50 protein-coding genes and 1 riboswitch (2 of these 51 cut by a window edge) are annotated in these 57,671 nt (G+C 61.8%); of the genes, 20 read left to right on the forward strand and 30 right to left on the reverse strand.

Annotation, left to right across the window (positions count from 1 at the left end; genetic code table 11):
* Window positions 1-163, reverse strand: a riboswitch (cobalamin riboswitch) (it extends 61 nt beyond the left edge of the window).
* 179 nt (window positions 164-342) lie between these two features.
* From FME97_RS12040 to FME97_RS12095, 12 genes are all read right to left on the reverse strand, one after another.
* Window positions 343-2,067 carry a sensor histidine kinase gene (locus tag FME97_RS12040; RefSeq protein WP_141429849.1) on the reverse strand — a complete coding sequence of 575 codons (1,725 nt, stop codon included), beginning with the start codon at window positions 2,065-2,067 and terminating at the stop codon, window positions 343-345.
* Between the two features lies 1 nt (window position 2,068).
* Window positions 2,069-3,196, reverse strand: coding sequence for a sensor protein KdpD (locus tag FME97_RS12045; protein ID WP_141429850.1), 1,128 nt, complete (start codon window positions 3,194-3,196; stop codon window positions 2,069-2,071).
* Between the two features lie 3 nt (window positions 3,197-3,199).
* Window positions 3,200-3,943 (reverse strand): hypothetical protein, encoded by a 744-nt coding sequence (locus FME97_RS12050; protein WP_232522896.1) that lies wholly within the window; start codon window positions 3,941-3,943, stop codon window positions 3,200-3,202.
* A gap of 333 nt (window positions 3,944-4,276) precedes the next feature.
* Window positions 4,277-4,846 (reverse strand): K(+)-transporting ATPase subunit C, encoded by a 570-nt coding sequence (locus FME97_RS12055; protein WP_141429851.1) that lies wholly within the window; start codon window positions 4,844-4,846, stop codon window positions 4,277-4,279.
* 12 nt (window positions 4,847-4,858) lie between these two features.
* On the reverse strand, window positions 4,859-6,898 hold the full coding sequence (gene kdpB, locus FME97_RS12060; RefSeq protein ID WP_141429852.1) for a potassium-transporting ATPase subunit KdpB: 2,040 nt from the start codon (window positions 6,896-6,898) through the stop codon (window positions 4,859-4,861).
* Window positions 6,899-6,919: 21 nt separating this feature from the next.
* Complete coding sequence (kdpA, locus tag FME97_RS12065) at window positions 6,920-8,620, reverse strand: potassium-transporting ATPase subunit KdpA (protein ID WP_141429853.1); 1,701 nt, start codon at window positions 8,618-8,620, stop codon at window positions 6,920-6,922.
* Window positions 8,621-8,644: 24 nt separating this feature from the next.
* Window positions 8,645-8,725, reverse strand: coding sequence for a K(+)-transporting ATPase subunit F (kdpF, locus tag FME97_RS12070; RefSeq protein ID WP_141430044.1), 81 nt, complete (start codon window positions 8,723-8,725; stop codon window positions 8,645-8,647).
* A 394-nt stretch (window positions 8,726-9,119) separates the two neighbouring features.
* Entirely contained in the window at window positions 9,120-10,457 is a 1,338-nt protein-coding gene (locus FME97_RS12075; RefSeq protein WP_141429854.1) for a sigma-54-dependent transcriptional regulator, read from the reverse strand.
* Between the two features lie 76 nt (window positions 10,458-10,533).
* On the reverse strand, window positions 10,534-11,886 hold the full coding sequence (locus tag FME97_RS12080; RefSeq protein WP_141429855.1) for an MATE family efflux transporter: 1,353 nt from the start codon (window positions 11,884-11,886) through the stop codon (window positions 10,534-10,536).
* Between the two features lie 226 nt (window positions 11,887-12,112).
* Window positions 12,113-12,856, reverse strand: a complete 744-nt coding sequence (gpmA, locus tag FME97_RS12085) for a 2,3-diphosphoglycerate-dependent phosphoglycerate mutase (RefSeq protein WP_141429856.1) — start codon at window positions 12,854-12,856, stop codon at window positions 12,113-12,115.
* Window positions 12,857-12,897: 41 nt separating this feature from the next.
* Window positions 12,898-13,899 carry a 2-hydroxyacid dehydrogenase gene (locus tag FME97_RS12090; RefSeq protein WP_141429857.1) on the reverse strand — a complete coding sequence of 334 codons (1,002 nt, stop codon included), beginning with the start codon at window positions 13,897-13,899 and terminating at the stop codon, window positions 12,898-12,900.
* Between the two features lie 191 nt (window positions 13,900-14,090).
* Window positions 14,091-14,939 carry an AraC family transcriptional regulator gene (locus FME97_RS12095; protein ID WP_141429858.1) on the reverse strand — a complete coding sequence of 283 codons (849 nt, stop codon included), beginning with the start codon at window positions 14,937-14,939 and terminating at the stop codon, window positions 14,091-14,093.
* 163 nt (window positions 14,940-15,102) lie between these two features.
* On the opposite strand from FME97_RS12095, the gene FME97_RS12100 reads away from it, so the two are divergent.
* The 7 genes from FME97_RS12100 (at window position 15,103) to FME97_RS12130 (ending at window position 25,349) form a co-directional block, all read left to right on the forward strand.
* Window positions 15,103-16,284: an efflux RND transporter periplasmic adaptor subunit gene (locus FME97_RS12100; RefSeq protein WP_141429859.1), complete on the forward strand. Its 1,182-nt coding sequence runs from the start codon at window positions 15,103-15,105 to the stop codon at window positions 16,282-16,284.
* A 3-nt stretch (window positions 16,285-16,287) separates the two neighbouring features.
* Window positions 16,288-19,476: an efflux RND transporter permease subunit gene (locus FME97_RS12105; protein WP_141429860.1), complete on the forward strand. Its 3,189-nt coding sequence runs from the start codon at window positions 16,288-16,290 to the stop codon at window positions 19,474-19,476.
* Between the two features lie 3 nt (window positions 19,477-19,479).
* Window positions 19,480-20,856 carry an efflux transporter outer membrane subunit gene (locus FME97_RS12110; protein WP_141429861.1) on the forward strand — a complete coding sequence of 459 codons (1,377 nt, stop codon included), beginning with the start codon at window positions 19,480-19,482 and terminating at the stop codon, window positions 20,854-20,856.
* Entirely contained in the window at window positions 20,856-21,437 is a 582-nt protein-coding gene (locus FME97_RS12115) for a TetR/AcrR family transcriptional regulator (RefSeq protein ID WP_141429862.1), read from the forward strand. Before FME97_RS12110 ends, FME97_RS12115 begins: the two co-directional genes overlap by 1 nt.
* Before the next feature lie 321 nt (window positions 21,438-21,758).
* The gene (locus tag FME97_RS12120) at window positions 21,759-23,051 is read left to right on the forward strand and encodes an O-acetylhomoserine aminocarboxypropyltransferase/cysteine synthase family protein (RefSeq protein ID WP_141429863.1); all 1,293 of its coding nucleotides are present in this window, start codon (window positions 21,759-21,761) and stop codon (window positions 23,049-23,051) included.
* Window positions 23,052-23,054: 3 nt separating this feature from the next.
* Window positions 23,055-24,065, forward strand: coding sequence for a homoserine O-acetyltransferase family protein (locus tag FME97_RS12125; protein WP_141429864.1), 1,011 nt, complete (start codon window positions 23,055-23,057; stop codon window positions 24,063-24,065).
* 72 nt (window positions 24,066-24,137) lie between these two features.
* A complete protein-coding gene (locus FME97_RS12130; protein WP_141429865.1) occupies window positions 24,138-25,349 on the forward strand; it encodes a homoserine dehydrogenase in 1,212 nt (403 codons plus the stop codon).
* 136 nt (window positions 25,350-25,485) lie between these two features.
* On the opposite strand, the gene FME97_RS12135 is transcribed toward FME97_RS12130, so the two are convergent.
* Window positions 25,486-26,820 carry a fimbrillin family protein gene (locus tag FME97_RS12135; RefSeq protein WP_232522897.1) on the reverse strand — a complete coding sequence of 445 codons (1,335 nt, stop codon included), beginning with the start codon at window positions 26,818-26,820 and terminating at the stop codon, window positions 25,486-25,488.
* A 155-nt stretch (window positions 26,821-26,975) separates the two neighbouring features.
* Window positions 26,976-28,448 (reverse strand): hypothetical protein, encoded by a 1,473-nt coding sequence (locus tag FME97_RS12140; RefSeq protein ID WP_141429867.1) that lies wholly within the window; start codon window positions 28,446-28,448, stop codon window positions 26,976-26,978.
* A gap of 130 nt (window positions 28,449-28,578) precedes the next feature.
* Here FME97_RS12140 and FME97_RS12145 point away from each other — a divergent pair, with 130 nt between their 5' ends.
* Window positions 28,579-29,331, forward strand: a complete 753-nt coding sequence (locus tag FME97_RS12145; protein WP_141429868.1) for a CDGSH iron-sulfur domain-containing protein — start codon at window positions 28,579-28,581, stop codon at window positions 29,329-29,331.
* Window positions 29,332-29,482: 151 nt separating this feature from the next.
* Here the strand turns inward: FME97_RS12145 and FME97_RS12150 are convergent, their stop codons facing one another.
* The 7 genes from FME97_RS12150 to mtaB form a co-directional block, all read right to left on the reverse strand.
* Window positions 29,483-30,292, reverse strand: coding sequence for an alpha/beta hydrolase (locus FME97_RS12150; protein WP_141429869.1), 810 nt, complete (start codon window positions 30,290-30,292; stop codon window positions 29,483-29,485).
* 171 nt (window positions 30,293-30,463) lie between these two features.
* Window positions 30,464-31,435: a flotillin-like protein FloA gene (gene floA / locus FME97_RS12155; RefSeq protein ID WP_162852166.1), complete on the reverse strand. Its 972-nt coding sequence runs from the start codon at window positions 31,433-31,435 to the stop codon at window positions 30,464-30,466.
* Window positions 31,436-31,448: 13 nt separating this feature from the next.
* Entirely contained in the window at window positions 31,449-31,922 is a 474-nt protein-coding gene (locus FME97_RS12160) for an NfeD family protein (RefSeq protein WP_141429870.1), read from the reverse strand.
* 40 nt (window positions 31,923-31,962) lie between these two features.
* A complete protein-coding gene (locus FME97_RS12165; RefSeq protein WP_141429871.1) occupies window positions 31,963-33,483 on the reverse strand; it encodes an SPOR domain-containing protein in 1,521 nt (506 codons plus the stop codon).
* 20 nt (window positions 33,484-33,503) lie between these two features.
* The gene (locus FME97_RS12170) at window positions 33,504-34,949 is read right to left on the reverse strand and encodes a TrkH family potassium uptake protein (RefSeq protein ID WP_179954817.1); all 1,446 of its coding nucleotides are present in this window, start codon (window positions 34,947-34,949) and stop codon (window positions 33,504-33,506) included.
* A gap of 10 nt (window positions 34,950-34,959) precedes the next feature.
* Entirely contained in the window at window positions 34,960-35,745 is a 786-nt protein-coding gene (locus tag FME97_RS12175) for a hypothetical protein (protein ID WP_141429872.1), read from the reverse strand.
* Window positions 35,746-35,787: 42 nt separating this feature from the next.
* Window positions 35,788-37,086, reverse strand: coding sequence for a tRNA (N(6)-L-threonylcarbamoyladenosine(37)-C(2))-methylthiotransferase MtaB (gene mtaB / locus FME97_RS12180; RefSeq protein WP_141429873.1), 1,299 nt, complete (start codon window positions 37,084-37,086; stop codon window positions 35,788-35,790).
* Window positions 37,087-37,189: 103 nt separating this feature from the next.
* Between mtaB and FME97_RS12185 the strand changes: the two genes are divergently transcribed.
* The 4 genes from FME97_RS12185 to fmt all read left to right on the forward strand — a co-directional run bounded on the left by FME97_RS12185 (window position 37,190) and on the right by fmt (window position 41,826).
* Window positions 37,190-38,023 (forward strand): metal ABC transporter permease, encoded by an 834-nt coding sequence (locus FME97_RS12185; RefSeq protein WP_141429874.1) that lies wholly within the window; start codon window positions 37,190-37,192, stop codon window positions 38,021-38,023.
* Complete coding sequence (locus FME97_RS12190) at window positions 38,020-39,534, forward strand: LptF/LptG family permease (RefSeq protein WP_141429875.1); 1,515 nt, start codon at window positions 38,020-38,022, stop codon at window positions 39,532-39,534. Before FME97_RS12185 ends, FME97_RS12190 begins: the two co-directional genes overlap by 4 nt.
* Entirely contained in the window at window positions 39,509-40,732 is a 1,224-nt protein-coding gene (locus tag FME97_RS12195) for a bifunctional 3,4-dihydroxy-2-butanone-4-phosphate synthase/GTP cyclohydrolase II (protein WP_141429876.1), read from the forward strand. Before FME97_RS12190 ends, FME97_RS12195 begins: the two co-directional genes overlap by 26 nt.
* 74 nt (window positions 40,733-40,806) lie before the next feature.
* The gene (fmt, locus tag FME97_RS12200; protein WP_141429877.1) at window positions 40,807-41,826 is read left to right on the forward strand and encodes a methionyl-tRNA formyltransferase; all 1,020 of its coding nucleotides are present in this window, start codon (window positions 40,807-40,809) and stop codon (window positions 41,824-41,826) included.
* Window positions 41,827-41,912: 86 nt separating this feature from the next.
* Here the strand turns inward: fmt and FME97_RS12205 are convergent, their stop codons facing one another.
* Entirely contained in the window at window positions 41,913-42,617 is a 705-nt protein-coding gene (locus FME97_RS12205; protein ID WP_141429878.1) for a peroxiredoxin, read from the reverse strand.
* A gap of 107 nt (window positions 42,618-42,724) precedes the next feature.
* Here FME97_RS12205 and FME97_RS12210 point away from each other — a divergent pair, with 107 nt between their 5' ends.
* A complete protein-coding gene (locus FME97_RS12210) occupies window positions 42,725-44,479 on the forward strand; it encodes an LTA synthase family protein (RefSeq protein WP_141429879.1) in 1,755 nt (584 codons plus the stop codon).
* A gap of 334 nt (window positions 44,480-44,813) precedes the next feature.
* Window positions 44,814-45,590, forward strand: a complete 777-nt coding sequence (locus FME97_RS12215; protein WP_141429880.1) for a hypothetical protein — start codon at window positions 44,814-44,816, stop codon at window positions 45,588-45,590.
* Window positions 45,591-45,653: 63 nt separating this feature from the next.
* Here the strand turns inward: FME97_RS12215 and FME97_RS12220 are convergent, their stop codons facing one another.
* The 7 genes from FME97_RS12220 to serC all read right to left on the reverse strand — a co-directional run bounded on the left by FME97_RS12220 (window position 45,654) and on the right by serC (window position 52,191).
* Window positions 45,654-46,196 carry a 2-oxoacid:acceptor oxidoreductase family protein gene (locus tag FME97_RS12220; RefSeq protein ID WP_015546220.1) on the reverse strand — a complete coding sequence of 181 codons (543 nt, stop codon included), beginning with the start codon at window positions 46,194-46,196 and terminating at the stop codon, window positions 45,654-45,656.
* Window positions 46,193-46,969, reverse strand: a complete 777-nt coding sequence (locus FME97_RS12225) for a thiamine pyrophosphate-dependent enzyme (protein ID WP_141429881.1) — start codon at window positions 46,967-46,969, stop codon at window positions 46,193-46,195. The genes FME97_RS12220 and FME97_RS12225 overlap by 4 nt, the downstream gene beginning before the upstream one ends.
* 4 nt (window positions 46,970-46,973) lie before the next feature.
* Complete coding sequence (locus FME97_RS12230; protein WP_141429882.1) at window positions 46,974-48,068, reverse strand: 3-methyl-2-oxobutanoate dehydrogenase subunit VorB; 1,095 nt, start codon at window positions 48,066-48,068, stop codon at window positions 46,974-46,976.
* Between the two features lie 2 nt (window positions 48,069-48,070).
* Window positions 48,071-48,298, reverse strand: coding sequence for a 4Fe-4S binding protein (locus FME97_RS12235; protein WP_141429883.1), 228 nt, complete (start codon window positions 48,296-48,298; stop codon window positions 48,071-48,073).
* A 458-nt stretch (window positions 48,299-48,756) separates the two neighbouring features.
* Entirely contained in the window at window positions 48,757-50,001 is a 1,245-nt protein-coding gene (locus FME97_RS12240; protein ID WP_141429884.1) for a DUF1015 domain-containing protein, read from the reverse strand.
* A gap of 81 nt (window positions 50,002-50,082) precedes the next feature.
* Entirely contained in the window at window positions 50,083-51,006 is a 924-nt protein-coding gene (locus FME97_RS12245) for a 3-phosphoglycerate dehydrogenase (protein ID WP_141430047.1), read from the reverse strand.
* Window positions 51,007-51,117: 111 nt separating this feature from the next.
* Window positions 51,118-52,191, reverse strand: a complete 1,074-nt coding sequence (gene serC / locus FME97_RS12250; protein ID WP_141429885.1) for a 3-phosphoserine/phosphohydroxythreonine transaminase — start codon at window positions 52,189-52,191, stop codon at window positions 51,118-51,120.
* 185 nt (window positions 52,192-52,376) lie between these two features.
* Between serC and FME97_RS12255 the strand changes: the two genes are divergently transcribed.
* The 6 genes from FME97_RS12255 to FME97_RS12280 are packed head-to-tail and all read left to right on the forward strand — an operon-like array spanning window position 52,377 to window position 57,493.
* Window positions 52,377-53,249 (forward strand): YicC/YloC family endoribonuclease, encoded by an 873-nt coding sequence (locus tag FME97_RS12255; RefSeq protein WP_141430048.1) that lies wholly within the window; start codon window positions 52,377-52,379, stop codon window positions 53,247-53,249.
* Between the two features lie 39 nt (window positions 53,250-53,288).
* Complete coding sequence (gene gmk / locus FME97_RS12260) at window positions 53,289-53,858, forward strand: guanylate kinase (RefSeq protein ID WP_141429886.1); 570 nt, start codon at window positions 53,289-53,291, stop codon at window positions 53,856-53,858.
* Window positions 53,855-54,664: a nicotinate (nicotinamide) nucleotide adenylyltransferase gene (nadD, locus tag FME97_RS12265; RefSeq protein ID WP_141429887.1), complete on the forward strand. Its 810-nt coding sequence runs from the start codon at window positions 53,855-53,857 to the stop codon at window positions 54,662-54,664. Before gmk ends, nadD begins: the two co-directional genes overlap by 4 nt.
* A 54-nt stretch (window positions 54,665-54,718) precedes the next feature.
* On the forward strand, window positions 54,719-55,705 hold the full coding sequence (locus FME97_RS12270; RefSeq protein WP_141429888.1) for a D-alanine--D-alanine ligase: 987 nt from the start codon (window positions 54,719-54,721) through the stop codon (window positions 55,703-55,705).
* Window positions 55,702-56,274, forward strand: coding sequence for a DUF3109 family protein (locus FME97_RS12275; RefSeq protein ID WP_141429889.1), 573 nt, complete (start codon window positions 55,702-55,704; stop codon window positions 56,272-56,274). The genes FME97_RS12270 and FME97_RS12275 overlap by 4 nt, the downstream gene beginning before the upstream one ends.
* A gap of 19 nt (window positions 56,275-56,293) precedes the next feature.
* The gene (locus tag FME97_RS12280; protein ID WP_141429890.1) at window positions 56,294-57,493 is read left to right on the forward strand and encodes a peptidoglycan DD-metalloendopeptidase family protein; all 1,200 of its coding nucleotides are present in this window, start codon (window positions 56,294-56,296) and stop codon (window positions 57,491-57,493) included.
* A gap of 142 nt (window positions 57,494-57,635) precedes the next feature.
* Here FME97_RS12280 and proC read toward each other — a convergent pair whose 3' ends face one another.
* On the reverse strand, window positions 57,636-57,671 hold the 3' end of the coding sequence (gene proC / locus FME97_RS12285) for a pyrroline-5-carboxylate reductase (RefSeq protein ID WP_141429891.1). 747 nt of this gene lie beyond the right edge of the window; only the last 36 of its 783 coding nucleotides appear in the window; its start codon lies off the right edge, out of view — the gene reads right to left on this strand; it ends in the stop codon at window positions 57,636-57,638.

The following is a 57,671-nucleotide window of genomic DNA, read 5'->3' on the forward strand; positions in this document are numbered from 1 at the left end:
GCCTGCGGCCAGTGGCAAAGATTGCGAAACCTCTCGTGCTCCTTCACGGAGCGGAAACTCACAGCAACGGGTATTGTCGCAGACTTTCACTGCGTTCCCTTTTCATTCCCCGCCGCGGCCCGTCGCCGGGTGCGGAAAGGAAACCTTTGCGAAGACAAACATAGGCTAAAAAAACGAATCCGACAAGATTTTTCCGATTTTTTTCATCGCTCCGGCCGCAGAGGCCCGGCACGGCGTTCCGCGCCGCCGTGCGGCAGGGGAGGGATGCACCGCGCGCCGCCCGCAAAAAACGCCGCCGGCTTTGTGCCGGCGGCGCCACCAAAAATAACACCAAAATCCGGATCAGGCCGGAAGGGAGATCGTAAAGCGACTGCCCTTGCCGATCTGGCTGTCCACGGTGATCGTGCCGCCGTGCGCTTCGACGAACTCCTTCGAAATAGCCAGTCCCAGACCGCTGCCCTGCACCTTCGTGCCGGGAACGCGGAAATAGCGTTCGAAGATGCTCTTGTGGTAGCGCGGGTCGATTCCCCGGCCGAAATCCTGCACGTAGATATTCACGACCTTGTCCTGCTGGCAGGCTCCCACGATGATGCGCGAATTTTCGGGCGAGTGGTGAATGGCGTTCGACAGGAGGTTCGTCACCACCCACGCGATCTTCTCGTTATCGACGAAGAGTTTCGAAATCTTCTCGGGGTATTCCACCTCCACGAAGCAGTGGAACCGCTCGGCGAGCACCTGCGTCGCATGCACGGCGTAGTCGATCAGCTCGATCGGCTTGACGATCTTGGGCATCAGTTTCAGCTTGCCCGACTCGACCTGCGTCATGTTGAGCAGCTCTCCCGTGATGTTGAGCAGCCGGTCGCTGCTGTCCTTAATGCTCGTTATCAGCGCCTTCTGCTCGTCGTTGAGCGAACCCAGCCGGTTGTCGCCGAGCAATTGGAGGCTCATCAGGATCGACGAAATGGGCGTCTTCATCTCGTGCGAGACGGTGGAGATGAAATTCGTTTTCGCCGAATCCAGCTCCTTGTAGCGCGTCACGTTGTTCAGGATGATCACGTTGCCGATGAACTGCTTCCGCTGCCCGCCGACCGGAACGATATGGAGCGGGATGTTCTCCATCTGGAAATAGCTCTCCTTGTTGTCGGCGTAGATCTTCAGCGGCTCCTTCTGTCCTTCGTCCTCCTTCGGTTCGGAGTAGAGCTCGCGGATCAGCCTCCGCAGCAGATCGTTGTTCAGAGCCACCTCCGCGGCCTTGCGGCCGATCACTTCGCCGCGCTTCAGATTCAGGATCGTGCACGCCTCGTCGTTCATGAAGAGGATGTTGCGCTCCGAATCCAGTCCGACGATCGGTTCGTGGAGGCTGTTCACGATCCCCTCGATGCGCTTCTTTTCGATCATGAGCGAATCGAGCGAACTGCGGCGGTATTCCGAGAGTTTGCAGGCCATGTCGTTGAACGACTCGGCCACCTCGCGGAACTCGCGGTTGCCCCCGAAGTCGAGCCGCTCCTCGTAGTTGTGGTTGGCGATCTCCGTGATGCCCCGCTTGAGCTTGTCGATCGGGCGCAGGATCACCGCCGGGAACTGCACGAGGAAGGCCGCGGCGAGCACTACGCAGAGGACCGCCATGACCGTCAGCCACCACACGGCGTCGGCCGCACGCGCCTCCATCTCGGAACTTTTCATGCGGATCGAAGCCATGTTGAGGTCCATGATCCGGTAGAGGTCGCTGCGGACGAGCCTTATCCGGTCCGGAGTCACCGTGTCCGTGAGGGCCGCGATGCGGCGGCCGAGCGACGCCGTGGCCTCGCTCTCGTCCACCTCCGTGATGTTCTGCCGCTGCAGGCTGAGGCTGCGGATGAGCGTCGCCCGCGACGAGGAATCCTGCGAGAGGCGGTCCAGCGACCGGAGCATCTCCTCGGCGTAATGCACCGAGTTGTAGTTGTCCGCGAGAATGTTCCCGGACGCGGCGGAGAGTTGCCGCACGTAACCGACGGAGAGTCCTCCGAGCAGCAGAATCAGGACGAACAACACGCCGATTCCCAATGTCAATCTGTATCGTAGGTTCATATCACGACAAAATGATTAAGTCGATGTTCATGCCCGCCAGCCGGTTGAGCAACCGGCGCATCCGCGCGGCCGTCACGAGCAGCGAGAGGAGTTTGAAACGGGGTTTGCTGATGCATACCAGGCTGATCTTGCGGGAAATGGCCACGTCCGCGACCGCCTCGACAAAATGATTCGAATGCACGCGCATCACCTCGCCGCCCAACTCCGCGGCCAGATCGAAGTTGTTGATCAGGTAACGCTGGTTGGCCAGCGGAATCCGGTCGGTGCTCTCCCTGTCGCTCTGCACGTAGAGCACGAGAAAGCCCGCATTGAGGTGCGTGGCCATGCGCGCCGTCTTGCGGATCAGTCGCCGGGCGCGCTTCTCGCTGCTGTCGATCACGGCCAGCAGACGGTCGCTAAGCTGGGCCGGCTTCTCGATCACTTCGTTCTCGACCTTCTTCTCCACACGCAGCGCGACCTCCTTCAGCGCCAGTTCGCGCAACTGGAGGATGTTCTCCTGCCGGAAAAAGTTGTTGAGCGCCGTGGGGACCTTTTCGGGCTTGTAGATCTTGCCCGCCTTGAGCCGGGCGATCAGTTCGTCGGCCGTCAGGTCGATATTGACCACCTCGTCCGCCATGGCCAGCACGCTGTCCGGCACGCGCTCGTGCACCTCGATGCCGGTGATCTCCTGCACCTGCTCGTTCACGCCCTCGATATGCTGGATGTTGATGGCCGAAATGACGCTGACGCCTGCATCGAGAATCTGCATCACGTCCTGCCACCGCTTGGAGTTGATGCTGCCCTCGATATTGGTGTGGGCCAGTTCGTCCACGACGACGATCTCGGGATGCAGGTTGATGACGCCCTGCATGTCCAGCTCTTCGAGCTCCTTGCCCTTGTAGAAAAGCCGGCGGCGCGGAATGACAGGAAGCCCTGCTACGAGGGCTTCCGTCTCGGGACGACCGTGCGTCTCGATGTATCCGATCCGAACGTCCACCCCCGCTTCGAGCAACTGGTGGGCCTCCTGCAACATGCGGTAGGTCTTGCCCACACCGGCACTCATACCGATATAGATCTTGAACTTACCCCGGTGCGACTGCTTGATCAGGTCCAGGAAGTGGCGGGCGCTCTGTTTGGTATCGGTATCCATAAATTACATTCTGAAGGAAAATCCTCCCACAAAATTAACATCTTCCATGGCAGGATTCCAAACCAGATTGGTAAAAATTCCGATCGACATGGATTCCGTGCCTTTGATGTTCCAGCTCTTGCCGGCATTCAGGAAGACGTTCTGCACGTAGAAGTCGCGGTCGATGCCGTAAGTTCCGACGGCATTCCAGGGAACCATGCCCACGCCGGCCTTCATGTCCACGCCCTTCACCGAGAAGGGATAGGCCACTTCGAAATAGGAAGCGTAGGCGCGCTCGCCCTCGGCGTTCACGTCGGCAGCGCCGAAGAGCACCGTGTACCACGACAGCGTGAAGGGAACCTTCTCCGATACGACCCAGCTGGCGCCCACCTCGACGCGGTGGGGCGAGTCGGAACCGAAGCGGAAATAGTTGCGGTCCACCGACTCGCGGTCGGTATAGGCGCCGGTCCAATAGAGGTCGGCCAGCGAAAGCGTCACGGGGCCGAGCGTATAGGCCAGCGTCAGGTCCATCTCCTTATAGGTGGTCGAGGCGAAATCGACCGACCCCCACGCCGTAGCGGAGAAGTTGCCGGCGGTCATAACCAGCGTGGGCTGGAAGCTCACGCCCGCCTCATAGACACCGCGCCAGAGATAGGTGCTGACGATGTCCGCACCGCCGCTGAACGACACTCCTTTTTCCTGAGCGGAAACACGGCCGGCGGAGAAAAGGGCCGCTGCGGCCAATACACCAAATACAAAACGTTTCATAGTAAAAATTTCCTGCTTTATTTAAAATGGGTTAATGGGTTGTTTTTCGTTTCAGGGCGCCGCGCCGGGTCTATGCAGACCCGGCCGACACGGCCTGACCGTCGTCCCATGCCTTCGGCGGACGATCCGGAAGGTTCCGCGGCCTGCGGTTTCCCGCAAGGCGGAGGCTTCGGCTCGGCAGCGGTCCGGGCGAACCGCCCCGCCGGGCGAAGCCGCCCGCCGTTACAGGCAAACCAGGTCCGAAATCAGCAGTACGATGAGGAACACGACCGAAACGACGATCCATCGTTTCGCCGGCTTATCCAGCTTCACCATAGGACGGACTCTTTTCGTTTACTTGTTCTGGGCGGTATCGAGCGCCACGTTGAGCTTCAGCACGTTCACCTTCGAGGTGCCGAACAGGCCGAGCCAGGGGCCTTCGGTCACGGAATCCACGATCCGCTTCACCTCCTCGACGGACATGCCGCGGGCTTCGGCGACACGACGGATCTGAACCTCCGCCCCGCGCGGCGAGATGTCGGGATCGAGACCCGAACCGCTCGCGGTCACCATCTCGGCGGGAACCTCCTCGCGCGAGAGGTAGGGGTGGGCTGCCAGGAAGGCATCGACGCGCTCCTCGACCTGGGCCAGATACTCGGGATTGGTCGTGGCCTTGTTGCTGCCGCCCGAGCCGCCGCCGTTGTAGTCCACGTTCGAGGGACGGCCCCAGAAATAGACGCTGTCCGTGAAAGCCTGACCGACGTTGGCCGCGCCGACCACCTTGCCGTTGTATTCCACCAGCGCGGCTTCGCCGTCGTTGGGAGATGCCACCCACGCCACGAGACGCAGAACCAGCACATAACCGACGAACAGCACGACGCACATCGCCAGCGTGAATTTTATCGAAATCCAAAGATTTTTCATTGTTCTACTACTTTAAAACAGGTTTATCAACATGTCGATCAGTTTGATGCCGATGAACGGAGCGATGATGCCGCCCAGACCGTAGATGAAGAGGTTCCGGCGCAGCAGAGCCGAAGCTCCGATGGGCTTGTACGCCACGCCGCGCAGCGCCAGCGGAATGAGCAGCGGAATGATGATCGCGTTGAAGATCACCGCCGACAGGATGGCGCTTTCGGGCGAAGCGAGGTGCATGATGTTGAGCGCCCCCAGCGCGGGAATCGACGTCATGAACAGGGCGGGGACGATGGCGAAATACTTGGCCACGTCGTTGGCGATCGAGAAGGTCGTCAGCGTGCCGCGCGTCATGAGGAGCTGCTTGCCGATCTCGACGATCTCGATCAGCTTCGTGGGGTCGTTGTCCAGATCGACCATGTTGCCGGCCTCCTTGGCAGCCTGCGTACCGCTGTTCATCGCAACGCCCACATCGGCCTGTGCGAGCGCCGGCGCATCGTTCGTACCGTCGCCCATCATGGCCACCAGCTTGCCGGCCTGCTGCTCGCGGCGGATATACTCCATCTTGTCCTCGGGCTTGGCCTCGGCGATGAAGTCGTCCACACCGGCCTGCTCGGCGATATATTTGGCCGTCAGCGGGTTGTCACCCGTCACCATCACGGTCTTCACGCCCATCTTGCGCAGACGCTCGAAACGTTCGCGGATACCCGTCTTGATAATGTCCTGCAACTCGATGACACCCTTGATCCGCTCGTTCTCCGAGACCACGAGCGGCGTACCGCCGTTCTCCGAAATCTTGCGGACGATCTTGTCCACCTCCGGAGAGAAGACGTTGCCCGCCTTCTCGGCGATGGCGCGGATCGCTTCGGAAGCACCCTTGCGGATGCGGCGTCCGTCGGGCATGTCCACGCCCGAGCACTTGGTCTCGGCGGTGAACTTCACCATATGCACACCCACCAGATCGGTCTGGCTGAACCGGAAGCCCTGCTCGCGGCCCAGTTCGACGATGGATTTGCCCTCGGGCGTCTCATCGGCTGCCGACGAAAGCACGCAGAGCTGGAGGAACTCCTTGGCATCCACGCCGTTCACGGGATAGAACTTCGTAGCCTTGCGGTTACCGATGGTGATCGTGCCGGTCTTGTCGAGCAGCAGGGTGTCGATGTCGCCCGCGGTCTCGACGGCCTTGCCCGACTTGGTGATGACGTTGGCGCGCAGCGCACGGTCCATTCCGGCGATACCGATGGCCGACAGCAGGCCGCCGATCGTGGTCGGGATCAGGCAGACGAAGAGCGAAATGAACGCCGCTACGGTGATGTTCACGCCCACGTAGTCGGCGAAGGGCTTCAGCGTGGCGCAGACGATCACGAACACGAGCGTGAAGCCGGCCAGCAGAATCGTCAGCGCGATCTCGTTCGGGGTCTTCTGGCGCGACGAACCCTCCACGAGGGCGATCATCTTGTCGAGGAAGCTCTCGCCGGGCTGAGCCGTCACCTTCACCAGAATCCGGTCCGAAAGCACTTTCGTACCGCCCGTAACGGAGCTCTTGTCGCCGCCCGCCTCGCGGATCACCGGAGCGGACTCGCCCGTGATGGCGCTCTCGTCGATCGAAGCCAGACCCTCGATGATCTCGCCGTCGGCAGCGATCGTATCGCCTGCCACGCACTCGAACACGTCGCCGCGCTTGAGTTCCGAGCTGCTTACGATATGCGACTGACCGTCCTTCTCGATACGCTTCGCAGGCGTCTCCTCGCGGGTCTTGCGCAGCGAATCGGCCTGAGCCTTGCCGCGCGCCTCGGCAATGGCCTCGGCGAAGTTGGCGAAGATGATCGTGGCGAAGAGCACGATGAAGATTACGATGTTGTAGAGCAGCGAGCCCTGCGACTCGTCGCCCGTGACGGCGATGTAGCCGATCATGACGAGCATGACGAGCGTCACCACCTCGACAGTGAACATGATCGGATTCTTGATCATCTGCCGCGGATCGAGCTTGCGGAAGGAGTCTGCGAGGCTCGATTTCATGAGCTGTTTGTCGAACAGCGAATTATTTACACGGTTTTTCATTTTTTCAATCCGGAATTAGAATTAGAACTCAACGGCGGTCAGGTAATCGGCGATCGGGCCCAGAGCCTGAGCGGGGAAGAACGCGAGTGCGGCCACGATCACGATGACGGCGAAGGTCATCAGCGAGAAGGTCGCCGTATCGGTTTTCAGCGTACCGGCGCTTTCGGGAATGTACTTCTTCGAAGCCAGCAGACCCGCGATGGCCACCTGTCCGACGATCGGGAGGTAGCGGCCGAAGATCAGCGCGATACCGGTCGAAATATTCCAGAACGGCGTGTTGTCGCCCAGCCCCTCGAAGCCCGAACCGTTGTTGGCCGCCGACGAGGTGTATTCGTAGAGCATTTCGCTGAAACCGTGGAACGAGGGATTGTTAAGCCATCCGAGCGACGGATCGGCCGCGATCAGCCCCGACGAGAAAGCCGTGCCGACCAGGATGAGGAAGGGGTGGAGCAGGACGACGATCGTGGCGATCTTCATCTCGCGCGCCTCGACCTTGTGTCCCAGGAACTCGGGGGTGCGGCCCACCATCAGACCGCTGATGAAGACGGCGATGATGAGGAACGCGAAGTAGTTCATCCAACCCACGCCGACACCGCCGAACCAGCAGTTGATCTGCATGTTGAGCATCTGCATCATACCGCTCAGCGGCGTCTGCGAATCGTGCATCGAGTCCACCGAACCGTTCGAGGTGACGGTCGTCACCATGCCCCACATGGCCGAAGCGGCCGAGCCGATGCGGATCTCCTTGCCCTCCATCGAGCCGCGGTCCTGCGCGATGCCCATTTCGTCGATATTGGGGTTGCCGCCCATCTCCTGCGGCACGGAAATCAGAATACCTGCCGTGAAGGCGAAGAGCATCACGCCGAAGATGCAGCCGGCCAGCTTGCGGCGGCGGATATAGAATCCGAACGCCCAGGCCATGGCCATCGGGATGATGAGGATCGACCAGCACTCCAGCATGTTGGTGAAGGCGTTGGGGTTCTCGAGCGGATGGGCGGAGTTCGTACCGAAATAACCGCCGCCGTTCGTACCCAGTTGCTTGATGGGCACGATGGCCGCCGTGGGGCCCTGCGAAATGACCTGCTCCTGACCTTCGAGCGTCGTCAGGGTCTGCTTGCCGTCGAACGACATCGGCGTGCCGTTGATGACCAGCAGGATACCAACGAGCAGCGAGAGCGGCATCAGGATACGGGTCGTGCTCTTGACGAGGTAAACCCAGAAGTTGCCGATCGTCTTCGTGGTCTTCGCCGCCAGCGCCTTCATGATGCCGGCCATAGCCGCCATGCCGCAGGCCGCGGTGATGAACTGGAAGAGCATGATGACGAAGATCTGCGTGAAATACGACAGACCCGACTCGCCGCTGTAATGCTGCAAGTTACAGTTCACCATGAACGAAATGCAGGTATTGAAGGCCAAATCGGGCGTCTGGCCCGGGTTGCCGTCGGGATTCATCGGCAGATAGCCCTGGAACACCAGCAGCAGCATGCCCCAGAAGAACCAGAAGAGGTTCACCATGAGCAGTGCCTTGAGGAACTGCTTCCAATCCATTTCCTCGTCCTCGCGGATGCCGCACACCTTGTAGATTCCGCGCTCGAGGGGAGCCATGAAGTCGAGCCACGTGCGCTCCCCGCGATATACTTTGGCAATGTAGCGTCCCAGCGGATAGCAGAGCACCACCAGGGCGACCCATTGCAGAATGACACCTAAAATCTCCGTATTCATCTATTCAACTATTTTTTTTAATCGTTAGAACTTCTCGGGTTTCACCAGCACGTACATCAAGTAAATGAAGATCGCGAGGCTCAAAACAAGTAAACCGACAAACATACTTTTCCTCCTTAAATTTTTTCAAACCATTTCACACATGCGAAGTAGAGCCAATAGCAGAGGCTTCCCAGCGCTGCCAGCAGCACGAACATCAAGACTTCATTCATCTTCTTTCCTTTTTTGAATTATACATTAGGGTTACGAATCCGCACATCATACGGTGGAACAGGCAGACGGCCCCCAGGCCGCCCATCGCTATAAGTATCCATCCGATCGTCATAACAGCATCTTTCGTTTCGTGCCCCACGTAGTATAAAGAATGTGCCACAGCGCGCCGAAAATCACAACACGCTGTGTATCACCAGAAAGATTCGAATCAGACGAAAAAAAGCGAGAGGGCGGTCCTATCAAAACGATAGGATCGCCCTCTCAAAATGGAAAAGTCCGGGACGCGCTACCTGCCGATGCCGTACTCGTCGATCTTGCGGTAAAGCGTGGCGATGCCGATGCCCAGCAACCGCGCCGCCTCGGTCTTGTTGCCGCCGGTGTACTTCAGAATCTTCGCGATATGCCGCCGCTCCATGTCGCCCAGCGACACGGGGTCGTCCGCATCGCCGCTCTCCGCACCCTGGAAATCGGCGGGAAGGTCCCCGGCCGTAAGGCGGCCGTCCTCGGCCATGATCATACTCCGCTCCACGACGTTGCGCAGTTCACGCACGTTGCCGCGCCATGCGTGACGGCGCATCAGCCGCACGTATTCGGGGTCGATCGACACGATCCGACACGCCATGCGCTGCGAGAACTGCCCGACGAAATGCCGGACATACTCCTCGATGTCCTCCGGACGGTCGGCCAGCGACGGCAGGCGGATCGTAAAGACCGAAAGACGGTAAAAGAGGTCCTCGCGGAAACGCCCTTCGGCGATCTCCCGGGTCAGGTCGCGGTTCGTGGCGGCGATCACGCGGATGTCGGTCTTCGTGGCCCGGGTCTCGCCGATGCGGATGTATTCGCCGTTCTCGAGCACGCGCAGCAGCTTGGCCTGCAACTCGGGCGCCATCTCGCCGATCTCGTCGAGGAACAACGTACCGCCGTCGGCCTCGTCGAGCAGTCCCTTCTTGTCCTTCACGGCGCCGGTGAAGGCCCCTGCCTTGTGGCCGAAAAGCTCGCTTTCGAGCAACTCCTTGGTGAAGGCCGCGCAGTTCACCGCCACGAAATTCTCCCGGCTGCGGGAGCTGCCGCCGTGAATCGCCCGGGCGAAAACGTCCTTGCCCGTGCCCGTTTCGCCCGTCAGCAGCACCGAAGCGTCCGTACCCGCCACCTTGCGGGCCAGCGCCACGGCTTCGCGCATGGGAGCCGACGAACCCACGATGCCGTCGAACGACACGGCGTCGCCGTTCTGCTTCTCGAGGCGCTGCAACCGCCGCTGCATCCGGACCTTCTCCATCGCCCGGGCGAGCAGAGGCAGGATCTTGTTGTTGTCGTCGCCTTTGGTGATGTAATCGAACGCCCCGTTCTTGATGGCCTGCACGCCGTCGGGAATGTTGCCGTAGGCCGTCAGCAGAATCACCTCGACCTCCGGGGCGGCCGCCTTGATCTTCGCCGCCATGTCCACGCCGTTGCCGTCGGGCAGCTTAACATCGCACAGCACCACGTCGGGCGCATAGCGTTCGAGCAGCTTCAGCCCCGCAGCGCAATCCTCCGCCTGGGCCACGTCATAGCCCTCGAGCGAGATGATCCGCGCGAGCAGTCCCCGCAGTTGCGTTTCGTCGTCGATAATCAACACTTTCTCCATAAAAAGACGGTCGTTTGGGGGCAAAGATACAAATAATCCGGCAAAGCCCGGTACGGTGCGGGAAAAACGGCATCCGTCAATACCGGGCGCGGCGCGCTCCACGGCGGAAGATCGCCACGACGGCCACGGCCGTCAGCACTTCGGAGCACGGCACGGCCAGCCAGATGCCCCGGACACCGAGCAGCGGCGGCAAGGCGACGAAGCAGGCCACCAGCAGCACGAAGCCGCGCAGCAGGGTAACCGTCATGGCGGGCCGGGCGCGTTCGACGCTCTGGAAATAACCGATCGAGACGATATTGAAGGCGAAGAAGACGAACCCCGAAGCGAAGAGCGGCAGACCTCCGACAGCGATGCCGTAAGCGGGATAGACCTCGTCGAGGAACATCCCCACGATCTGACGGCTGAACAGCGCGGTCAGGATGAAGAAGGCGAGCCCCAGCAGCACGGCCGTCATCATCGCCAGCCGGAAGGCCGATTGCACGCGCTCAGCGTTGCCGGCGCCGAAATTGTAACTCAGAATCGGCTGCGCGGACTGCCCGATGGCGTTATAGACCATGAAGATGATCGGAAAGAAGTAGCAGGCGATGCTGAACGCCGCCACGCCGTCCTCGCCCAGGTAACGGATGAAAACGTAGTTGCCCGTGAACATCATCGCGGCGATGGCTCCCTCGCAGAGGAAGGTCGAGAGCCCCAGCCGGCACATGTATCCCACGTTGCGGCGGGTCAGCCGGAGACTCCTGCGGCTCGTCTTCACCCGGCAGAAACGGATGACGTTGCGCCGCCGGCTCAGGTAAACGAGGATCATCCCCGCGCCGACCACATAGCCGAGACTCGTGGCCAGCGCCGCGCCGAACATGCCCCAGCCGAAGAGGAAGATGAAAACGTAGTCGAGCGCGATATTGATGACCGCCGGAACGGCATTGCAGAGCATCGCATAGTTGGGCGCCCCGTCGAGCCGCACGAAGAACATGCCCGAGCTGAGCAGCGCACTGAAGGGCAGAAAAGGCACGAACCAATACATGTACTCCAGCACGAGCGGCATGAGGCGTTCCGAGCTGCCCAGCAGCCGCGCCGCGCCGGGTGCGAACAGACAGATCGCGAGGCTGTATGCCACGAGAAGCAGCGACGAAACGACAACGGCCTGCGTCACGTTGATCCGCGCCGTCTTGACCTTTCCGTGTGCGAGGTGGATCGACGCCACGACCGAAGCGCCGACACCGAACATCAGTCCCACGCCCGTATTGATGAGGAACAGCGGCGCCGTGATATTGACTGCCGCCAGCGCGTCGCTGCCGACGCCGCGGCCGACGAAAATGCCGTCCGTGATGACGAACGCCGCCGAGAAAACCATTCCCAGAACGGTAGGGATCAGCAGTTTGCGGAACAACCGCGGAATCTCCATGCTGCCGAAGTCGATACTGTCTTTCATGTTTTCGTTTTTTGGGAGTGCAAAGATAACGCTTCCCGCACGGAGTGCAACCCATATAGTTAAATATGATGAATCCCCCAAAATCATAGCCTGCGCGGTCTCACGCGCCGCATCCCGTCCGGCAGGACCGCACCGATCGTCTGTCGGACCGCACGTTCCGGAACACACGGAAAAGCCCCGCGCCGGAAAATCCGGCACGGGGCGGAACGGCTCCGGACCGACGGCGTCAGGCCCGGCCCTGATCGGCGACGGCCTGCATCAGACGGGCGATCTCGTCCGGATCGCCCAGGAAATAGTCCTTCACGCAATTCAGCCCCTCGCCGAACTCGAAAACATAGGGAGTGGCCGTCGGCAGGTTGAACTCCGAGATGGCCTCGTCGGAGATGCCCTTCAGGTGCTTGACGATGCCGCGCAGGCTGTTGCCGTGGGCCACGACCAGCACCTGATCGTACCGGGCGAGCGACGGCAGAATCTCGCACTGCCAGTAGGGCATCGTACGGGCGACGGTGTCCCGCAGCGACTCGGTGGCAGGCAGCTCGGCCGCAGGAACCCCCGCATAGCGGGGATCGAAACGCGGATTGCGCGGATCGTCCGCCGCGAGCGGTTCGGGGGCCACGTCGTAACTGCGACGCCAGACATGCACTTGCTCGTCGCCGTACTTCTCGGCCGTCTCGCGCTTGTTCAGCCCCTGCAACATGCCGTAATGCTTCTCGTTGAGCCTCCAGCTCTTCGTCACGGGAATCCAGTCTTCGTTCATCCTGTCCAGCACGATGTCGAGCGTCCGGACGGCCCTTTTCAGAAAGGAGGTATAGGCGCATCCGAAACGGAAGCCTTCCCGAAGGAGCGTCTCTCCGGCCCGGGCGGCCTCCGCGACGCCCTTTTCGCTCAGATCCACATCGGTCCAGCCCGTAAAACGGTTCTCCCGGTTCCATTCGCTCTCGCCGTGGCGGAGCAGCACGATTTTCTTCATAAGACGGTATTTTTTGATTGATTGAACGGATCGCGGGCGGTTCACGCCCCGGCGCTCACACGGTTCGTGAGCGGCTCTCCGGCAGCGAACTCCCTGATATTTTCCATCGTGGTACGCGCTATGTTATCCAACGCTTCACGTGTAAAGAACCCCTGATGCGAAGTGACGATCACGTTGTTGAACGACAGCAGGCGCGCCAGCACGTCGTCGCTCATGATCCGGTCCGAGGTGTCTTCGTAGAAATAGGCGGCCTCCTCCTCGTAAACGTCCAGCCCCGCCGCACCGATCTTCTTCTGTTTCAGCCCGTCGATCAGCGCCCCGGTATGGATCAGCTGCCCGCGGCCCGTGTTGATGAGCATGACGCCCGGCTTCATCCGCCCGATGGCCTCCGGCCCGATCATGTAGCGCGTCCGATCGGTCAGCGGACAATGCAGCGAAACGATGTCCGCCCGCGCGTACAGCTCGTCGAGCGGCACATAGGCGATCCCGGCCACCGCGGCATACGCTTCGTCGGGACAGAGATCGTAAGCGATGACCTCCATGCCGAAGCCCCGGAGAATGCGGATCAGCTCACGGGCGATCCGGCCCGTGCCGACGATGCCGGCCGTCTTGCCGTAGAGATCGAAGCCCAGCAAACCGTGGAGAGAGAAATTCCCGTCCCGCGTGCGCCAATAGGCGCGATGGATTTTGCGGTTGAGCGACAGCATGAGCGCCACGGCGTGCTCCGCCACGGCATGAGGCGAGTAGGCGGGGACCCGCACCACGGGAATCCCGTGCTGCGCCGCAGAGAGCAGGTCCACGTTGTTGAAACCCGCGCAGCGCAGGGCGATCAGCCGCACGCCCAACTGCGAGAGGCGTGCGACGGTCGCGGCGTCGGCCGTATCGTTCACGAAGATGCAGACGACGTCGGCCCCTTCGGCCAACGCTACGTTCCCGGCGTTGAGATGGCTGCGGTGATAGGTCACGTCGAATCCGTACGCATCGCGGATGCGGTCGAACGACTCACGGTCGTAAGGTTGTGTCCCGAAAAGAGTGATTTTCATGTACGGCTGAGATTAACGGATCGTTATCGAACGTTTTTCCAATCGCATTTATTATGCCGCAAATCCGGAGAATCCCGCGGGAGCGGAGACGCCGGCCCCTTTTCACGGACGGAGACGCCCGCCGCACCGTCCGCAAAAGGGCCTTCCGCAAAGGAACCGCCCGGACGGCCGCGGGAGAGGTTCCTGCGCCGTCACTTCTTCGTATTCCGGTACTCGGTGGGGGATTCTCCCGTGTGCTTCTTGAAGAAACGCCCCAGATACGACTGGTCCGGAAAATGGAGCCGGTAGGCGATCTCCTGCACCGACAGGTCGGTGGACTGCAAAAGCATCTTGATCTCCAGAATCACCGAACGGTCGATGAACTCCTTGGCCGTCGTATGGGCGATGCTACGCACGATCGTCGAGAGGTAGCGGGTCGAAATGCAGAGCCGGTCGGCATAGAAGGTCACTTCGCGTTCGTGCGCGCAGTTCTCGTGCACGAGCGAGACGAAGCGGTGGAACAGCTCGGTCTGCCGCGTGGTCGTCTCCGACACGGCCTGCCGCCGGGAACCGAACCGCTGCATCTTGTCGAATGCCTCCAGCAGCACATTCTGCAACCGGTTCCTGATGATCGTGTTACGGAACATGTTGTCCCGGTCGCGGTAGGTGTAGCCGGCCATCTGGAACCAGATCGAAGCGCCCTCCACGAGCCGCGGGTGAAGCCGTACGATCGGCTGCTCGCGCAGCGCGGCGAAGAAGGCCGGATCGAGCCGGAAGGCCGCCTCGGAGAACAGATCGAGCGAGAAGGCGCAGTAGGTAACCCGGAAATCCGCCGACCGATCCGCGAGCAGGAACACCGAACCGGGAAGCAGCAGGAGCATCGTATCGGCCCGCACCTCCCCCCGGTATTGGTCGATCGTCGCCACGGCGCTGCCGCCGCGGCAGAAGAGCAGCGCACCGCCCTCGATGCGGTAGGGGCAACTGCCGAAAAAGGCGAAATCGGACTCGCCGACCGTGAACTGCTCCTCGGGAGTGGTCATTATCGGATTACGCGAAACCATCTGAAATTCTTTTTTCGAACAAAAATAGCGCAATTTTGCGGAAAAGAGAATATTTTATTCCGAAAATTACCAACACTATTCGCAATATTAAGATATCGAATGCGTTATAATAGGGTACTTTTGCACCTGAAAAAGTTTTTTAGTACATTTATAAAGAGGAATTATGAGACAAACATTTGTGAAAGCTGCCCTCGTGGCAAGCTGCATGGCAACCGTCGCGTGCAAACAGGCCCCGACGGAAATGGGGCCCGGTCAGTACCCCGTAATGACCATCGCCACCACCGACCGCACGATCCCGAGCAACTACTCGGCCAAGATCAACGGACGTCAGGACATTGCGATCTATCCGCAGGTTTCCGGCACGATCACGGAGGTCTGCTTCAACGAAGGACAAACCGTATCGAAGGGCCAGACCCTCTTTATCATCGACCAGGTTCCCTATAAGGCGGCTCTCCAGACGGCCGAAGCCAACGTGGCCGCAGCCGAGGCCGGCGTGGCCACCGCACAGCTCACCTACGACAGCAAGAAGGAGCTGTTCGCCAAGCAGGTAGTCTCGCGGTACGACCTCTCGACGGCCGAGAACAACCTGCTCACCGCCAAGGCGCAGCTGGCACAGGCCGAGGCACAGCGCGTGAACGCGGCCAACAACCTCTCCTATACGGTAGTGAAGGCTCCGTCGAACGGCGTGGCCGGCACGATTCCCTACCGTGCGGGCGCGCTGGTAAGCGCTTCGCTTCCGCAGCCGCTGACCACCATCTCGGACAACTCGGTGATGTACGTCTATTTCTCTATCACGGAAAACCATCTCCAGAACCTCATCCGGAAGTACGGCTCGATGAGCGAAGTGCTCAAGGCCATGCCCGAGGTGCAACTGCGGCTCAACGACGGTTCGGTTTACGATCAGGCAGGCCGTATCGAGGCGATCAGCAGCGTGCTCGACTCCTCGACGGGTGTGGCGCAGTGCCGCGCGGCATTCCCCAACCCGAGCGGTCTGCTCATCAGCGGCAGCAACGGATCCGTCATCCTGCCCAACGAGTTCAAGGGCGTCGTGGTGATCCCGCAGAGCGCGACGTTCGAGATTCAGGACAAAGTCTATGTATATAATATTGTGGACGGCAAGGCCTCGTCGAAGATGATCTCCGTGGAGAAGATATCGAACGGCAAGGAGTATATCGTCAATGAAGGGCTCACCCCGGGCGAGCAGATCGTGTCCGAAGGCGTAGGCCTGCTCCGCGAGGGCACGGAAATCGTGGCCAAGACGCAGCCGACGGCCGCACCGGCCGCGGAAACCGAGAAGCCCGCAGCAGCCGGAGCCGCTCAAACCGAAACCGAAAAGGAGGAATAACGTATGACACTCAAGCATTTTATCGAACGGCCCGTTCTGGCGTCGGTCATTTCAATCGTAATCGTCATAGCCGGTATCATCGGTCTGGCTTCGCTGCCCGTGGAGCAGTACCCCGATATCGCGCCTCCGACGGTGATGGTGAGCGCCACCTATCCGGGCGCCAACGCCGAAACGATCCAGAAGTCGGTGATCGTACCCCTCGAGGAGGCGATCAACGGCGTGGAGAACATGATGTACATTCAGTCCGAAGCCTCGAACTCGGGCAGCGCCTCGATCACGGTCTATTTCCGCCAGGGAACCGACCCGGACATGGCGGCCGTGAACGTCCAGAACAAGGTGGCCACGGCCACGGGACAGTTGCCGGGCGAGGTGACGCAGATCGGCGTGACGACCATGAAGCGTCAGACTTCGATGCTGAAGGTGATCTCCATCAGCAGCCCCGACGACACGTATGACGAGGGCTTCCTCGCCAACTACTTCTCCATCAACATCGAACCGCGCATCAAACGTATCCAGGGCGTAGGCGAGTGCTTCGTGCTCGGCGCCGACTACGCAATGCGAATCTGGCTCAAGCCCGACGTGATGGCGCAGTACAACCTCGTCCCGTCGGACATCACGGGCGTACTCTCCGAACAGAACATCGAGGCGGCCACCGGTTCGCTGGGCGAGAATTCGGACAACACGTTCCAGTACACGATGAAGTACCGCGGCCGTCTGATGACCCCGGAGGAGTTCGGCGAAATCGTGATCCGCTCGCTGAACGACGGCAGCGTTCTGAAACTCAAGGATGTGGCCGAAGTGGAGATGGGCGACGAATCGTACGCCTACTCGGGCAAGGTGAACGGTCACCCGGGCGTGTCGGCCATGATCTTCCAGACCGCCGGTACGAACGCCACGCAGATCGTCGGCGACATCAACGCCCTGCTCGACGAATGCCGCGCCGAGCTGCCGAAAGGCATCGAGATCACCGACCTGATGAGCGTGACGGACTTCCTCTACGCCTCGATGAACGAGGTGCTGAAGACCCTGATCGAAGCCATCATCCTCGTCGTACTGGTGGTGTATGTCTTCTTGCAGGACATCCGCTCGACGCTGGTCCCCACGATCTCCATCTTCGTCGCCCTGATCGGAACGTTCGGCTTCCTCGCATTGGCCGGCTTCTCGATCAACCTCCTGACGCTGTTCGCCCTCGTGCTGGCGATCGGTACGGTCGTCGATGACGCCATCATCGTCGTCGAAGCCGTCCAGGCGCGCTTCGACGTGGGCTACAAGTCTTCGTACATGGCCACCATCGACGCCATGTCGGGCATCACGTCGGCCATCATCACCTCGACGCTCGTCTTCATGGCCGTGTTCATCCCCGTAACCATGATGGGCGGCACGTCGGGTACGTTCTACACGCAGTTCGGTATCACGATGGCCGTGGCCGTAGGTCTTTCGGCCGTGAACGCCCTCACGCTGTCGCCGGCGCTCTGCGCCCTGATCCTGAAGCCGTATCTCGACGAGAACGGCGAGATGCGCGACAACTTCGCCGCACGCTTCCGCAAGGCCTTCAACGCCGCGTTCGGCGTCATGGTCAAGAAATACAAGCACGGCGTGCTGCTCTTCATCAAGCACAAGTGGCTCATGTGGTCCACGCTCGCGCTGGCATTCGGCCTGCTGATCGTGCTGATGAACAACACGAAGACGGGTCTGGTTCCCGACGAGGACCAGGGTACGGTGATGGTGAACGTCACGCTGGCCCCCGGTTCGTCACTGGCCGAGACCACGAGCGTGATGGAGGAAATCAGCCGCCGTCTGGAGAAAATCCCGCAGATCCGCGACTTCAACGCCATCTCCGGATACGGTATAATCGCCGGACAGGGCCCCTCGTACGGTATGTGTATCATCAAGCTCAAGGACTGGGACGAGCGTCCTGAAAAATCGGACGGCGTGCAGGCCGTCATCGGACAGATCTACGCCCTCACGGCCGATATCAAGAAGGCCCAGGTCTATGCCATGGCTCCCCCGATGATTACGGGTTACGGTACGGGCAACGGCATTTCGATGCACCTGCAGGACCGCGCTGGCGGCAGCACGGAGGACTTCTTCAACGTCTCGCAGCAGTTCATCGGCGCGCTGAACCAGCGTCCGGAATTCGAACGTGCCGTCACGACCTTCAATATCGCCTTCCCCCAGTATATGGTGGACATCGACGCTGCGAAGGCCAAGCGTGCCGGCATCTCGCCCACGTCGATCCTCTCGACGATCTCGGGATACTACGGCGGACAGTACGTGTCGTACTTCAACCGCTTCTCGAAGGTTTACCGCGTCATCATCCAGGCCGATCCGAAGTATCGTCTCGACGCCGAGTCGCTCAACAACGTCTTCGTGCGCACGGACAGCGGCGAGATGGCTCCCGTAAGCCAGTTCGCCACGCTGACGAAGACCTACGGCGCTGAGGTGCTCAACCGCTTCAACCTCTACAACTCGATCGCCATCAACGGTACGAACGCCAGCGGCTATTCGACCGGCGAAGCGATCGCCGCGGTCCGTGAAACCGCCGAACAGCTCCTGCCGAAAGGCTACGGATACGAATTCGACGGCATCACGCGCGAGGAGAGCCAGACGACGAACAACACGGCGATTATCTTCGGTATCTGTATCCTGCTCATTTACCTGATCCTGAGCGCCCTTTACGAGAGCTTCTTCGTTCCGTTCGCCGTCATTCTGTCGGTTCCGTGCGGTCTGATGGGTTCGTTCCTGCTGGCCAAGGCCATGGGACTCGAGAACAACATCTATCTCCAGACGGGTATCATCATGCTGATCGGTCTGCTGTCGAAGACGGCCATCCTCATCACGGAGTACGCCGCCGACCGCCGCGCCGCAGGCATGTCGCTCACGCAGGCCGCCGTATCGGCAGCCAAGGCCCGTCTGCGTCCTATTCTGATGACGGTGCTCACCTGCGTATTCGGTATGCTGCCGCTGATGACCGCATCGGGCGTGGGCGCTCACGGCAACTCGACCCTCGGCGCCGGCGTCGTAGGCGGTATGATCGTGGGTACGCTGGCGCTGCTGTTCCTCGTGCCGACGCTGTTCATCGTCTTCCAGACCCTTCAGGAGAAGGTCAAGCCGGTGGAACTGGACCCCGATCCGCAGTGGGCCGTGCGCGCCGAACTCGAAGATGCTAAAAACGAGAAAGAGGAGAAATAACACATGAAAAAGATACTGATTATCTGCCTTGCAGCCGCCATGACGGGCTGCGGCATCTACAAGCCCTACTCCCGTCCCGAGTCGATCGAGACCGACGGACTGTACGGCACGGCCGAAACGGCGGATTCGACGACCATCGGCGACATTACGTGGCAGGAGATGTTCTCCGACCCGCAGTTGCAGGCGCTCATCGCCCAGGCGCTGGAGAACAACACCGACCTGCAGTCGGCCCAGTGGCGCGTGAAGGAGGCCGAAGCTACGCTCAAATCGGCCCGTCTGGCCTATCTGCCGTCGTTCAACTTCGCCCCGCAGGGGTCGATCAGCAGCTTCGACAACGCCAACACGACGAAAACCTATTCGATCCCCGTCACGGCCAGTTGGCAGATCGACATCTTCGGCGGTATCACCAACGCCAAGCGGAAGGCCAAGGCGCTCTACCTGCAGAGCAGGGAGTACGAACAGGCCGTCAAGACGCAGCTCATCGCCAGCGTAGCGAACCTCTACTACACGCTGCTGATGCTCGACAGCCAGTACGAAGTGACCGGCGAAACGGCCCGGAAGTGGGAGGAGACCGTCCGCACGATGCGCGCCATGAAGGATGCCGGCATGACCAACGAGGCGGGCGTAGCCCAGTACGAGGGCTCCTACTACGCGATCGAAGCCTCGCTGCACGACCTCGAATACTCGATCCGCGAAGCCGAAAACAGCCTTTGCTCCGTGCTCGGGCTGGCTCCGCAGGAGATCACGCGCGGCAGCTTGGACAACCAGCAGCTTCCGCAGGAGCTCGCCGTGGGCGTACCGGTCCAGATGCTCTCGAACCGTCCCGACGTGCGCAGCGCCGAGTATTCGCTCATGCAGTCCTTCTATGCGACCAACGCCGCCCGTTCGGCGCTCTATCCTTCGATCACGCTGAGCGGCTCGGCAGGGTGGACCAACAACGGAGGAATGGGTGTTTCCGATCCCGGCAAACTGCTTCTTTCGGCCGCAGGATCGCTGTTGCAGCCGATCTTCAACGCCGGAGCCAACCGGGCGAACCTGAAGATCGCCAAGGCCCAGCAGGAGGAGGCCAAGCTCTCGTTCCGGCAGACGCTGCTCAATGCCGGCGCCGAGGTGAACAACGCCTTGACGCAATGTCAGTCGGCCCGCGCCAAAACCGACCTGCGAGCCAAACAGATCGAAGCCCTGACGCGCGCCGTGGAGAGCACCGAACTGCTCATGGAGCACAGTTCGACTACCTACCTCGAAGTGCTGACCGCCCAGCAGTCGCTGCTCTCGGCCCAACTGTCGCAGATCACCGACCGTTTCGACGAAATCCAGGGCATCGTAAACCTCTACCAGGCCCTCGGCGGAGGTCGTGACCTTACGACGGAGGAGAAGTGATGAAACGGGGAGCGACCAAGGAGGAGATCATCCGCACGACGCAGGACCTCATCACCCGGAACGGCATCCGTGCCGTCCGGGTCGATGAGATCGCGCAAAGGCTGGGTATCTCGAAGCGCACCCTCTACGAAATGTTCGCAGACAAGAACGACCTGATAAGCGCCTGCCTCGACGATCTGGCCCGCCGGCAGCGGCAGCGCATCGCGGCCAGCCGCAGACGACGCAGCGGCAATCCGCTGCAAAGGACGCTCCGGCTCGCCAACGACTATATCGACAGCCTCTATACGGTCGATCACAGTTTTCTGGCGGACATACGTCGCAAGGTCCTCTTCGCCGAACAATACGACGAACACCGCGAGTTCTGGCGCAAGGAGTTGTCGCTCAATCTCGAGGAGTGTCGCGGGGGGGGGTTGCTCCTGTCGGAGATCGACACCGCCGCTCTGGCCGAGCAACTGATGAGCACGCTGTTCGAGCTGCGGCTGAACCGCACGACGCGCGAAGAGCTCTACCTCCTCTGCCGGACGATTCTCCGGGGCGCTGCGACGCAGCAGGGAATAGACCTCATCGACCGGAAACCGTGATCCGGATTCCGGCAGACCGGAAAAGCCGCAGGCGAATCCTGCGGCTTTTTTTATGCCCGGAAGCGAAAAAAAGCGGCCGACGGAACGATCTGTTCCGAAATTTTTTTATATTTGCACCGCAAAGCGAAGAGAAAAGCGAAACGATGACGATGCATACGGCATACGGCGAAGGGCACGGCGGATTCCGCCGTCACATGATGTACGGTATGATGCACATGCGCAGCGATTTTCGCCGGGTATAGTTCTTCGTGCATAACGTGATACGATCCGGCTTCCCAGGAGGTCGGATTTTTTTGTGAACGATTTCAAACGACAAACGCGATGAATCCGAAAAACTACCGATTCGAAACCTTGCAGGTCCATGCGGGCCTGCGACCCGACACCGAGACCGGAGCCCGGGGCGTGACGATCTGTCCCACGGCCGCCTACCGTTTCCGCAACTGCGACCACGCGGCCCGGCTGTTCGAACTGAGCGAGGCGGGCAACATCTACACCCGCCTGCAGAACCCCACGACGACGGCCTACGAAGAGCGTATCGCGGCACTCTACGGAGCCGTCGGCGCACTGGCCGTGTCGTCGGGCATGTCGGCGATTCTCCTCACGGTGCTGTCGCTGGCCCGCAGCGGCGACAATATCGTGGCCTCGCCGTACCTCTACGGCGGCACGTACAACCAGTTCCGCATCTCGCTGCGCAACCTGGGCATCGACTGCCGCATCGCGGCCAGCGAACGCGCGGAGGACTTCGAAGCGCTCGCGGACGAGCGGACCAAAGCCCTCTATGTCGAAAGCATGGGCAACCCGACCTGCGCCGTTCCCGATCTGGAGGCACTGGCCGCGCTGGCGCGGCGGATCGACGTCCCGTTCGTGGTGGACAACACGTTCGGCGCGGCGGGATACCTCTGCAACCCGTTCGAATGGGGCGCCGACATCGTCGTGGATTCGGCGACGAAGTGGATCAACGGCCACGGAACGTCCATGGGAGGCGTCATCGTGGACGGCGGAACGTACGATTGGGGCAACGGCAAGTTCCCGCAGATCGACGGCCCGTCGGAGGGCTACCACGGACTGAACCTCCGCGAAGCGTTCGGCGCGGCGGCCTTCATCGCCAAATGCCGCGTGGACGGTTTGCGCGACCTGGGATGCTGTCCCTCGCCGTTCGACTCCTACCTGATGATGATCGGGCTGGAAACCCTCTCGCTGCGCGTGCGTCACGAGGTGGAATCGACACGCAAGGTGGCCGAATACTGCCTCCACCACCCGAAGGTCAAAAGCGTCAGCTTCGTGGGATTCGAGTCGCACCCGAGTTACGGGAACGCCCGCAAATACTACCGGTTCGGTTCCTCGGCCGTCTTCACGATCGAGCTCCGGGGTACGCTCGAAAGCACCGTGCGGTTCGTCGAATCGCTGCAACTGGCGGCCAACATGACGATGATCGGAGACTCGATCACCGTCGTCACGCACCCCGCCTCGACGACCCACAAGCAGCTCGGTGCGGCCGACCTGGCGGCAGCCGGCGTGACGCCGACGCTGCTGCGCATTTCGCTCGGACTGGAGAACGCCGACGACATCATCGCCGACTTCGAGCAGGCCTTCGCTCACGTATCCGACAAATAGGGGATGGTACGCTATTTCGACTCCGGAGAACCTTTTCCGCTGGAGCGGGGCGGCGAACTGCCCGCATTGCGGATCGCTTACCACACCTACGGCGAGCCGAACGCCGCACGCGACAACGTCGTATGGGTCTGCCACGCGCTGACGGCCAATTCGGACGTGGCCGACTGGTGGCCCCACACGGTCGAGGAGGGGAGGTTTCTCGATCCTTCGCGGTGGTTCGTCGTCTGTGCCAACATCCTCGGCTCGCACTACGGCACGACAGGACCGCTGCACGAGAACCCCGCGACGGGGCGGCCGTGGTACGGGGATTTTCCCCGCCTGACCATCCGCGACATGGTCGCGGCGCACCGCCTGCTGGCCTCGGCGCTCGGCATCGGCCGCATCGCCGCCCTCGTGGGCAGTTCCGTGGGAGGCTTTCAGGCCGTGGAATGGGCCGTCGAGGAACCTGCGCGGTTCGACCGCCTCGTGCTGATCGCCACGGCGGCCAAAGCCTCGCCGTGGACGATCGCCGTGGACGAAACGCAGCGCATGGCCATCGAGGCCGACGCCACGTTCGGCCAGCTGCGCGACGACGCCGGAATGAAGGGACTGGCCGCGGCCCGCGCCATCGGATTGCTGACCTACCGCGGCAGCAGCGGCTACAACCTCACGCAACAGGACCGCGTGGAATGGCCCGCCGAACACCGCGCCTCGACCTACCAGCAGTATCAGGGCGAGAAACTCTGCCGCCGCTACAACGCCTACTCCTACTATACGATCCTCGATGCGTTCGATACCCACGACGTCGGCCGCGGCCGGGGCGGGGTGGCCGCGGCGCTCGCGCGGATCGAAGCCCGCACGCTCGTCGTGGGCATTACGACCGACATCATCTTCACCCCCGGCGAAATGCGCGAGCTGCACGGCATGATCCCCGGCAGCCGCTACCGCGAGATCGACTCTCCGTTCGGCCACGACGGCTTTCTGGTGGAGCACGAACAGCTCGACGGACTGCTCTCGCCCTTCATGGAGAACTGACGGCGGCCGGAAAGCGCATCCCGAAACACATCGGACAAAAGAGAGAGACAACAACAGAAAAAATCACAGTATATGAGCAAAATCAAAATCGGACTGTTCGGATTCGGCGTCGTCGGACAGGGCATCTACGAAGTGGTGCGCAAAGCGAAGAACGCCAACGCCGAGATCGTGAAGATCTGTGTCCGCGATCCGGAGAAACCCCGCAAGATACAGGCGGACAAGCGGCTCTTCACCACCTCGGTCGAGGAGATTCTCGACAGCCCGAACATCAACCTCGTCGTCGAAGTCATCAACGATCCCGACGCCGCCTACGACATCGTAAAACGTTCCATGCTCCGCGGCATTCCCGTCGTTTCGGGCAGCAAGACGATGCTGGCCCGCCACCTGCCCGAACTGATCGAACTGCAGAAGACGCGCCACGTCGCGCTGCTGTACGACGCCTCGTCGTGCGGCTCGATCCCCGTGATCCGCAACCTCGAGGAGTACTACGACAACGACCTGCTGCTCGAGGTCAAGGGCATTCTGAACGGTTCGTCGAACTACATCCTCTCGCGCGTGTTCGACCACGCCGAACCGTATGCCGACGCGCTGGCGCAGGCTCAGGCTCTGGGATTCGCCGAGAGCGACCCCTCGTTCGACATCGAAGGATACGACTCGCTCTTCAAGCTGGTCATCATCACGGTCCACGCCCTCGGAACCTACGTGGCTCCGGAACGAATCTTCACCTACGGCATCTCCACGATCCACGACTCGGACATCCGCTACGCCCGCGAGAAGGGGGTGAAGATCAAACTCGTGGCGCAGGTCGTCAAGGTCAGCGACGAGCACTTCACGATGTTCGTCATGCCCGAGTTCGTGACGCCCGACAAGTACATCTACAGCGTTGACGACGAATACAACGGCGTGGTGATCCGCGGCGAATGCTACGACCGGCAGTTCATGTTCGGCAAAGGTGCGGGCAGCCTCCCCACGGCCTCCTCGATCCTGAGCGACATCATGGCCCGCCTGCACGACTACCGTTACGAGTACAAGAAGATGAACTACGTGCAGAAACCCGGGTACACGACCGACATCACGCTGAAGGTTTACGTCCGCTACAAGGAGACCGACATACACAACATACTGCATTTCGACAAAATACGCGAACAGTACATCGGCGAGGAGAGCAACTACGTGATCGGCGACATCCTGCTGAGCGAACTGATGGACAAGCGCTCGCAGCTCTCGGGCAGGGACGTCTTCCTGGCGAATATCCCGATCTTCTTCCTGAACCGCGACCGCTGATTCCACGACGGGCGGGGCGGGAATCCACCGGCACACCTCCGCTGCCGGACGGCTCGTTGCAAGGGCCCGGACCGACACAAAGAAACCGGGACGCTGCCCGAAAAGCGGCGTCCCGGTTTTTCCGTAACCGAGGCACTCAGTCCTTCACGCAACGGAGCGAAAGGCCGAATTTCCGGGAAATCGTCGCCGGCAACGGTTCGGTGGTTTCCGAATAATCCAGACTATTGCACTTTTCGCTGTCGTCCGCCAGACCGACGCCCATCAGTTTTCCCATAGTCTTCGCACCGGGTCTATTGCTCTTATCATTTACAATCTGATATCCCGCACAACAGAAGAAATCCTCGGGACGGTTCTGGCTTTCGGCCAGCGCCCGCAGCTCGTCGGCATCGGGGATATGCCAACCTTCGGGACAGATTCCCCGAATACGCCCCGCACCGTCCGATGCGCCTGCGGTGGCCGTGGCATAATCGTACAGCATGCCCTGCGTGGAGATCATCGAAGCACCGCCCGCAGGTTCCCAAATTCCTGTTCCGAGCTGTGCCCCCGCCGGCTTGTGCCGCATGTTCTCCGCCATCCAGACCTTTCCGTCGATCGCCACCGTCCGGTAGTGTTCCCCCTCGTGATCCACTCCGTCCGTACCGTCGTTTCCGCCATCGGACCCGACGAGCTCTCCGCCGTCCACCCAATCGACCACATCGCCGCTGATACTCACCTCGATCTGCGGAGTGCCGCCCCCGGAGATGACGACCGACAGGTCGTAACACCTGCCTCCTTCGAGCAGGGCGTCGGAAACGGATTTGCGGCACACCGAACCGTCCTGCAACTCCACCTCGACATCCAGCGTCGTCTGCTGCGGCACGAGCACGGCCCGGTAACGGGAATCGGGCTCCGCCTCGAAAGCCTCGATCTGCACCGCCGCCGCACCCGCTTTCGCCTTCGCCGAAGGCACGGCGAGGTCCACGACGGCCTCGACGACCGAACCGCCGATCTTCACTGCGGCGACCGGCGAGGAACCGTTGTTCTCCACGACCACGGAGAGCTGCGACATGAGGTGATAGAAAACCATCGCGACGGGTGCGCTGCCCGGCCTGACCTCCCGTGCGACAGCTCCCAGCAGATCCGACGGCGTGCAGCCCTGCCGCTGGTCGGCCTCCACACTGAATGCGGAGGGAACCCCCGCCTCGGAATAGGGATAGTAGGCCGTCAGCGTCGAGGTCTCCTGCGTGCTTTCGTACCATTTCAGCCCGGAGGCCGTGAACACGCTCCCGTCGTAGGTCATCAGACGGTTCGTGACATAATCGCCCGAAGTACGCGAGATGGTCAGCCCGATCCGGTCGTCCTTGTCGAAATACAGTCCCGTCACGCGGGAAACCGTCGGCGAAATCCGGACGGAGGACGGTGCCTCCCGGTCGTCGGAGCAGCCTGCTCCCAACGCCATTCCGGCCAGCAGCACGAGTAAAGAGGTTCTCATCATAGGGTAGTTTTAAGTTATCGTACAAACAAATATAAAACTTTTTACACTATTTTACAACCTTTTTATCGTATTGCGTCGCCGTGCCCCAATGAAAAGCGGGGCGGCTCACGCCGTCCCGCTTTTCATTGCCATTGTCCGGAGCGAACCTCCGCTTATTTCTCCCTCACGCAGCGCACCTGCATTCCGTTGGCACGGGCATAGGGTACTTCGTACTCGACACTGCCGCCGGAGGTCTTCTTCTCGAACCAGAAATAGAAAGCGGGCGACTGCGCTCCCGAACCGGCGTCGGAAGTCCAATAGAGGCCCTCCCACGGCTGGGCCTCGGTCGCCGTGTTCCGCGACTGTGCCTCCGCGGGCACGGGATTGTAGATATTCAGGATCGTACCGTTGTCGTAACGGCGGCGTCCAGCGCCGACGAAGAACGAGTGCGACACGTCGTCGGTCAGCGTCCAGCCGAACTTGTCGTAATCGGCCGCCGCAGGCGTGCCCGAGATCGTCAGTCCCTCAAAGGCCTTCGACGGAGCGACCCGCCAGCCGTAGGGGCAGGGATCGTTCACCGTTTTGCTTTCGCCCCACAAGGCGCCGTCATGGCTCCAGGCCCAATCGTAATCCGAATCCGCCGTTCCCGTAATGTACTCCAGCGGATGCTGCACGGCGTAATCCGCCGTTCCGGTTTCGGCGTCCGACTCCACGGACTCCAGTTTGACCGTACCGCTCTTGGCATTGTACATCGAAGCGGACGATCCGTTGTCGGCCCGGTAGGTACTCGGTCCGATGAAGGGATCCTTACGCCCCCACTGATAGTAAAGCCCGTAAGAGGCGAGTATCTCATCGGTCGTCTCATTGCCGTTGGCCAGCGCGCCGAGGTTGCGGTTCATCATCGTATAGCCGTTGAAAACGACCGATCCGCCCTCGGCATCGGGGTCGTAGTCCGCAGCCCACACATGCCAGCTCCAGATCAGCGTCCCGTCCGCATCGTATGCGCCGATGAGTGCATTGCCCTCGTCGATCCTGTCGTCCTCGTCCTCGTCGGCCCCCACGTAGAAGGAGACCTTTCCGTCGTCCAGCGACAGGTACTGGATCAGATTCGTCTTCGACTGCCAGACGATATCGACCGAAGCCGTAGCGAGCGCGCTCTGTCCGTCACCCTTGTGCATGGCGTCGAACGTGTAGTTGCACTCCCTGCCATTGACCAGATAGCTGTTCGCCGGACGGTCGCTCATGTCCACCGTCTTCGAAACGCTGACGAAGAGCGTCGCCGTGACGCGCTTCCCCCCGAAAGAGATTCCCGCGAGGGTCAGCGTTCCCGACCGTTCCGCCTTCTCCTCTTCCTCGGTTCCTTCGTCCGCCCTGGCATCGTCTTCGAAGACGGTGGGAGCGGTGATCCGGACGCTCATCGCGCCCTCGTCCAACACGATGGCATCGTCCCAGCCCACGGGTTTGGACGAGATGGAGTAGCTCTTGATATCGGTCGAGGAGAATCCGACCGTCGCCGTCCCGCCCGGCTGCAGGAACACCGCGGGGCGGTCGAACGCCAGTTTGCCCGCATCCTTGTCCTTGCTGCACGACACCGCGGTTGCCGCCGCCAGCAGCACGAGCGCGACAAAGGCTGTAAATCTTTTCATACCGTTCAGTTTCAAAAATCTTTGCAAAGATACCAAAAAGCGCAACAATTCCTACTCCGGGTTCCAAATATTTCCGGCTTGGGAACAATTATTGCCGCTCTTTTTCCAACGAATTTTAAAGCGATATAGTATGTCGAAAACGAAAATCGAGACGGGGAGCTCGCCCGCCGAAGAACGATTCGGTATCACCGTGACCGAACGGGGGCCCCTTCTGATCTACGGCCGCCCGCCGCTGGCCGAACAGTTCATCATGCCCGACGATGCCGGCGAAAGCTGGTATTTCCAAGAAGGGCGCCGCTTCCCGACCGAGGCGGAACCCACGGCGCTGTGCCGCTGCGGAGCCTCGAAGCGCAAACCCTATTGCGACGGCACGCACGAACGCACGGAGTGGGATCCGGAACCGACCTCCCGCGACGAGGCGGAGCTGATCGAGGGAGGGTCGCTCACGATGACCGACAACGCCCGCTACTGCGTCTTCGCACGCTTCTGCCATCCCTGCGGCGATGCTTGGACGCTCACCGAACGCTCCGACGCCCCCGAAGCCCGACAGATGGCCATCCGCGAGGCCTCGATGTGCCCGAGCGGCCGTCTCATGGCCTGGGACCGGACAACGGGCAAGCCCTTCGAGTTCCGCTTCGCCCCCAGCCTCGGACTGATCGAGGACCCTGCCATCGGCTCCAGCGGCGGCCTCTGGGTGCGCGGCGGCATTCCGGTACGGCGCGAAGACGGGCGCACCTACGAAATCCGCAACCGCACGGTGCTCTGCCGCTGCGGGAAGTCGGCCAACAAACCCTATTGCGACGGCACGCACGCAGCGGTCAAATGGCGCGACGGCCTCGCGGGCGAACCGGTCGGGGAGCGGTTGCCCGAAGAGGTCTGCTGACGCTGCGGAACCGGGTGTCCGCAGCCGCCGTACGCAGCCCGGACACGACCGCTCCGGAAAAAGGGATTCGCCCCTGCTGCACTGTTTGCGGCAGGGGCGAATCCGTCCGAACCGTCCGGCGGCGGGAACATCCCGCCCGCGCGGCGCGCCGTCACTTCCCGGCCCGATCGAAATAGCTTCGGAAGAAGAGCAGTTGATGGGGCAGCGAGGAGCCCCAATATTCGCCCGTGTGGGCCCCGGGACGCGTGAGGAAGTCGTGACCGACACCCTGCCGGAGCAGCTTTTCGTGCAACGCCACGTTCACGCCGTAGAAAAAGTCGTCATACCCGCAATCCACGAAAATCGCCAGTTCGCCGTCCCGGAGCGAATCGACCGCATTGATGACCGTATGGGCGTCCCAGCGGGCCTGATTCTCCCGCTCCTCGCCCAGTTGCGCCTTCATTTCCCACGAATCGGGGAAGGGCCGGATATCCACGCCGCCCGACACCGAGCCGACCGCTCCGAAGCGGTCCTTGTGGCGCACGGCCGTCCACAATGCGCCGTGGCCGCCCATGCTCAGTCCCGCAACGGCACGCCCCTCGCGCGAAGGCAGGGTCGGGTAGTGCGCATCGACCCAGTCGGGCAGCTCCTGCGAAACGAAGGTCTCGAACTGCGACGAAGGGTTGATCGGACTGTCCCAGTACCAACTGTTCTCGCCGTCGGGGCAGACGAAGATCACGCCGAACTGCTCGGCCAGCGGCCGCAGGTCGGTGATCCGCTGCCAGGCCAGCTCGTCGCCGCTGTAACCGTGCAGCAGATAGACAACAGGCAGGCGCCGTACAGCCGCCTCGTCGGGCGTCACGACGACGGTGGGGATTTCACGCTGCATCTTCGGGCTGAAGACTTTGAGCGTGTCGATACCGGCCGCGGAGACCGCAGCCGAAGCGCAAAGGCACAAAAGGGTAAAAAGGTATCTCTTCATAACAACCATGATATTTTTCGGTCCATGCTTCGGCGAACGGCCTTCCGGATCGTCCGCCCCGGGAGGAATCCGACACGGTCCCGCCGCACCGGAAACGGCTGCCGGAAACCCGGCGGCACGCAGCGCATCCGCCACAAAAAGCGGGGCGCACCGCAGTACGCCCCGACCCCGTTATTTCTTCTCCGGCCGGGCGATGGTCTCGCGCATCGACGTGTCGGCCATGATATTTTTCATCTTGTAGTAATCCATGATGCCCAGGTTTCCGCTGCGGAACGCCTCGGCCATGGCCAGCGGGACCTCCGCCTCGGCCAGAATCACCTTGGCCCGGGCATCCTGCGCCTTGGCCTTGTTCTCCTGTTCGAGCGCCACGGCCATCGCACGCCGCTCCTCGGCCTTGGCCTGGGCGATGTTCTTGTCGGCCTGCGCCTGGTCCATCTGCAACTGCGCGCCGATGTTCTTGCCCACGTCTATATCGGCGATGTCGATCGAAAGGATCTCGAAAGCCGTCCCCGCATCGAGTCCCTTTTCGAGCACCACGCGCGAAATCGAATCGGGGTTCTCCAGCACGATCTTGTGCGACATGGCCGAACCGATCGACGAGACGATGCCTTCGCCCACGCGCGCCAGCACGGTCTCCTCGCCGGCACCGCCCACAAGCTGCTTGATATTGGCGCGCACCGTGACGCGGGCCTTGGCGATGAGCTGGATGCCGTCCTTGGCCACGGCGGCCACGGGAGGCGTGTTGATGACCTTCGGATTCACCGACATCTGCACGGCCTCGAACACGTCGCGGCCCGCCAGGTCGATGGCCGTCGCCATCTTGAAGTCGAGCATGATATTGGCCTTCTGGGCCGACACGAGGGCGTGCACCACGTTCGTCACGTTGCCGCCGGCCAGATAGTGCGCCTCCAGCTCGTTGGGGTTGAGCTCCAGCCCGGCCTTCGTGCTCTCGATCATCGACGAAACGATCGTCGAGGGCGGCACTTTGCGCCACCGCATCAGGATCAACTGCAACAGACTGATCCGCACGCCCGACACCAGCGCCGAAAACCACAGTCCCACCGGAATGAAATAGAAGACGAGCCATAGCGCGAGCAGGCTCACGAAGACGATCACGACGATCATTCCCATCTGAAAATCCATAAATGATAGAAGGTTATTGTTTGACGATTTTTACGACGACGCTGAAATTCTCGAATCCCACGACCTCGACCTCGCGCTGCGGATCGACATAGCCGACGGCCGACTTGGCCTCGTAGGCGCGGCCGCCGATCTCGACGCGGCCCATCGGCGAGAGGCGCGAAAGGGTCGTGCCCCGGTCGCCGATATGCAGCTCCTCGGCCGGAGAGACGGGCGTGCTCGACGAACGGATCTGCTGACGCAGGGAGAACCGCTGCCAGGTCTTGGCCCGCAGCGATACGACCGTCACCAGAAGCGACAGCAGGAGCACGGCGACGATCGCCGCGGCTCCGCCGCCCGTTCCGAAATCCCGGAACGCCAGCCAGACCGCGCAGCCGTCGCACAGCAGCGCCAGCGCCGCACCGACCGTGACGCCGGGCAGCAGGACCAGCTCGGCCACCAGAAACAGCAGCCCGAAGAAGATCAGCAGTATGATATAAAAGAGTTCCATCGTATTCGGATCGGTTATAAAGGTAAGGAATTTTTTCCGATTATTCCGCGACTTCCGCCACTTTTATTTCCAGCGCGGCGTCCGCCTGCCGCAACGCTTCGGCCAGCCGCTCGGCCACGGCGCGGTCTTCGAACGTCCCGACGACGAACAACTGCTGTCCGACGCGCGAGAGCTCGCGTCCCTCGGCCGTCCCGGCGATGACCTGTTTCACGGCTTCGGACAGCGCGTCCGTTCCCGTGATCTCGACCCGGTAAACCGCGGCCCCGGCTTCGGGCTCGCGCGACAGATTGCGGTACTCCCCGTCGGTCCACACGACCACCTCGGGGCGCACGAACCCGTGCCTGCGGAGCACGCCCTGCACCGAATCGGCCTCCTCGCGCGTAGCGAAGCCGCCCGTGTAATAGCACCACTTGCCCTCGTCGTTTACCAGATAGGAGAGCGGGTAGGCTCCCCGGAATGTCGCCACGGCACGCTTGGTGTTGAACGTTCCCAGCAGGATACGGTAGATCGTACCGCGCTCGTAAACCCGGCACTCGGGAATGGGATTCTTGTAACTGTATTTCGGCGTCTTGGTGAAGGTCACGCTGTCGAAATCGAGGAAGTAGCGTTCGGCGACCTCCACCTTCGGCAGCCGGAAGTCGATCGCCCCGAGCTGCCCGGCCACGCCGCGCAGCGAATCGGACGCCGCCTCCAGCCCCAGCACGTCGGCCACCGAGCGTTCGTAATCCACCAGGACGCGCTTGCGCAGGAAGTAGTCGGCCACGGCATCCGACGCCGTTTCCCCGCGCACGGCGGCCAGCTGCCGCATTGCCTTCGACAACGCCTCCTCCTCCCGGACGAGCGCCTGTTCCTGCCCCAGCCTGTCGAGCAGATAACCGTAGGCGTAGTTCTTGTTGTCGAAAATGTAGTTCCATACCCCGGAGAGCGAATCGGCCAAAATCCGGTTCACCCCCTGCAACGCCTCGTAACGGTCGAAAACCTCCTGCGCCTCGGCCTCGGTGCCGACCGCCGCATAGGTCTCGGCCAGTTGTTTCAGAGTGTCGTAATTGGCGAAATAACGGTTCACGTAATCCACGGCGACCATCTCCATGTCCTGCGCCCGGCGCAACGCCGCATAGTCCGCCGCCGGGAGCTGTTCGCCGAACCAGGGATTGCAGACGAGGTTGCGCACCTTGAGCGAATCGGGAATCGCCGCCGAGGTGCGGTGCGCCGCGCCGCCCGCACCTCCTGCGTCGAGATTGGAAAGCACCCACTCCTGCTCGATGGTGTTGATGCGGTCGATCAGCCGTCCCTTGGCGTTCCGGATCTCGAAAATCCGGTTCTCGAGCGCCAGAATCTCCTGCGAGTACTGCTGTCTCCGCTCGGGGTCCTCGCGCAGCAGCGTGCGCGTGCGTTCGACCACCCGCACGACGGAATCTTCGCGCGCCTGCAACAGCGCGTCCTCGCGCAGCAGAGACATGTACTCCCCGTTCTTCTCGAGCCCCGCGATGCGGGCCTTCACGTCGAGCTGCTGCGCCCCGAGGCTTCCCGCCGCGAAGAGCGCGCACAGCAATATGTACATTCTTAGGCACTTGGCTTTCATCATCTCCACCATTTTAGAAAAAACAACTGAATCAGGCCGAAAATCTCCAGACGGCCCAACAGCATCAGAAAAGCGTTGAAAAATTTGACGGCGGCCGGAATGCCGGCGTAATTGCCCAGCGAGTAAACCTCGCCGAAACCGGGTCCCACATTGCCCAGGCAGGCCACTGTTCCCGAGAATCCGGTCAGCAGGTCCACGCCGCACAACGCGCTGAACACCGTCCCCGACAGGATGGCCAGCATGTAGGTCACGATGAAAATCATCACGCCGTGGATCACCCCGTCCTCCTGAAGCATGCCGTCGAGCTTGATGCGGATCACGGCGTTGGGATGCTGCTGACGCTGTAGTTGCGTGCGGATCATCTTTCCGGCCAGCACGAGCCGGTTTACCTTCATGCCGCCGGTGGTCGATCCGGCGCAGGCGCAGACGATCGAGCCGAACATGAGCAGGATCACGGCGAACGGCGGCCAGACGTTCGAATCGGCCGAGGCGAAACCCGTCGTGGTCATCAGCGAAAAGAACTGGAAGGCCGCATGACGGAACGAGGAGGTCAGCGTAGGGTAGATATCCGCGGCGTAGAGACTCACGGCGATCAGCACGCTGCATCCGAGCAGAATGCCCACGTACCAGCGTGTCACCTCCGAACGGAAAAGATTGTTGCGTTTGCCGGTGACCGTCGCGTAGATCAGGCCGAAGTGCATACCGGCAATGCCCATCGTCAGGATGAGCACCGTCTCGATCAGCGGGCTGTCGAAATAGGCCACGCTGGCGTTCTTGGTCGAGAATCCGCTCGTGGCGCAGGCCGACATGGCGTGACACAGGGCGTCGAACCAGTTCATGCCCGAGAGTTTGAGCATCACGGTCGAGATCGCCGTCAGCCCCACATAGACCACCAGCAGCACATGGACGATCATCTGCGCCCGGTAACGGTAGTTGTCGCGCGCCAGCGACGACATCTCCACGTTCGAAAGGGTCATCTTGCTGCGGCCCATCGTCGGCAGCACCACCAGCGCGAACATCACCACGCCCATACCGCCGATCCACGTCGTAGAGAAGCGCCAGAACTGCAACCCGCGCGGCAGCGCCTCCACATCGGTAAGCACCGACGCCCCGGTGGTCGTGAATCCCGAGACGCTCTCGAACCACGCGTTCACCAGGCTGAACTCGCCGCCCCAGATCAGGTAGGGGAACATCCCCACCACGCAGGCCACGAGCCACGCCCCCACGACGATGCAGAACCCCTCCTTGTTGGATATCTGGTCGCGCTTGCCGACGAAGATCAGCGGAAAAGCCCCCAGCAGGATCGTCAGCAGCGCCGAGAGCAGCAGGGGATAGAACGACGAGTCCATGCCGCTGACACAGGAGATGCCCGCCGAGAGCAGCATGAACGCCGCGATGAAGAGCAGCACGATTCCGACATACCGAAAAACCACGTCTATCCGCATCCCGATCCCCCTATTTGGCTTGTTTCGTCAGATTGATCAGCGCCTCGATCTTCTCCCGCAGCGAAAGCATCTCGTCCTTGAACTCGCCTTTCACCGCAAAGGGCATCCTGAAGGAGAGGTAGTCGTCCAGCCCCTTGTCCATCCGTTCGACCGGCCGGACACAGTAGACCAAAATGAAATAGTAGAGCATCAGCACGATGGCGATCATCACCGCAAGCGATATGAGCACCGGCGTCACGGCCCGGTAAGCGTTCGTCTTCATCTGCTCGGCGCGCGGAGCCAGCGAACTCTGCGTCGAGGTCATGTAATAGTTGATGGCCGAAACCAGCCGGTCGTAGTAAGCCCCGTATTCGGTCCGGTACCACCTTGCACCGAGCGAATCGGCCCCGCGGACGGCCAGCGAATCGGTCCTCCGTGCCGCATCGGAAGCCAGGAACCTGTCCGTAAGCAGGCGCAGCCCGGTCGTGGCGAAGGCCAGCGAATCGAGCGCCGACCGGTCCGCAGCCTCCTTCTGCGCCGCGAGCAGCACCTCTTCGAGCCGTTCCAGTCCGGCACGGCACAGGCTGTCGTACGACCGGTCGCCGAACACGGCGCGGCGGGCCATCGCCCCGCTCTGCCCGTGCACGGCGTCGAGCATCTCCCGCGCCAGACGGATGCTGCGCTGGTTGGCGCCGAGAATCTCGTCCGTATCGCGGCTCAGACGGCTCAGTTCGAGGAACGACACCATGCCCGAAAAGAAGAGCAGGCAGACGATACTCAGAAATCCGGCCGTCACCCGTTTGCGCATACCCGTCATACTTTAGCTTTATCCGATTTACGTTTTCGCAAATATAGTGAATTAATCCAGAATTTCACCCCTCAGGTCGCAAGATTCGTCCATCTTCCCGAGCCGCACGCGGCAGATCGTATTGATCCGCGACCGGTCGTAGGGAGCCTTCACCCGGCGGTAGTTGCCCGTGTAGCCGAACATCATGCCACCGCGCATCGTGCTTTCGAACAGCACCGTGTCCTCCGTGCCTTCGGCCCGTGCGCAGAAGGCGCCGTGCAGCCGGGCGCACAGCGCCTCCAACTCCCCGACACGGCGCGTGGCGACCGACGCCTGCACCTTGCCGGGCAGACCGACCGCCGGTGTCCCGGGGCGTTCCGAGAAGGGAAAGATATGCAGGTAGGCCGGTTCGAGCCCTTCGAGCAGTTCGTACGTGGCACGGAAATCGGCCTCCGTCTCGCCCGGAAACCCCACGATCACGTCGATCCCGATGAAGGCATCGGGCATCGCCCGCCGCACGGCCGCGATGCGTTCGGCGAAGCGCGCAGCCGTATAGCGGCGGCGCATCAGGTGCAGAATGCGGTCGGAACCGCTCTGGAGCGGAATGTGGAAGTGGTGCATGAAGCGGGGCGACGAGGCGCAGAAGGCGATGATCTCGTCGGTGAGCAGGTTCGGCTCGATCGACGAGATGCGGTAACGTTCGATTCCTTCCACGGCGTCGAGCGCCCGCAGCAGGTCGATGAACCGCTCGCCCGTCGTGCGGCCGAAATCCCCCGTGTTGATTCCCGTGAGGACGATCTCCTTCTGTCCGGCCGCGGCGATCTGGCGCGCCTCGCGCACCAGATCGGCCACGGGCATGTTGCGGCTCGACCCGCGGGCGTAGTGGATCGTGCAGTAGGAACAGCAGTAGTCGCAGCCGTCCTGCACCTTGAGGAAGGCGCGCGTGCGGTCGCCGCTCGAAAAGGCGGCGAAGAACGACGTGAGCTGCTCCGTGTCGCAACTGTAAATCCGCGCCCGGCCCTTTCCGGACAGCTCGGCCACACGTTTGAACAGATCGCATTTGTCGTTGTTGCCCAGCACGATGTCCACGCCTTCGATCGCGGCGATCTCCTGCGGTCTGAGCTGCGCGTAGCAGCCCGTCACGGCAATGATCGCCTGCGGATTGCGGCGGTGGAGCCTGCGGATCAGATTGCGGCATTTCTTGTCGGCGTGCTCCGTCACGGAGCAGCTGTTGATGACGCATATATCGGCCTCGGCCGAAGGGGCCACACGCACGAAGCCGCCGCGCTCGAACTCCCGGGCCAGAGTGGAGGTCTCCGAGAAGTTGAGCTTGCAGCCGAGCGTATGGAAACTGACTCTTCCGGATTGCATACGATAGCTGTTTTTCCCGGCACGAAAATACGAATTATGTCCGAAAGGAGGCCTCATTTCGGAGAAAAAAGCGTAAATTTGCGCGCAATCGGGAAGAGGGAACATGGAATTTTTCAGCGATCTGATCCACTACGGCTACCTGCTCAACGCCCTGACGGCATGCGTGCTTTCGGGCATCGCGTGCGGCATCGTCGGCACGTACGTCGTATGCCGCCGCATGGTCTTCCTCGCCGGCGGCATCACGCACGCCTCGTTCGGCGGGCTGGGCATCGCCTTCTGGCTCGGGGCCGACCCCATCGGCGGGGCGCTCCTGTTCGCCGTGCTCTCGGCGCTGGGCATCGAGTGGGCCGGCAGCCGCGGACGCATCCGCGAGGATTCGGCCATCGGCATCATCTGGTCGGTGGGCATGGCCGTCGGCGCGCTGTTCATGAGCCTGCGTCCGGGCTACACGTCGGGCGATCTGGCGGCCTATCTGTTCGGCAGCATCGTGACCGTCACGCGCGGCGACGTGCTGGCGCTGGCGTGGCTCACGCTCCTCATCCTGCTCGGCGCGCTGCTCTGGCTGCGCCCCGTCATGTACGTCGCCTTCGACCGCGAATTCGCCCGCAGCCGGGGCATTCCGACCCGGACGATCTCGTACCTCATGGCGGCGCTCGCGGCCGCCACGATCGTCCTCTCGATCCGCATCATGGGCATCGTGCTGCTCATCTCGCTGCTGACGATTCCCGTCGCGATCGTCAATGCCTTTTCGCGGTCGTACCGGACCATCGCCCTCGCGGCGCCGGCCGTGGCCGTGGCGGGCAACGTCGCGGGGCTCGTCGTCAGCTACAATTTCGAAGTTCCGCCCGGCGCGGCCATAATATTTACCCTCACGCTTACGCTTATTATGGCAAAACTATTAACTTTGCGCAGGAAAAAACCGCGACCCGCCGCATGAAAACCATTCACAAGCTCGTCCTGAAGGCATATCTCGGGCCTATGGTGCTCACGTTCTTCATCGTCATGTTCGTGCTGATGATGAACATCGTGTGGCGCTATATCGACGAGCTGGTGGGCAAGGGACTGAGCGCGGGCATCATCATCGAGCTGATGACTTATTTCATGGCCAACATGATCCCGATGGGACTGCCGCTCTCGATGCTGCTCGCAGCCATCATGACGATGGGCAACCTGGGCGAGAACTACGAGCTGCTGGCGATGAAATCGGCGGGCATGTCGCTCGTGAAGATCACCAAGCCGCTCATCATTCTGGTCAGCATCGTCTCGGTGGGCAGTTTCTTCATCGGCAACGACCTCGTTCCGAGCGCCAACAAGAAACTCTACAGCACGCTCTACGACATCCGCCAGCAGAAGCAGGCGCTGGAGTTCCAGGACGGGCTGTTCTTCAACGGCATCGACAACATGTCGATCCGCGTCAGCCACCAGGAACCCGACACGCACCTGCTGCACAACGTGCTAATATACGACAACCGCGCGGCCAACAACAACATGAACACCATTCTGGCCGACTCGGGCTATATCCGCCTGTCGGACGACAAGCGGTTCCTGCTGGTGACGCTCTTCCACGGCGAGACCTACGAGCAGACCCGCAATTCGCAATGGTTCACCAAGAGCGCGCTGCGCCACCACATCTTCGACCTGCAGAAGCAGGTCATTCCGATGGAGGGCTTCGCCATGGAGCGCACCGACGCCGACCTGTTCAACAACAGCAGCACCAAGGACATCAGCGACCTGTCGCACGACATCGACTCGCTCGAGGTGAAGGTCAATGCCGCGACGACCACCTCCTACGAACCGCTGCTCAAAGAGCAGATCTTCGTGCGCGACAACTCCGTGCTGCCGCAGCCCGACAGCCTGCGCGTGGACAAAAGCGGCTACCGCGATCTCGCGGCCGCCGATTCCGTCGCCCGGCTGCCGATGCGCGAGAAGGACAAGGTGTGGAACCTCGCGCGGACGCTGGCCAAAAGTTCGCGCAACACCTTCTCGTCGTTCGACGAATCGACGGCAAAGGAGGCGCTCAACCAGCTCTACCGCTCGAAGGTCGAATGGCACAAGAAGCTCTCCCTGCCGGTGTCGATCCTCATTTTCTTCCTGATCGGCGCCCCGTTGGGAGCCATCATCCGCCGCGGCGGTCTGGGACTTCCCGTGGTGGTCTCGGTCATCTTCTTCGTGATCTACTACATCATCAGCCTCACGGGCGAGAAGCTGGCCAAGGAAGGCAATTGGGAGGCCATCTACGGCGTCTGGCTCTCGACCTTCATTCTGACGCCGATCGCCGTTTACCTCACATGGAAGGCCACGAACGATTCGGCGCTGCTCGACACCGACTGGTACGCCGGACGGATCAAGGCCCTGCGGGATCGGATCGCCCCGGCGGCGGCCCGGCTGACCGACAAATTGAAATTCAGAATCAGAAATAGACATGGCAAAGCAAACGACGCTCAATAGCGTAGAGGAGGTCATCGAGGACTTCCGGAACGGAAAGATCGTCATCGTCGTCGATGACGAGGACCGCGAGAACGAAGGCGACTTCATCGTCGCCGCCGAAAAGATCACGCCCGAGATCGTGAACTTCATGCTCAAGGAGGGCCGCGGCGTGTTGTGCGCCCCGCTGTCGGAAGAGCGCTGCGCGCAGCTCGAGCTGAACATGATGGAGGAGAACAACACCTCGCTGCTCGGCACGCCCTTCACGGTGACGGCGGACCTGCTGGGCCACGGCTGCACGACGGGCGTCTCGATCCACGACCGCGCCGCCACGATCCGCGCGCTGGCCGATCCCGCGACCAGGCCTTCCGACCTGGGGCGCCCGGGACACATCAACCCCCTGCGCGCCCGGCAGAAGGGCGTGCTGCGCCGCCCGGGCCATACCGAAGCGGCCGTGGACCTGGCCAGGCTGGCCGGGTTGCAGCCCGCCGGCGCGCTGATCGAGATCATGAACGAGGACGGCACGATGGCCCGCCTCCCGCAGTTGCAGGAGATCGCCCGAAAGTTCGACCTGAAGATCATCTCGATCGCCTCGCTGATCGCCTACCGGCTGCGCGAGGAGTCGATCGTCGAACGGGGCGTGACGGTTCCCCTGCCTACGGAGTGGGGCGACTTCCGCATCACGCCGTTCCGCCAGAAGTCGAACGGCGTGGAACACGTCGCGCTCACCAAAGGCGAATGGAGCGAAGAGGAGCCGGTGCTCATCCGCGTGCATTCGTCGTGCGCCACGGGCGACATTTTCGGCTCGTACCGCTGCGACTGCGGCGAGCAGCTCCACCGCGCGATGCAGATGATCCAGCGGGAAGGCAAGGGCGCCATCGTCTATCTCAATCAGGAGGGGCGCGGCATCGGACTCTGCAACAAGATCCACGCCTACAAGCTGCAGGACGAAGGACTCGACACCGTGGACGCCAACCTCCGGCTGGGCTTCAAGGCCGACGAACGCGACTACGGCGTGGGCGCGAGCATCATCCGCGAGCTGGGTATCCGCCACATGCGGCTGATGACCAACAACCCGCTCAAACGCGCCGGGCTGGAGGGCTACGGGCTGAAGATCGACGAGATCGTGCCCATCGTCATCGCGCCGAACAAGTACAACGAACATTACCTGGAGACCAAGCAGGAGCGTATGCATCATACGCTGGGACTGGAGAAGAAATAGCGCACGACCGGCCCGCGAAAGCGCGGCATCCGCCGCGGACGCCCGGACCGGCGCGACAAAAACGAAACCGCATCATGGACGCAAGGCAACTCCGCATCGTATTCATGGGCACGCCCGAATTCGCCGTGCCGTCGCTCCGCGCGCTGGTCGCCGGGGGCTACAACGTCGTGGGCGTCGTCACCGCCCCCGACAAACCCGCCGGACGCGGGAGGCAACTCCGCGAAAGCGACGTGAAGACCGCCGCCCGGGAGCTGGGGCTTCCGGTCCTGCAGCCCGAAAGGCTGAAGGCCCCGGAGTTCGTCGGGGCGCTGCGAGCGCTGCGGCCCGACCTGGGTATCGTCATCGCGTTCCGCATGCTGCCCGAGGTCGTGTGGGCCATGCCGCGACTGGGAACCTTCAACCTCCACGCCTCGCTGCTGCCTCAGTACAGGGGCGCCGCGCCGATCAACTGGGCGATCATCAACGGCGAGCGGGAGACGGGCGTGACGACCTTCCTGCTGAACCACGAGATCGACAAGGGAGCCATCCTCGCGCAGGCGCGCCTGCCGATCCTTCCGCAGGACAACGCCGGCACGCTCTACGAAAAGCTGATGACCGCCGGCGTCGCACTCGTCACGCGGACCGTGGAGCGCATCGCCGCGGGCGACATCGCCCCCGTCGAACAGCAATACGCCGACGAGGCGACGCTCCGCCCCGCGCCCAAGATCTTCAAGGAGGACTGCCGGATCGACTGGACGCTGCCGGGACGGAGGATCGTCGATTTCATCCGAGGGCTGGCGCCCTATCCGGCGGCCTGGAGCGACCTGATCCGCGAAGAGGGGGACCGGAAAGACGGCACGGCTCCCGGAGGAGAGAGCGGCGGGGCGGCCGGCGACGGACCGTCGGTCAAAATCTTCTCCGCGGCATTCGAAGCCGCCGCGCACGGACTGCGGCCGGGCACGGTCGCAAGCGACGGCCGCACCGAAATCCGCATCGCCTGCGCCGACGGCTGGATCATTCCCGGAGAGTTGCAGCTCGCGGGCAAGAAGCGGCTCCCGGTGCGCGAACTGCTGCTCGGCTGGCGCGACGCAAACCAATACCGCTTCGGACGATAGTCCGTCCGCATACAGGAGCACGCCCCGATACGCAATTCACCCCTGCCGCTGCGTACGGCAGGGGTGAATCCGTTCCGGGAACGACCTCACGCACCGACAGGCACGCCCTTGCCGATCTTCCGTTCGACCTCCTCCTTCGGCAACGGCTTCGTGCAGAAAAACCAGTCGCAGCACGTCACCCCCTCGGGCTGCTTCTCGCCGTCGTCGCCCTTCATCGGCACGATCACGTCGTCGCCCGGCCGCCAGTCGGCCGGCAGCGCGATCCGGAAGGCGTCGATGGTCTGCAATCCGATCAGCACCCGCTCGATCTCGTCGAAATTGCGCCCCAGCGCCAGCGGATAGCAGATCATGGCCCGCAGCACGCCCGTCGGGTCGATGAAAAAGACCGCCCGCACAGCCGCCGTCTCGCTCTCTCCTGGCTGAATCATGCCGTAGAGCGACGCGACCTTCATCCCCACATCGTCGATGATCGGGAATTCGACCCGCACGCCCCTCATCCCGCGGTATTCGATCCGGTCGCGGATCGTCCGCAGCCAGGCGATATGGCTGTTGCGGCTGTCCACCGAAAGCCCCACCAGCTCGCAGTTCAACGCCCGGAACCGCTCCGTGCGGGCCCCGAACGTAAGCACCTCGGTCGTGCAGATCGGCGTGAAATCGGCCGGATGGCTGAACAGAATCACCCATTTGCCCTTGTAATCGCCCGGGAAGCGGATCCTCCCCCGGGTCGTCATCGCCTCGAAAGCCGGGACGGGTTCCCCCAGCCGCGGCATCGTCCGTCGTTGTTCGTCCATAGTCTCTGAAATTTGAAATCCGTCCGACATTCCGCAAATTCGATACCCGAATGCCGCTTTCGAGGAAAAAATCCGTACCTTTGCGGCGTTTCCGAAAAAAACGCATTATGATCCGCACCCCGTTCGTCCGAACCGGTATCCCCGGCGGCAGTTCCCCGCTATTCCGGCCTGCGATCTACCTGCTGCTGACGCTGGCCTTCTATGCCGCGCTGTCGGCCGCGGACCGCATCTGGGAAATCCCGCATCCGCACCTGTTCGTCATCCGGCTCCGGCGATTCACCGACGCCATGCTGCTGGCGCTGCCCGTCTGGTTCCTGCACAAAAAACGGTGGGTGCTGCTCTGGATCGCGCTGGCCGACCTTTACCTGCTCTCGAACGTCTGGTACTACCGGAACTACGGCAACGTCATGCCGCTGCCCTCGTACCTGATGGTGCGCAACCTCGACGGCCTCGGTCCGAGCATCCGCAGCTCGATCCGGCTCCGGGACCTTTGGATCGTGCTTCCCTCGGTCTGCTTCGCCGTCTGCTATCCGTTCCTGAGCCGATACGATTCCAAAGGGGGGGGGAAGCGGTTCCGCATCGTGTGGTGCGCGGGCTGCCTGCTGTTCATCGCCGCCGTCGTCGCGCTGCCGTACCGCCACGACCGCAACAGTTTCAGCCATCCCTGGCCCTGTTTCCGGAACGAGCTCATGGTAGGCTACCGCGAATTCGGACTGATAAATTACTGGATCTACGAAATCGGCTGCTTGCAGGGCTGCTCGGATGAAGAAAAACAGTACGCCGCACAGTTCGTCGAAGCCTCCGAACGGAGGGCCTTCCGCGATCCGCTGACGCCGGAGCACCGGAAAAACCTCATCGTGGTACTCATGGAATCGCTCTCCAGTTGGCCCATAGGACTCACGGTCGAAGGGACCGAAGTGACTCCCTTTCTCGATTCGCTGGCCCGGGACACGAGCGTAATCTGCTTTCCGCACGTATTGCCGCAGGTGAAGGACGGCCGTTCGTCCGACGCCCAGTTGCTGCTCAATACCGGACTGCTGCCGATCGAAACCGGAGCCGCCGCCAGCCTCTACGGCAGCACGAACACCTATCCGTCGCTCCCGAAAGCGCTGGCCCGGAAGGGGTATGCCTCCGCCTCGTTCATCTGCGACTCCCGGTCCTACTGGAATCAAGAGGCCACGACGAAGAGTTACGGATTCGGCGCCCTGCACGAGAAGCTGGGCGAAGGCGGCCCCTCGGTCCGGGCCGACGAAAACCTGTACCGCCGCACCCTTCCGATCCTGCGGGAGCTGCCACAGCCGTTTTACGCCCAGTTGGTCACCATGTCGGGCCACGATGCCGTGAAAAGCGAGCTCGAAAGCCCGCTCAACGAAGCCTGCATCACGGACGAGCAGGCGAAATACTACCTGGTCGTCACGCAATACGCAGACCGTTGCCTCGCGGGGTTCATCGACTCGCTCAAACGGTGCGGGCTCTACGAGCGGAGCATCGTCGTCATCACGGGCGACCACGACTCGATCACCCGCAACCGCTACGAGGGACGCGAACGGTGCGAACTGAGCGACCGGTTCGTCCCGCTGTTCATTCTCAACGCCCCGCTGAAGGCCGTCGGCACGGATGCCGCGATCGCGCAATGCGACATCTATCCGAGCCTGCTGGACATGATGAACGCCGGGGATTACATCTTTCACGGACTGGGCGAAAGCGTCTTCCGCCGCCGGATCGACTGCGCGTCGGACCATTCGAGCGGCTGGGTCGGCGACAACACGGACGACTCGGTGCGGCAGTACCGCAAAGCGCTGTGGCGCGTCTCGGACATCCTGATCCGGTCGGATTATTTCAAATCCCGGACAGACGACTGAAACGGCTCATCTTCCGGACATAAAAGGACACTATAAAAATTCATTTGGAAAATATTCGTATATTTGTTCTATCATAACTAAAAAACAACGCCTATGAATAAATAGATCGTTTACCTGAAACACACGCGTACCGCCACCGCACAGCGAAGCACAGGTACATACATATAAAAAGCGTTAGCTTTATTGCTTGCTATTGAAACTTCGACAATTTCACAGCTGACAAGAGTAAAGCGTAAACGCTCACGTTTCTACGTGGGCTTTACTCATTATTTGTCAGCAAGGTAGTCGAAGACCTCAATAGCAAATAAAAGTTTAGCCTGCGTTTTTTATATGCTTGTCAATAACCCACATCAACTCAAGCATTATGAAAAAATCGTATCTAACATCCATGCTCGCACTCGTATGCTGTACCGTTTCGGCGCAGGATATCATACTAAAGAAAAACGCGGATGAAATTCAGGCCAAGGTCCTGAAAGTAACTGAAACGGAGATCGAATACAAAAAATGGGAAAATCTCGACGGCCCGATTTACACCATCCCGGCAAACGAAATATTCATCATCAAATATCAAAACGGTTCCAAAGATATCATTTCGGCCAACTCCGCCCGCACCCGATCGGATATCGCAGGAAACTTCCCGAAATATCAGGGAGAAATAGCAGCGGCATACGGACTCGGCGTGGGCAGGGTCTCCGAATTCATCAACACGGACCGGATCCTCTTCGAAACCGTACACGGCATACGCATCAACCCCTATCTATTCACCGGTCTGGGCCTCGGGTTCGACTATTTTTACGAATCCATAGACATGGAGGACTACTACGGAAACGCGATCGGCAGCTACGACGGAGCCGGAGTATTGTCTTCATTCATCAATCTGAAAGGATATTATCCGGCTACCAAAAAACTTGCTGTCTATTTTTCGCTCGACCTCGGTGCTGCATTCGGAGTAGCCGGTTGGGCCGAGGGAACGGAATTCCATACCAGCGTAGGTCCGGGTATCAACTGGGGAAACCGAAAAGGATCGCCCCGCGGAGATTTCAGCATCCGGTTCCAGCACATGGGAACCGGAACGAATGCCATTCTGTTCAGAATCGGCTTCGGGTTCTGAACAAACACGAGAAGAGGAGGCGCCCCGCAGGGCGCCTCCTCTTCTTCATACATGTCACCGGAATCAGCGTTTGCGGATGATCTCGCCGCCGTGGCGGATGGCCTCCTCGTTGGCCGGAAGCATTTTCCACGCCCGCTCCGGAAGCGACTTTTTCAGGCCCACCATCACGTTCTCCATCGCAACGACAGGACGCACCTTGAGGTAACCGCCCAGGATCATCGTGTTGAACAACTTGGCCTGACCCATCTTCGCGCACTCGGCCGTGGCGTCGATCGCATAGACTTCGATGTCCTTGCGCACCGGGTGCCGCGTGATGCCGTTCGTGTCGTAGATCAGCACGCCGCCCGGCTTGACCATCGGCTCGAACTTCTCCATCGACTGCTGGTTCAGAATGATCGCCGTGTCGAACTCGTGCGCGATGGGCGACGAAATCTTCCGGTCGGAGAGGATCACCGTCACGTTGGCCGTGCCGCCGCGCATCTCGGGACCGTAGGAGGGCATCCACGTCACCTCGAAGTCCTGCATCACGCCCGAATAGGCCAGAATCTTACCCATCGAAAGGACGCCCTGTCCTCCGAATCCTGCTATGATCAATGTCTCTTTCATCGCGTCTCCTCCATTTTTACGTCCTTGATATCGCCCAGCGGATAGAAGGGCAGCATGTTCTCGGCAAGCCACTTGTTCGAGGCCACGGGCGAGAGTTTCCAGCCGCTGTTGCAGGTCGAAACGACCTCCACGAGCGAAAAACCGTTACCGGCCATCGAATTTTCGAACGCCTTGCGGATCGCCTTCTTGCACTTGCGCACGTTGGCGGGCGTGTGCACGCTCTGACGCGTGATGTAGGTCGCACCGTCCAGATGAGCCATCATCTCGGCGATCTTGTAGGGATAACCGTTCAGCCGCGGGTCGCGGCCGTAGGGCGTCGTCGCCGTCTTCATGCCCAAGAGGGTGGTGGGGGCCATCTGACCGCCGGTCATGCCGTAGATCGCATTATTTATATAGATCGCCACGACGTTCTCGCCGCGTGCCGCCGCGTGGATCGACTCCGCCGTGCCGATGGCCGAAAGGTCGCCGTCGCCCTGGTAGGTGAAGACCAGATTTCCCGGGTGGAGCCGCTTCACGGCCGTAGCCACGGCCAGCGCGCGGCCGTGCGCCGCCTCGATCCAGTCGATGTCGATATAATTGTAGGCGAACACCGAGCAGCCCACGGGCGAAATGCCCACGGCCTTCTCCGCGAGGCCCATCTCGTCGATGACCTCCGCTACGAGTTTGTGCACCGTACCGTGGCTGCAGCCCGGACAGTAGTGCATGACGTTATCGGTGATGAGTCTGGGCTTCGCGTAGACCAGATTCTCCTGTTTGATTTCAACCTCTGCCATCGTCTTACTTGTTAATCAGTTTTTCCTTGAGCGCGTCGAGCACCTCGTCGGGATTGAAAAGCATACCGCCCTGACGGCCGTAGTGCTCCACGGGAGCCTTGCCGTTCACGGCCAGCCGCACGTCCTCGACCATCTGGCCGGCGTTCAGCTCGGCCGACAGGAAGCCCCTGACGCCGCGGGCGGCCAGTTCGGCGATCTGTTTCTTCGGGAAAGGGTAGAGCGTGATCGGACGCAGCAGGCCGACCTTCAACCCCTCGGCACGGGCCATTTCGACCGTCGCCGAACAGATGCGCGCCGACGATCCGAAGGCCACGATCACCCACTCCGCATCGTCGCATCCGATCGCCTCGTAACGCACCTCGTTCTCTTCGAGCGCACGGTACTTGTCCTGCAGCCGCTTGTTGATGATCTCCATCTTCTCCGACTGTAGTTCGAGCGACGTCACGACATTGCGTCCGCGGTCGGCGGGTTTGCCGTAAGCGGCCCACGTGCGGCACTCGGCGGCGATCTCCTCATCGGTCCTGCGGGGCCGCTGCGGAGCGAGCACCACCTTCTCCATCATCTGTCCGATCGCGCCGTCGGCCAGGATCATGGCCGGATTGCGGTACTTGAAGGCCAGATCGAACGCCTCGGCCACATGGTCGTGCATCTCCTGCACCGAGTTGGGCGCGAAGACGATCAGATGGAAGTCGCCGTGCCCGCCGCCCTTGCAGGCCTGGAAATAGTCGCCCTGCGAAGGCTGGATCGTGCCCAGTCCCGGACCGCCGCGCTGGCAGTTCACGACAAGGCACGGAAGCTCGGCCCCGGCCAGATAGCTCAGCCCCTCGGACATCAGACTGATGCCGGGGCTCGACGAGGAGGTCATCACCCGTTTACCGGTCGAAGCCCCGCCGTAAACCATGTTGATCGACGAAATCTCCGACTCGGCCTGCAGGACCACCATGCCGGTCGTCTCCCAGGGCTTGAGCTCCATGAGCGTCTCCATCACCTCCGACTGGGGCGTGATCGGGTAGCCGAAATACCCGTCGCAACCGTAGCGGATCGCCGCATGGGCGATCACCTCGTTGCCTTTCATCAATTTTATCTCCTTCTCTGCCATAGCTATTCGAATTTTTGACGATAAACCGTGATGACGCTGTCGGGACAGATCACCGCGCACGAGGCGCAACCCGTGCAGGCGTCGGGATTCGCCATCCGGGCCACCGGATAGCCCTTGCTGTTCACCTCGGCCGACAATTCGAGCACCGCGCACGGACACGACGCCACGCAGACCCCGCACCCTTTGCACCGTTCCTTATCGACCACGATCGTTCCTTTGATTTTTGCCATATCGACGTTGTTTGTTTGTTCTTACAAATGTAAGAAAATTTCGACAAATACTCGATTGTTCGCAACAAAACTTTCGGGAAATCCGATGACCCGGAAGCGATCGTCCGGCGGTCCGGGCGTCCGAACGCGCTGCCGGCAAAAAATATCCGCACCCCGGCAGCGGCCGCTGCGGCGGAAAACCGCATCCATTCACGGCGGAAACCGCACTCCGGGCCTCGGCACACCCGTTACGCCGCCGGAACCGTACCCCGGACAGGAGCCCACATCCGGCCGACCGGAAACCTCCCGGCAAAGCACCGCACACGAATCCGCTCCGGGCAGGAAGGGCAGGGCGGCCGCGGCAGATTCCGCAATCGCGCCCCATAAAAAAGCGGGGACCGCCCTCCGAGGCGATCCCCGCACATGCTGTCCGCAACGGGTTCCTCCGCAGGCGGCGGTTCCTGCGGCCCGCAGTCCCGTCACTCGCCGAAGGAGTGAATCACCACGCCCGAGCGCAGCTTCGGCTCGAACCACGTGGTCTTCGGCGGCATGATATTGCCCGTGTCGGCGATGTCAATCAGTTGCTTCATCGAGACGGGGTAGAGGGCGAAGGCCGCCTGCATCTCCCCGCTGTCCACGCGGCGCTTCAGCTCGCCCAGTCCGCGGATGCCGCCCACGAAGTCGATCCGTTTCGACGTCCGGAGGTCCCCGATGCCCAGAATCCGGTCCAGCACCCGGTTAGAAAGCACCGTTACGTCCAGCACCCCGATCGGGTCGTGGTCGTCGTAGGTTCCCGGTTTGGCCGTCAGGCTGTACCAGCGGCCTCCGAGGTACATCGAGAAATTGTGCAGCGCCTGCGGACGGTACTCCTCCGCGCCCTTCTCCTCGACCGTGAAATCCTCTTTCAGCCGTTCGACGAACGCCTCGGGCGTCAGTCCGTTCAGGTCCTTCACCACGCGGTTGTAGTCGATGATGCGGAGCTGACTGGCGGGGAACGTCACGGCCAGGAAATAGCAGTACTCCTCCTCGCCCGTATGATGCGGATTCTTCCCGCGGCACTCCGCGCCCACACGCGCGGCAGCGGCCGTGCGGTGGTGTCCGTCAGCGACGTACAGCGCCGGAATACCTTTGAATATCTCCGTGATGCGGTCGTTCGTAGCCCGGTCGCGGATCACCCAGAGCTTGTGCCCGAATCCGTCCTCGGCCGTGAAGTCGTACTCCGGGGCTTCGGACTTCACCACGCCTTCCACGATGGCGTCGATCTCCGCGTTGTCGGGATAGGCGAAGAACACCGGCTCGATATTGGCCTGCTGATTGCGAACGTGGATCATGCGGTCCTCCTCCTTCTCGGTGCGCGTCAGCTCGTGCTTCTTGATGGCCCCCGAGAGGTAGTCCTCGAAGTGGCAGCACATGGCCAGACCGTACTGCGTGCGGCCCTCCATCGTCTGCGCATATATATAATAGTACTCGCCGGGGTCCTGTACGAGCCAGCCCCGTTCGCGCCACTTGCGGAAATTCTCCACGGCCCGGGCATAGACCTCCGGGGCGTGTTCGTCGGCGATGGGATCGAAGTCGATCTCGGGTTTGATGATATGCAGCAGCGAACGCTCCGTGGCCTCAGCCTTCGCCTCGGCGGAGTTCAGCACGTCGTAGGGACGCGACGCCACCTCGGCCGCATACTGCTTCGGCGGGCGGATTCCGCGAAAAGGTTTGATTCTTACCATAACAGTTTCAGGTTGCCGATACCGTCCGGAGCGCGGACGCAGAAACGCCTCTCCGCCCCGGACGGTTCTCGTATTCGCCGTTTATTTGTTTACCTGGAAACGGGTGTTGCCCGTTCTGAAGAAATCCACGATCTGCCGTGCGGCGGCCAGACCGGCATTGAGGTTGGCCTCGGCCGTCTCGGCGCCCATCTTCTTGGGCGTGGCGAAGACGCGCTTGCCGAACGCCTCGTCCAACGCGGCCTGATTGCCCGCGGCGATGTCGGTGACGTACTTCAGGTCCTCGCGCTCGGTCAGCGCGCGCATCAGCCCCTCCTCGTCGATCACCTCCTTACGCGCCGTGTTCACCAGCGTCGCCCCCTTGGGCATCGACATCAGCAGGTCGTAGCCGATCGAGCCCTTGGTCTCGGCCGTCGCGGGAATGTGCAGCGAAAGGAAATCGGCGGTTTTGTAAAGTTCCTCCACGGAACCGACGCGCCGCACGCCGTCGGCCTCGAAGACCGCCGGATCGGAGAGGAACGGGTCGTAGGCAACGACATTCATCCCCAGCGCCTTGCCCTTACGGCCCACCAGACGCCCCACATTGCCGTAGGCGTGGATTCCGAGCGTCTTGCCCTGAATCTCCGAGCCCGTGCCGGGCGTGAAGCGGTTGCGCGACATGAAGATCATCAGCGCCACGGCCAGTTCGGCCACGGCGTTCGAGTTCTGTCCCGGGGTGTTCATCACCACGATTCCCCGCTCCGAAGCAGCCGCAAGGTCCACGTTGTCGTATCCCGCGCCGGCACGCACGACGATCCGGAGACGCCGCGCCGCGGCGATCACCTCGGCGGTCACCTTGTCGCTGCGGACGATCAGCGCATCGGCCTCCGCAACGGCCTCGAGCAACTGCGCTTTGTCGGTGTATTTCTCGAGCAATACCAGCTCGCCGCCGGCCTCTTCGACGATTTCCCGGATTCCCTCCACGGCCTTCTTCGCGAAAGGCTTCTCCGTAGCTACCAATATTTTCATACTCTTCATGATTTCGATGTTCAACTCCTCTTTATAATCCCACGCCTTCACTTCGCCCGTGAGGGTGTCGTAACCGGCCGGGACACGCGTAACGAGAGCCATGACCGCGGGTTATTTCGCGTGTTTCGCGGCGAACTCCTGCATGCACTCCACCAGTACGCGGACGCTCTCGGCCGGCAGCGCGTTGTAGCACGACGCACGGAAGCCGCCCACCAGCCGGTGCCCCTTGATGCCGACGATGCCGCGGGCCTTGGCAGCCTCCATGAACTCGGGGGCCAGCTCCTCGTAACCGTCCGCCATGACGAAGCAAATGTTCATCAGCGAACGGTCCTCCTTCTCCACCGTGCCGCGGAAGAGCGGGTTGCGGTCGATCTCGTCGTAGAGCAGCGCGGCCTTCTCGCGGTTGCGGCGGAAGATTTCCCCGACGCCGCCGATCGACTTGAGCCAGCGCAGCGTCTCCATGAGTACGTAGATAGGGAAGACGGGCGGCGTGTTGAACATCGAGTTGTTCTCCACGTGGGTCCTGAACGACACCATCGTCGGCAGGTCGCGGACGATGCGGTCGAGCATGTCCTCGCGGATGATGGCGAAAGCCACGCCCGCCGGGGCCAGGTTCTTCTGGGCGCCGCCGTAGATCATGGCGTACTTCGAGACGTCCACCGGACGCGACAGGATGTCGGACGACATGTCGGCGATAAGGGGCACGGGCGAGGAGATGTCCTCGTGGTACTCCGTACCGTAGATCGTGTTGTTCGACGTAATGTGCAGGTAGTCCAGATCCGCGGGAACGGCGAAACCCTTCGGAATGTAGGTGAAGTTGCGGTCCTCGGACGAAGCCACCACCTCGACCTCGCCGTAGCGTTTGGCCTCCTTGATGGCTTTCTTGGACCATACGCCCGTATTCACGTAACCCGCCTTCCGGCCGAGGAAGTTGGCCGCCACCTCGTAGAAGAGGGTGCTGGCGCCGCCCCCCAGATAGACGATCCGGTAGTTGTCGGGAATGGCCAGCAATTCGCGGAAGAGCCGGTCGGCCTCCTCCATCACGGCATCGAACTCCTTCGAGCGATGCGAGATAGAAAGCACGGAGAGTCCCGATCCGTTGAAGTCGAGCACGGCCTTGGCCGCATTTTCGATCACCTCGTCCGCCAGGATCGAAGGTCCTGCATTGAAATTGTGCTTTTTCATAATGTTACGTGATTTGGTTGTTTGACTTTCATTCTGTTAGTTTACTAACACAAATATAAACAAAAATAAATTCAAAAATGCAAGCGCCGCCAAATAAATTTCACTCTCCGTCCCGAAGCCCTCCCTTTTTGAATTGTTTTTATTAATTTTGCCGAAATTTAAGCTCCAGCCACATGGTAAAATCAATGACCGGCTTCGGAAAAAGCGAAGTCACGCTCCCGAACCGAAAAATCACGGTCGAAATCCGCTCCCTGAACTCCAAACAGATGGACCTCTCGCTGCGGCTGCCGGCGATCTACCGGCAATCGGAATACGAAATCCGCAACGCGGTCGCCCGTGCGCTCCGGCGCGGGAAGGTGGACGTCTTCGTTTCGGTCGAATCGCAGGCCGTCGAAACCTCGGCCCACATCAACGGGCAGGTACTGGCCGCCTACGCCGGCGAGCTGCGCGAAGCCGCCCGCGAAGCGGGGTTCGACACGACGGGCCCCGGATGGGACGCCGCCGCACTACAGGTGCTCATGCGCCTTCCCGACGCGGTGTCCACCGACGCGGAGAGCGTCTCCGAGGAGGAGCACGCCGCACTGCTGCGGGCCGTCGAGGAAGCCTGCGGCAGGCTCGACGCCTTCCGCTCGCAGGAGGGCGCCATCCTGATCGCCGACCTGCTGCGGCGCGTGGAGCTGATCGAAGGATACCGTCACGAGGTCGAACCGTTCGAAAAGGCCCGCACCGAGACCATCCGGGCCCGGATTCTGGACAACCTCGCGAAACTCGCCGCCGAGGTGGACCGCAACCGGCTGGAGCAGGAGATGATCTTCTACCTCGAGAAACTCGACATCACCGAGGAGAAGGTGCGCCTGGACAACCACTGCCGCTACTTCCGCGAAGTGGCCGGCAGCGAGGAGGACGCGGGCCGCAAGCTGGGCTTCATCGCCCAGGAGATGGGCCGCGAGATCAACACGATGGGATCGAAGGCCAACGAGGCGAACATCCAGCGGATCGTCGTGCAGATGAAGGACGAGCTGGAAAAGATCAAGGAACAGGTGCTGAACATATTGTAAACGGGCCGCAACGCCGCGGAACCGAAACAGATACACACGATGGGCAAAGTCATCATCTTCTCCGCCCCGAGCGGGTCGGGCAAAACCACGATCGTCCGCCGGCTGCTGGCGCGCTATCCGCAGTTGGAATTCTCGATTTCGGCCACCAGCCGCGCCCCGCGCGGCGAGGAGCGCGACGGGACGGACTACTATTTTCTTCCGCAGGAGGAGTTCATGCGCGCCGTAGCCGAAAACCGCTTCGTGGAGTGGGAAGAGGTTTACGAGGGAACCTGCTACGGCACGCTGCGCAGCGAGGTGGAACGCATCTGGCAGCGGGGCCACGTGATCGTCTTCGACGTGGACGTGTTGGGAGGCATCAACCTCAAGCGCATCTTCGGCGGCGACGCCTGCTCGGTATTCATCATGCCGCCCTCCGTGGAGGAGTTGCGCCGCCGCCTCGAAGGGCGCGGCACGGACGCCCCCGAAGTGATCGAGCGGCGTGTGGCGAAGGCCGAGTTCGAGCTGACCAAGGCCCCGGAGTTCGACCACATCGTGCTGAACGACCGTCTCGAGGAGGCCGTGGAGCGCACCTGCGCGATTCTCGACGCATTTATCGGAGAGGCCGAATGAAGCGCATGATGCTCTATTTCGGGTCGTTCAACCCGGTGCACAAGGGACATACCGCCCTGGCCGAGTACGTCCTCGAACGCGGCCTCTGCGACGAGGTGGCGCTCGTCGTCTCGCCCCGGAGCCCCTACAAGGAGACCGCGGAGCTGGCTCCCGAACTGGATCGTTTCGAGATGGCGGAGATCGCCTGCGCGGCATCGGAATACCCGGACCGCATCAAGCCGTCGGCGGTGGAGTTTCTGCTCCCGAAGCCCTCGTACACAATCGACACGCTTCGTTATCTCACGCAGAACTTCGGATCGGAAATGCGCTTCTCGATTCTCATGGGCGGCGACCAGATCGCCCGGCTCGACGGCTGGAAGGAGTACGAGCGGGTGCTCGAATATCCGATCTACGTCTATCCGCGCCGCGGCGAACGGACCGACCGTTTCGCAGGGCGGATCACCGTGCTCGACGACGCCCCGTTGCAGGACCTCTCCGCCACGCAGATCCGCGAACGCATCGGACGGGGCGAAGCGGTGGACGGCCTGCTCGACGACGGGGTGGCGGAGTACATCCGCCGCAAGGGACTGTGGAGCCCCGCTTCGCGGATCGCGGCCCTCTCGGCGCGGATCGACGCCGGAACGGCGGATGCGGCGCTCTACGTCGAACGCGGCAGACTCCATTTCCGCCTCAACGAGTGGGGCGCTGCCCTCAACGACTTCAACCGGGCGCTGGCCCTCGACACGGACAACGCCGAGGCCCGGCAGTACGTCGAGATGGCGCGGGAGATTCTGGAGTTCCGCTACAAGGACCTCTACAACCCCTGAGGCGGCCCAGGCGACAGCGAAACAATAGAAACGACACAAACGACACGGACAACGATGGAAAAACTGAAAATAGCACTCCTTGCGGGCGGCGACTCGCCCGAAAGGGAGATCGCCCTGCAAAGCGCCGCACAGATCGCCGCGGCGCTGGACCGCGGGAAATACGACGTCACGGTAATCGACCTGCATCGCCGCGACTGGCACTACACGGCGCCGGACGGGCGGCAGTGGCAGGTGGACAAGACCGACTTCTCGCTCACCGTGGAAGGCGAGCGGCGGGAGTTCGACTACGCGCTCGTCATCATCCACGGCACGCCCGGCGAGGACGGCAGGCTGCAAGGCTACCTCGACATGATGGGCATTCCCTATTCGTCGTGCTCGATGGTCTCGTCGGTCATCACCTTCGACAAGATCACCACCAAGCGCACGCTCGCGGGACGCGGCATCAACCTCGCCCGCGAGGTGTTCCTCCGCCGGGGCGAGGCGTTCGATGCGGCGCGGATCGTCGCCGACTTGGGGCTGCCCCTCTTCGTGAAACCCAACGCCAACGGCTCGTCGTTCGGCGTCACGAAAGTCCACACCCCCGAAGAGCTGCCCGCGGCCATCGCCGCGGCCTTCGCTCAGGGAGACGAAATCCTCGTCGAAGAGTGCATCGCGGGCCGCGAAATGGGATGCGGCGTGATGATCGCCGGCGGGAAGGAGTACCTCTTCCCCATCACGGAGATCATCCCCCGCAAGGAGTTCTTCGACTACGAAGCCAAATACACCGCCGGACGCTCCGAGGAGATCACCCCGGCCGACATCGCCCCCGAAGTGAAGGCCGAGCTGAACCGCATGACCCTCGAGGCGTACAGAACCTGCCGCTGCTCGGGCGTCGTACGGGTGGATTTCATCGTCACGCCCGAAGGCAGGCCCTATTTCATCGAGCTGAACTCGATCCCCGGCATGAGTGCGGGCAGCATCGTCCCCAAGCAGGTCCGCGCAATGGGCATGACCCTCGGGGAGCTGTTCGACATCGTTATCGACGACACCCGCCGCAAATGATCGAGATCGACGACAAAATCGTGAGCGCCGACCTGCTGCGCGAATGCTTCGCCTGCGACATCGCGCGCTGCAAGGGCATCTGCTGCGTGGAGGGGAACGCCGGTGCGCCGCTCGAGGAGGACGAGGAGACGATCCTCGAAAGCGAATACCCGCATTACAGACCCTACATGACGTCCGAGGGAATCGCCGCCGTCGAACGGCAGGGATTCATGGTCGTGGACGAGGAGGGGGACTATACCACGCCGCTGGTCGCCGGCGCCGAGTGCGCCTACGCCTATACGGAGAACGGCACGACGCTCTGCGCCATCGAAAAGGCGTGGCTGGAGGGCCGCACGACCTTCCGCAAGCCGATCTCGTGCCACCTCTATCCGATCCGCCTCATGCGCTTCTCGAACGGGACGGTCGGGCTCAACTACCACCGCTGGTCGGTCTGCGCCCCGGCGCGCGAATGCGGCGCGAAACTGGGCATCCCGGTTTACAAGGCGCTGCGCGAACCGATCGTCCGCCGCTTCGGCGAGGAGTTCTACCGCGCGCTGGAGGCCGCCGAAGAGTTACTGAAAAAACAATGAAACAACGAAAACACCGCGTATGAAAAAATACCTGCTGTTGTTCGCCGCTCTCTCGCTGGCCTCCGCCGCGACGGCGCGCAACCCCCGGAAAACCTCCCGTGCGGCCCGCCTGCAGGCCGCCGAAGCCGCTGCGGATTCGCTCCGCGCCGTCACGACCCGCCAGGCCGCCGTAATCGACTCGCTGCAATGCATCGCCGTATGCCCCGAGGAGGAGGAGTGCGCCCCGGCCGAAGAGCCGCGGCGGGCGGAGCCCGACCCGCGCACGCCCGAACAGATCGCCGCGGATTCCGTGGCCGACATGCGCCGCCGCATGGAGCGCAAGGAGATCCGCTCGACGTTCGACACGGAATCCCTGACGGTGATCGACACGCTCGATTCGGGCAACGAGGCCCTCTACGTCGTCCTGTTCAGCGACAACTCGTGGAAATACGTCCGCAACCGCGAGGTGGCGAAGGACAGCACGATCTTCGAAAAATACTGGGACACGAAGTCGCTTTTCCCGTACAGCAGCGTCACGAAAGCCGACATTCCCGAATCGGTCGTCGTGACGCTCGTGGACTCGGCCTCGGGATTCCACTATCCCTACAAAGGTGCGGTCAATCCGCGCGGCAAGTTCGGCCTGCGCCGCGGACGGCGGCATCAGGGCGTCGATCTGCCGCTCCGCATGCGCGACACGATCTACGCCACCTTCTGCGGCCGCGTGCGCATCTCGCAAACCGTCCGGGGGTATGGCAACCTGGTCATCATCCGCCATGACAACGGACTGGAGACCTACTACGGCCACCTCGCCGAACGGCTCGTCGAGCCGAACCAGTGGGTCGAGGCGGGGGAGGTCATCGGACTGGGCGGTTCGACGGGCCGTTCGACCGGACCGCATCTCCACTTCGAGACCCGCTACTACGGCCAGTCGTTCGATCCCGAACGGCTGATCGACTTCAAGCGCGGCATCCTCAACCGGGAGGTTTTCCTGCTCAAACGGTCGTTCCTGAGCATCTACTCCAACGCCGGGCAGGATTTCGACGACGAGGAGGCCAACGAGAAGCAGGACAAACAAGAGGCCGCCGAACGGGCCGCCATGCGCTACCACAAGATCCGCTCGGGCGACACGCTGGGCCATCTGGCCGTGAAATACGGAACCACGGTGAAGCGGATCTGCGCGCTGAACGGCATCAAGCCCACGACCACGCTGCGCATCGGCCGCACACTGCGCGTGCGGTGATCCCCCGGCCGCCGGGGCATACGGAAAGAGGCCGTACGGCGAATTCGGATCTTACGGAATCATCCCCGTCAGAGATACTCTGACGGGGATGATTCCGTTTGCAGAGACTCGCAGGACAGCCTCTTCTTTCCCGATGCACGCCTCAGCGTTTTCCTTCGATCGCATCTACGGCGTCGAT

Origin of the sequence: Alistipes dispar (genome assembly GCF_006542685.1) — a bacterium.
GTDB lineage: Bacteria > Bacteroidota > Bacteroidia > Bacteroidales > Rikenellaceae > Alistipes > Alistipes dispar.

Excerpts from the sequence above, each read along its gene's own strand:
- FME97_RS12040 (WP_141429849.1), bottom strand. The coding sequence starts at position 2,067 with ATGAACCTACGATACAGATTGACATTGGGAATCGGCGTGTTGTTCGTC.
- FME97_RS12045 (WP_141429850.1), bottom strand. The coding sequence starts at position 3,196 with ATGGATACCGATACCAAACAGAGCGCCCGCCACTTCCTGGACCTGATC.
- FME97_RS12050 (WP_232522896.1), bottom strand. The coding sequence starts at position 3,943 with ATGAAACGTTTTGTATTTGGTGTATTGGCCGCAGCGGCCCTTTTCTCC.
- FME97_RS12055 (WP_141429851.1), bottom strand. The coding sequence starts at position 4,846 with ATGAAAAATCTTTGGATTTCGATAAAATTCACGCTGGCGATGTGCGTC.
- kdpB (WP_141429852.1), bottom strand. The coding sequence starts at position 6,898 with ATGAAAAACCGTGTAAATAATTCGCTGTTCGACAAACAGCTCATGAAA.
- kdpA (WP_141429853.1), bottom strand. The coding sequence starts at position 8,620 with ATGAATACGGAGATTTTAGGTGTCATTCTGCAATGGGTCGCCCTGGTG.
- kdpF (WP_141430044.1), bottom strand. The coding sequence starts at position 8,725 with ATGTTTGTCGGTTTACTTGTTTTGAGCCTCGCGATCTTCATTTACTTG.
- FME97_RS12075 (WP_141429854.1), bottom strand. The coding sequence starts at position 10,457 with ATGGAGAAAGTGTTGATTATCGACGACGAAACGCAACTGCGGGGACTG.
- FME97_RS12080 (WP_141429855.1), bottom strand. The coding sequence starts at position 11,886 with ATGAAAGACAGTATCGACTTCGGCAGCATGGAGATTCCGCGGTTGTTC.
- gpmA (WP_141429856.1), bottom strand. The coding sequence starts at position 12,856 with ATGAAGAAAATCGTGCTGCTCCGCCACGGCGAGAGCGAATGGAACCGG.
- FME97_RS12090 (WP_141429857.1), bottom strand. The coding sequence starts at position 13,899 with ATGAAAATCACTCTTTTCGGGACACAACCTTACGACCGTGAGTCGTTC.
- FME97_RS12095 (WP_141429858.1), bottom strand. The coding sequence starts at position 14,939 with ATGGTTTCGCGTAATCCGATAATGACCACTCCCGAGGAGCAGTTCACG.
- FME97_RS12100 (WP_141429859.1), top strand. The coding sequence starts at position 15,103 with ATGAGACAAACATTTGTGAAAGCTGCCCTCGTGGCAAGCTGCATGGCA.
- FME97_RS12105 (WP_141429860.1), top strand. The coding sequence starts at position 16,288 with ATGACACTCAAGCATTTTATCGAACGGCCCGTTCTGGCGTCGGTCATT.
- FME97_RS12110 (WP_141429861.1), top strand. The coding sequence starts at position 19,480 with ATGAAAAAGATACTGATTATCTGCCTTGCAGCCGCCATGACGGGCTGC.
- FME97_RS12115 (WP_141429862.1), top strand. The coding sequence starts at position 20,856 with ATGAAACGGGGAGCGACCAAGGAGGAGATCATCCGCACGACGCAGGAC.
- FME97_RS12120 (WP_141429863.1), top strand. The coding sequence starts at position 21,759 with ATGAATCCGAAAAACTACCGATTCGAAACCTTGCAGGTCCATGCGGGC.
- FME97_RS12125 (WP_141429864.1), top strand. The coding sequence starts at position 23,055 with ATGGTACGCTATTTCGACTCCGGAGAACCTTTTCCGCTGGAGCGGGGC.
- FME97_RS12130 (WP_141429865.1), top strand. The coding sequence starts at position 24,138 with ATGAGCAAAATCAAAATCGGACTGTTCGGATTCGGCGTCGTCGGACAG.
- FME97_RS12135 (WP_232522897.1), bottom strand. The coding sequence starts at position 26,820 with ATGAGAACCTCTTTACTCGTGCTGCTGGCCGGAATGGCGTTGGGAGCA.
- FME97_RS12140 (WP_141429867.1), bottom strand. The coding sequence starts at position 28,448 with ATGAAAAGATTTACAGCCTTTGTCGCGCTCGTGCTGCTGGCGGCGGCA.
- FME97_RS12145 (WP_141429868.1), top strand. The coding sequence starts at position 28,579 with ATGTCGAAAACGAAAATCGAGACGGGGAGCTCGCCCGCCGAAGAACGA.
- FME97_RS12150 (WP_141429869.1), bottom strand. The coding sequence starts at position 30,292 with ATGAAGAGATACCTTTTTACCCTTTTGTGCCTTTGCGCTTCGGCTGCG.
- floA (WP_162852166.1), bottom strand. The coding sequence starts at position 31,435 with ATGGATTTTCAGATGGGAATGATCGTCGTGATCGTCTTCGTGAGCCTG.
- FME97_RS12160 (WP_141429870.1), bottom strand. The coding sequence starts at position 31,922 with ATGGAACTCTTTTATATCATACTGCTGATCTTCTTCGGGCTGCTGTTT.
- FME97_RS12165 (WP_141429871.1), bottom strand. The coding sequence starts at position 33,483 with ATGTACATATTGCTGTGCGCGCTCTTCGCGGCGGGAAGCCTCGGGGCG.
- FME97_RS12170 (WP_179954817.1), bottom strand. The coding sequence starts at position 34,949 with ATGCGGATAGACGTGGTTTTTCGGTATGTCGGAATCGTGCTGCTCTTC.
- FME97_RS12175 (WP_141429872.1), bottom strand. The coding sequence starts at position 35,745 with ATGACGGGTATGCGCAAACGGGTGACGGCCGGATTTCTGAGTATCGTC.
- mtaB (WP_141429873.1), bottom strand. The coding sequence starts at position 37,086 with ATGCAATCCGGAAGAGTCAGTTTCCATACGCTCGGCTGCAAGCTCAAC.
- FME97_RS12185 (WP_141429874.1), top strand. The coding sequence starts at position 37,190 with ATGGAATTTTTCAGCGATCTGATCCACTACGGCTACCTGCTCAACGCC.
- FME97_RS12190 (WP_141429875.1), top strand. The coding sequence starts at position 38,020 with ATGAAAACCATTCACAAGCTCGTCCTGAAGGCATATCTCGGGCCTATG.
- FME97_RS12195 (WP_141429876.1), top strand. The coding sequence starts at position 39,509 with ATGGCAAAGCAAACGACGCTCAATAGCGTAGAGGAGGTCATCGAGGAC.
- fmt (WP_141429877.1), top strand. The coding sequence starts at position 40,807 with ATGGACGCAAGGCAACTCCGCATCGTATTCATGGGCACGCCCGAATTC.
- FME97_RS12205 (WP_141429878.1), bottom strand. The coding sequence starts at position 42,617 with ATGGACGAACAACGACGGACGATGCCGCGGCTGGGGGAACCCGTCCCG.
- FME97_RS12210 (WP_141429879.1), top strand. The coding sequence starts at position 42,725 with ATGATCCGCACCCCGTTCGTCCGAACCGGTATCCCCGGCGGCAGTTCC.
- FME97_RS12220 (WP_015546220.1), bottom strand. The coding sequence starts at position 46,196 with ATGAAAGAGACATTGATCATAGCAGGATTCGGAGGACAGGGCGTCCTT.
- FME97_RS12225 (WP_141429881.1), bottom strand. The coding sequence starts at position 46,969 with ATGGCAGAGGTTGAAATCAAACAGGAGAATCTGGTCTACGCGAAGCCC.
- FME97_RS12230 (WP_141429882.1), bottom strand. The coding sequence starts at position 48,068 with ATGGCAGAGAAGGAGATAAAATTGATGAAAGGCAACGAGGTGATCGCC.
- FME97_RS12235 (WP_141429883.1), bottom strand. The coding sequence starts at position 48,298 with ATGGCAAAAATCAAAGGAACGATCGTGGTCGATAAGGAACGGTGCAAA.
- FME97_RS12240 (WP_141429884.1), bottom strand. The coding sequence starts at position 50,001 with ATGGTAAGAATCAAACCTTTTCGCGGAATCCGCCCGCCGAAGCAGTAT.
- FME97_RS12245 (WP_141430047.1), bottom strand. The coding sequence starts at position 51,006 with ATGAAAATATTGGTAGCTACGGAGAAGCCTTTCGCGAAGAAGGCCGTG.
- serC (WP_141429885.1), bottom strand. The coding sequence starts at position 52,191 with ATGAAAAAGCACAATTTCAATGCAGGACCTTCGATCCTGGCGGACGAG.
- FME97_RS12255 (WP_141430048.1), top strand. The coding sequence starts at position 52,377 with ATGACCGGCTTCGGAAAAAGCGAAGTCACGCTCCCGAACCGAAAAATC.
- gmk (WP_141429886.1), top strand. The coding sequence starts at position 53,289 with ATGGGCAAAGTCATCATCTTCTCCGCCCCGAGCGGGTCGGGCAAAACC.
- nadD (WP_141429887.1), top strand. The coding sequence starts at position 53,855 with ATGAAGCGCATGATGCTCTATTTCGGGTCGTTCAACCCGGTGCACAAG.
- FME97_RS12270 (WP_141429888.1), top strand. The coding sequence starts at position 54,719 with ATGGAAAAACTGAAAATAGCACTCCTTGCGGGCGGCGACTCGCCCGAA.
- FME97_RS12275 (WP_141429889.1), top strand. The coding sequence starts at position 55,702 with ATGATCGAGATCGACGACAAAATCGTGAGCGCCGACCTGCTGCGCGAA.
- FME97_RS12280 (WP_141429890.1), top strand. The coding sequence starts at position 56,294 with ATGAAAAAATACCTGCTGTTGTTCGCCGCTCTCTCGCTGGCCTCCGCC.